The 45,842-nt window shown below is 51.0% G+C and carries 42 protein-coding genes and 1 riboswitch; of the genes, 30 read left to right on the plus strand and 12 right to left on the minus strand.

What is annotated here, in order from left to right:
- Positions 1-3,213, minus strand: a 3,213-nt coding sequence (locus PLA01S_RS29420; protein WP_174819273.1) for a hypothetical protein, incomplete at its 3' end; no start/stop codon positions are given.
- 651 nt (positions 3,214-3,864) lie between these two features.
- On the opposite strand from PLA01S_RS29420, the gene PLA01S_RS29425 reads away from it, so the two are divergent.
- Positions 3,865-5,370, plus strand: a complete 1,506-nt coding sequence (locus tag PLA01S_RS29425; RefSeq protein ID WP_127595742.1) for an HD-GYP domain-containing protein — start codon at positions 3,865-3,867, stop codon at positions 5,368-5,370.
- A gap of 194 nt (positions 5,371-5,564) precedes the next feature.
- Here PLA01S_RS29425 and tatC read toward each other — a convergent pair whose 3' ends face one another.
- Positions 5,565-6,335 (minus strand): twin-arginine translocase subunit TatC, encoded by a 771-nt coding sequence (gene tatC, locus PLA01S_RS29430; RefSeq protein WP_127595745.1) that lies wholly within the window; start codon positions 6,333-6,335, stop codon positions 5,565-5,567.
- Between the two features lie 23 nt (positions 6,336-6,358).
- Positions 6,359-6,610, minus strand: coding sequence for a MerR family transcriptional regulator (locus tag PLA01S_RS29435; RefSeq protein WP_100540054.1), 252 nt, complete (start codon positions 6,608-6,610; stop codon positions 6,359-6,361).
- A gap of 279 nt (positions 6,611-6,889) precedes the next feature.
- Between PLA01S_RS29435 and PLA01S_RS29440 the strand changes: the two genes are divergently transcribed.
- The 7 genes from PLA01S_RS29440 (at position 6,890) to PLA01S_RS29470 (ending at position 11,569) form a co-directional block, all read left to right on the plus strand.
- Positions 6,890-8,494, plus strand: a complete 1,605-nt coding sequence (locus PLA01S_RS29440) for a flavin monoamine oxidase family protein (RefSeq protein ID WP_127595748.1) — start codon at positions 6,890-6,892, stop codon at positions 8,492-8,494.
- Between the two features lie 20 nt (positions 8,495-8,514).
- A complete protein-coding gene (locus PLA01S_RS29445) occupies positions 8,515-9,066 on the plus strand; it encodes a RidA family protein (RefSeq protein ID WP_127595751.1) in 552 nt (183 codons plus the stop codon).
- A 92-nt stretch (positions 9,067-9,158) separates the two neighbouring features.
- Complete coding sequence (locus PLA01S_RS29450; RefSeq protein ID WP_012818889.1) at positions 9,159-9,374, plus strand: twin-arginine translocase TatA/TatE family subunit; 216 nt, start codon at positions 9,159-9,161, stop codon at positions 9,372-9,374.
- Between the two features lie 241 nt (positions 9,375-9,615).
- The gene (locus tag PLA01S_RS29455) at positions 9,616-9,819 is read left to right on the plus strand and encodes a CsbD family protein (protein WP_100540057.1); all 204 of its coding nucleotides are present in this window, start codon (positions 9,616-9,618) and stop codon (positions 9,817-9,819) included.
- A gap of 32 nt (positions 9,820-9,851) precedes the next feature.
- The gene (locus tag PLA01S_RS29460; protein ID WP_127595754.1) at positions 9,852-10,127 is read left to right on the plus strand and encodes a hypothetical protein; all 276 of its coding nucleotides are present in this window, start codon (positions 9,852-9,854) and stop codon (positions 10,125-10,127) included.
- Positions 10,128-10,445: 318 nt separating this feature from the next.
- The gene (locus PLA01S_RS29465) at positions 10,446-11,120 is read left to right on the plus strand and encodes an NAD(P)H-binding protein (RefSeq protein WP_127595757.1); all 675 of its coding nucleotides are present in this window, start codon (positions 10,446-10,448) and stop codon (positions 11,118-11,120) included.
- Positions 11,121-11,188: 68 nt separating this feature from the next.
- Entirely contained in the window at positions 11,189-11,569 is a 381-nt protein-coding gene (locus tag PLA01S_RS29470) for a RidA family protein (RefSeq protein ID WP_076326022.1), read from the plus strand.
- Between the two features lie 131 nt (positions 11,570-11,700).
- Here PLA01S_RS29470 and PLA01S_RS29475 read toward each other — a convergent pair whose 3' ends face one another.
- The 3 genes from PLA01S_RS29475 to PLA01S_RS29485 all read right to left on the minus strand — a co-directional run bounded on the left by PLA01S_RS29475 (position 11,701) and on the right by PLA01S_RS29485 (position 15,964).
- Positions 11,701-12,465 (minus strand): TspO-related membrane protein, encoded by a 765-nt coding sequence (locus tag PLA01S_RS29475; RefSeq protein WP_127595760.1) that lies wholly within the window; start codon positions 12,463-12,465, stop codon positions 11,701-11,703.
- A 96-nt stretch (positions 12,466-12,561) separates the two neighbouring features.
- Positions 12,562-14,178 (minus strand): response regulator, encoded by a 1,617-nt coding sequence (locus PLA01S_RS29480; RefSeq protein ID WP_127595763.1) that lies wholly within the window; start codon positions 14,176-14,178, stop codon positions 12,562-12,564.
- Position 14,179: 1 nt separating this feature from the next.
- Positions 14,180-15,964, minus strand: a complete 1,785-nt coding sequence (locus PLA01S_RS29485; protein WP_127595766.1) for a cache domain-containing sensor histidine kinase — start codon at positions 15,962-15,964, stop codon at positions 14,180-14,182.
- Between the two features lie 154 nt (positions 15,965-16,118).
- On the opposite strand from PLA01S_RS29485, the gene PLA01S_RS29490 reads away from it, so the two are divergent.
- From PLA01S_RS29490 to PLA01S_RS29500, 3 genes are all read left to right on the plus strand, one after another.
- Complete coding sequence (locus PLA01S_RS29490) at positions 16,119-17,000, plus strand: carbohydrate ABC transporter permease (protein ID WP_071222084.1); 882 nt, start codon at positions 16,119-16,121, stop codon at positions 16,998-17,000.
- The gene (locus tag PLA01S_RS29495; protein ID WP_076326017.1) at positions 17,000-17,836 is read left to right on the plus strand and encodes a carbohydrate ABC transporter permease; all 837 of its coding nucleotides are present in this window, start codon (positions 17,000-17,002) and stop codon (positions 17,834-17,836) included. Before PLA01S_RS29490 ends, PLA01S_RS29495 begins: the two co-directional genes overlap by 1 nt.
- Positions 17,837-17,979: 143 nt before the next feature.
- Entirely contained in the window at positions 17,980-19,269 is a 1,290-nt protein-coding gene (locus PLA01S_RS29500; RefSeq protein WP_127595768.1) for an ABC transporter substrate-binding protein, read from the plus strand.
- A gap of 269 nt (positions 19,270-19,538) precedes the next feature.
- Here PLA01S_RS29500 and PLA01S_RS29505 read toward each other — a convergent pair whose 3' ends face one another.
- Positions 19,539-19,751 (minus strand): hypothetical protein, encoded by a 213-nt coding sequence (locus PLA01S_RS29505; RefSeq protein WP_127595770.1) that lies wholly within the window; start codon positions 19,749-19,751, stop codon positions 19,539-19,541.
- Between the two features lie 311 nt (positions 19,752-20,062).
- Between PLA01S_RS29505 and PLA01S_RS29510 the strand changes: the two genes are divergently transcribed.
- From PLA01S_RS29510 to PLA01S_RS29520, 3 genes are all read left to right on the plus strand, one after another.
- Positions 20,063-23,164: a DEAD/DEAH box helicase gene (locus tag PLA01S_RS29510; RefSeq protein ID WP_127595773.1), complete on the plus strand. Its 3,102-nt coding sequence runs from the start codon at positions 20,063-20,065 to the stop codon at positions 23,162-23,164.
- Between the two features lie 68 nt (positions 23,165-23,232).
- A complete protein-coding gene (locus tag PLA01S_RS29515) occupies positions 23,233-23,970 on the plus strand; it encodes a hypothetical protein (protein WP_127595776.1) in 738 nt (245 codons plus the stop codon).
- Positions 23,971-24,157: 187 nt separating this feature from the next.
- Entirely contained in the window at positions 24,158-25,036 is an 879-nt protein-coding gene (locus PLA01S_RS29520; protein ID WP_127595779.1) for a M15 family metallopeptidase, read from the plus strand.
- Between the two features lie 284 nt (positions 25,037-25,320).
- On the opposite strand, the gene PLA01S_RS29525 is transcribed toward PLA01S_RS29520, so the two are convergent.
- Positions 25,321-25,689: a hypothetical protein gene (locus tag PLA01S_RS29525; RefSeq protein ID WP_127595782.1), complete on the minus strand. Its 369-nt coding sequence runs from the start codon at positions 25,687-25,689 to the stop codon at positions 25,321-25,323.
- Positions 25,690-26,066: 377 nt separating this feature from the next.
- On the opposite strand from PLA01S_RS29525, the gene PLA01S_RS29530 reads away from it, so the two are divergent.
- The 7 genes from PLA01S_RS29530 to PLA01S_RS29560 all read left to right on the plus strand — a co-directional run bounded on the left by PLA01S_RS29530 (position 26,067) and on the right by PLA01S_RS29560 (position 32,283).
- Positions 26,067-26,891: a zinc ribbon domain-containing protein gene (locus PLA01S_RS29530; protein ID WP_127595785.1), complete on the plus strand. Its 825-nt coding sequence runs from the start codon at positions 26,067-26,069 to the stop codon at positions 26,889-26,891.
- A 97-nt stretch (positions 26,892-26,988) separates the two neighbouring features.
- Positions 26,989-27,891: a TrmB family transcriptional regulator gene (locus tag PLA01S_RS29535; RefSeq protein ID WP_127595788.1), complete on the plus strand. Its 903-nt coding sequence runs from the start codon at positions 26,989-26,991 to the stop codon at positions 27,889-27,891.
- A gap of 247 nt (positions 27,892-28,138) precedes the next feature.
- On the plus strand, positions 28,139-28,444 hold the full coding sequence (locus PLA01S_RS29540) for a hypothetical protein (protein ID WP_174819274.1): 306 nt from the start codon (positions 28,139-28,141) through the stop codon (positions 28,442-28,444).
- 122 nt (positions 28,445-28,566) lie between these two features.
- On the plus strand, positions 28,567-29,664 hold the full coding sequence (locus PLA01S_RS29545; protein WP_174819275.1) for a metallophosphoesterase: 1,098 nt from the start codon (positions 28,567-28,569) through the stop codon (positions 29,662-29,664).
- Positions 29,665-29,716: 52 nt separating this feature from the next.
- A complete protein-coding gene (locus tag PLA01S_RS29550; RefSeq protein WP_246059930.1) occupies positions 29,717-29,905 on the plus strand; it encodes a hypothetical protein in 189 nt (62 codons plus the stop codon).
- Positions 29,906-30,066: 161 nt separating this feature from the next.
- Positions 30,067-30,167: riboswitch (purine riboswitch) on the plus strand.
- A 145-nt stretch (positions 30,168-30,312) separates the two neighbouring features.
- The gene (locus PLA01S_RS29555) at positions 30,313-30,882 is read left to right on the plus strand and encodes a xanthine phosphoribosyltransferase (protein ID WP_009593434.1); all 570 of its coding nucleotides are present in this window, start codon (positions 30,313-30,315) and stop codon (positions 30,880-30,882) included.
- 39 nt (positions 30,883-30,921) lie between these two features.
- Entirely contained in the window at positions 30,922-32,283 is a 1,362-nt protein-coding gene (locus PLA01S_RS29560) for a nucleobase:cation symporter-2 family protein (RefSeq protein ID WP_127595796.1), read from the plus strand.
- A gap of 235 nt (positions 32,284-32,518) precedes the next feature.
- Here PLA01S_RS29560 and PLA01S_RS29565 read toward each other — a convergent pair whose 3' ends face one another.
- From PLA01S_RS29565 to PLA01S_RS29580, 4 genes are all read right to left on the minus strand, one after another.
- Complete coding sequence (locus tag PLA01S_RS29565) at positions 32,519-32,857, minus strand: DUF4870 domain-containing protein (RefSeq protein ID WP_100540077.1); 339 nt, start codon at positions 32,855-32,857, stop codon at positions 32,519-32,521.
- A gap of 99 nt (positions 32,858-32,956) precedes the next feature.
- On the minus strand, positions 32,957-34,918 hold the full coding sequence (locus PLA01S_RS29570) for an electron transport protein (protein WP_127595799.1): 1,962 nt from the start codon (positions 34,916-34,918) through the stop codon (positions 32,957-32,959).
- Positions 34,919-34,981: 63 nt separating this feature from the next.
- Positions 34,982-35,260: a transposase gene (locus PLA01S_RS29575; RefSeq protein WP_076326002.1), complete on the minus strand. Its 279-nt coding sequence runs from the start codon at positions 35,258-35,260 to the stop codon at positions 34,982-34,984.
- A gap of 149 nt (positions 35,261-35,409) precedes the next feature.
- The gene (locus PLA01S_RS29580) at positions 35,410-36,456 is read right to left on the minus strand and encodes a serine hydrolase domain-containing protein (RefSeq protein ID WP_127595802.1); all 1,047 of its coding nucleotides are present in this window, start codon (positions 36,454-36,456) and stop codon (positions 35,410-35,412) included.
- A 384-nt stretch (positions 36,457-36,840) separates the two neighbouring features.
- Here PLA01S_RS29580 and PLA01S_RS29585 point away from each other — a divergent pair, with 384 nt between their 5' ends.
- From PLA01S_RS29585 to ltrA, 9 genes are all read left to right on the plus strand, one after another.
- Complete coding sequence (locus PLA01S_RS29585; protein ID WP_006208082.1) at positions 36,841-37,029, plus strand: hypothetical protein; 189 nt, start codon at positions 36,841-36,843, stop codon at positions 37,027-37,029.
- 269 nt (positions 37,030-37,298) lie between these two features.
- A complete protein-coding gene (map, locus tag PLA01S_RS29590; RefSeq protein ID WP_127595805.1) occupies positions 37,299-38,048 on the plus strand; it encodes a type I methionyl aminopeptidase in 750 nt (249 codons plus the stop codon).
- Between the two features lie 436 nt (positions 38,049-38,484).
- The gene (gene coxB, locus PLA01S_RS29595; RefSeq protein WP_100540082.1) at positions 38,485-39,534 is read left to right on the plus strand and encodes a cytochrome c oxidase subunit II; all 1,050 of its coding nucleotides are present in this window, start codon (positions 38,485-38,487) and stop codon (positions 39,532-39,534) included.
- An 86-nt stretch (positions 39,535-39,620) separates the two neighbouring features.
- Positions 39,621-41,468: a cytochrome c oxidase subunit I gene (ctaD, locus tag PLA01S_RS29600; RefSeq protein ID WP_371860473.1), complete on the plus strand. Its 1,848-nt coding sequence runs from the start codon at positions 39,621-39,623 to the stop codon at positions 41,466-41,468.
- Positions 41,465-42,085 carry a cytochrome (ubi)quinol oxidase subunit III gene (locus tag PLA01S_RS29605; protein ID WP_009590523.1) on the plus strand — a complete coding sequence of 207 codons (621 nt, stop codon included), beginning with the start codon at positions 41,465-41,467 and terminating at the stop codon, positions 42,083-42,085. Before ctaD ends, PLA01S_RS29605 begins: the two co-directional genes overlap by 4 nt.
- A 3-nt stretch (positions 42,086-42,088) precedes the next feature.
- Positions 42,089-42,412 (plus strand): cytochrome C oxidase subunit IV family protein, encoded by a 324-nt coding sequence (locus PLA01S_RS29610; RefSeq protein ID WP_071222061.1) that lies wholly within the window; start codon positions 42,089-42,091, stop codon positions 42,410-42,412.
- A gap of 100 nt (positions 42,413-42,512) precedes the next feature.
- A complete protein-coding gene (ctaG, locus tag PLA01S_RS29615) occupies positions 42,513-43,421 on the plus strand; it encodes a cytochrome c oxidase assembly factor CtaG (RefSeq protein WP_127595808.1) in 909 nt (302 codons plus the stop codon).
- A gap of 24 nt (positions 43,422-43,445) precedes the next feature.
- Entirely contained in the window at positions 43,446-43,910 is a 465-nt protein-coding gene (locus PLA01S_RS29620) for a DUF420 domain-containing protein (protein WP_098741840.1), read from the plus strand.
- 462 nt (positions 43,911-44,372) lie between these two features.
- Positions 44,373-45,764 carry a group II intron reverse transcriptase/maturase gene (gene ltrA / locus PLA01S_RS29625; protein WP_127595811.1) on the plus strand — a complete coding sequence of 464 codons (1,392 nt, stop codon included), beginning with the start codon at positions 44,373-44,375 and terminating at the stop codon, positions 45,762-45,764.
- Positions 45,765-45,842: the final 78 nt, after the last annotated feature.

Consider the following 45,842-nt stretch of genomic DNA (forward strand, 5'->3'; position numbering starts at 1 on the left):
CGAGAAGTTGTTGAAGGCATCCGGTCCGAGATGCCGGCTACCGATGGCTCCGTCGGCTATCTGCGCACCCGTCAGGGAGCCGTCTGCAACGTGCGATCCTGTAATGGTGGCCTCAGCAATCTTGCTGCCTGTAACCGATCCTTCGGCTAACGTGAAGTTGTTGAAGGCATCCGGCCCGAGATGCTTGCTGCCAATTGCCCCGTCGGCAATCTGCGCGCCTGTGAGCGAACCATCGGCAACGTGCTTGCCGGTGATAGAAGCTTCAGCAATCTTGCTGCCTGTAATTCCACCGTCCTGCACAAGTTCCGTTGTGATTGCGCCGGCTTCGATATGCTGCGAACCGATGCTGGAAATTTGCAGGTGATGGGGAAGAACGGCACCCTCCGCCAGCTGCCTCGATTTTACGGCCCCCGGCTGCAATTGATCAACGCCAACGCTGTCCGGCTGCAGGTGGACATGACCGACAGACTGATTTCCGAGATGGGCTGCGTTGATGGAGTACGGAGCCAGGTGATGGCTCTGAATCGAGAACAATTCAATATGCTTGGAGCACACAGCGCCTTCGGCGAGATGTCCGCTCTGGATCGATTCTCCGGCGACATGCTCAGGAAGGACGGCGCCGTTCGTGATATGTGCGGATTCTATGCTCTCTGCCTGAATGTGCCGGGCATTAACAGAGCTGGAAGCAAGATGGCGTCCAGTCACCGATCCCTCATCCATATGCTGTGATTTGACAATATCCACGCCCAGGTGGTCAGACTGAACGCTCGCTTCTTGCAGATGCACTGCTGAAATGGAGAGAGGCTTGATCTTGTCACCACTCACGGCGTTCGCTTGCAGCGCGGCTCCCGAGACTGACGAAGGCAAGAGGTGGGCTTCCGTAATGGATTGTGGTCCGATTTTTACGCCCGGGATGCTGCCGTCCGCAAACAACGCTTCTGCTGAGCGGCTTTCATCGGCCAAATGGCTTAACGTGATGGATTTTTTCTTCAAGTGATAGCCATGAATGGCTTCCTGTATGATATGTTTGCCCAGGATGGATTCCAGTCCCAGATGTGCACCCTCTACAGCCTGCGGAGCAATTTTCTCCGAAGTAACGGCCTTGTTCTGAATTGCTTCTGAAGTCACCGAATTCGGCGAGAGATGAGTGGATTGAACAGCCTTTGGAGCTATTTTGGCAGCAGAGACACTGCTCTCAGCCAGTTTATTTGAAGTTACGGCAAGGTCTGTCAGTTTATCCGTGGACACGCTTTCCGGAGACAGTTTCGGCGAAGTTACCGCATGGTCCCCCAAATGTCGAGGCGCAATAACCCCATCGCCGATCGAGGACTCCACGATGCTGCCTGCCGCAATTTTATCTGTCGTTACCGAACCCTGTGCGAGCGCTTGTGTACGTACGCTTCCCTTCTGCAGATGGCGACTGGCAACAGATCCATCGGTCAGATGAGGCTCGCGAACCGCCCCGTTTTGCAGAGCTTCGGCGCCTACACTGCCTGCTGACAAGTGCTGCTGCTGAATGGCTTCGCTGGCAATATTGCCGGAGGTTACGCCATGCTTAGCAATAATGGCTCCGCCAACCGATCCAAGCGCAAGCTTTTGGCTCGTCACGCTCTCGGGTGCTAGCGTCTCTTCGCCGACGGATGCGGGCTGAAGATGCTGTTTTCCGATCGCTCCGTCAGCCAGATGCTGTTCCGCTATCGTTTTGGGCTGAATTGCACGCCCTATGACGCTCTGAGGTGCGAAATGCTGAGGTGAGATGCTGCCCTCGGCAATATGCTCGGCATTTATTGCATCCGCAGCGAGATGCCGGGTTAGAATGGCATTCGATGCAATCTGGTCCGATTCGACCGCGCCCTTTGCCAGATGGCGCGTTTGAACGGCTTCATTGGCAATTTTGGTAGGGAGTATGCTCTGGTCCGCGATTTTCGAAGCCGTAACCGCCTGTTCAACCAGCTTCACCGTATGGACGGATTGATCGGCAAGCTTGGAACTTGTGACACTGGAATCAGCCAGATGGCGGGGGGCAACAGCGTTGATGCCGATCTGATCGGAACCGATGGAGCCGAACTGGATTTGCTCTGATCCTATGGCTCCGTTCGCTAAATGGCGGGCGCTGAGCGAGCCTTCCTGAATATGCCCGGCGTTGATTGCACCGTCAGCAATTAGGCCTGACCCGATGCTGCCGGCAGCAATATGCTCCGCAGTTACCGCCTCGCTGGCCAAATGTTTGCTCTCGATGCTTTGCGGTTTTATGTGAGAACCCGAGATGGTATCATCGGCGATTTTTTTTCCTGTTACGGCACCTTCACGGATTTTGGTCGAAGTGACAGCATCCTCCGCAAGCTTGGAGCTATGGACGCTCTCATTAGCGAGATGTCGGGTTTCTACGGCGCTGGATGCGATTTTGTCCCCTTGAACCGCTTGGTCTTCGAGCAGGTCGGTTGTCACGAGGAGCTGTTGAAGATGACGAGCAGTAATGGCCCCATCCGCGATTTTGTCGCTGACCACGGCGTGGTCAGCCAGCTTCTGCGAGGTTACGCTGCCATCCTTGATCTTGCTGGCATTTACGGAACCGTCCCGAAACTTGCGCGTAGATAAGATGCCATCCATCAGATGTTCCCCTGTGATCGATAATGGCGCGATTTTTCCTGAGGTTACGGCTTCGTCGGCAAGGTGCAGACTGGTGACGCTGTAATCCTGTATGGCTTCAGGCCCGACGGCACCACGTGACAGCTTGGATGCTGTGACCGCTCTCGAAGCGATCCGGCTTTCGGTTACCGCATATTCCCCTATGTCCTCTGTATATATGAATGCGCCCTTAATTTCAGGCATTTCCTTTTCCATAATCAGCTGCACATGCTCAATCTCCATCTCGGGAAGGGATGGGGGATCGGTAGGCACGGTCGGGGTGTCAGCGGCTACGTCATCTTCTATAGGGAAGGTGGAATCTTCGTCAGATCCCGATAATGGGTTGTTTTCTTGGTTTTCTTGGTTTTCTTTGTTTTGTTTGTTTTCTTCTTGTTTTAATTCCATAAGGCCGATAAGATCCTCATCCAGATCCATAATGGTAGCTGCTGAAAGGATGTGGGCATCTTTATCTTTTTTGAGGCTGCGTCCTTTATTTCGCTCAAGCAGATCAAGCTCCCTTGTATGGGGATCTACCCTGTAGGGCTGGGAAGAGGAAGATGATGGGCTTTTCTTCTTTTTCTTCAAAACAACACGCTCCTTCCGAATACTCATCGTCTCCGGTATCATATGCAGCCGTTTAGGCGGCTGTCACTGGTCTTTTGGGATTCGACAAACGAAAGGGCAGCGTAACATGGAAAAGGACCCGGCCAAAGGCCGAGTCCTTGATTGAGCGCCAAAAAGCACATATAAAATTTAACCCCTGACGGCCAATAACGGCTGTACAGTCGGTTCCGTATTTGAAGTATTCTCAAGAATCTTTGCTTCTAAAACGACAAAAGCCCTGCCTCTCTTTCGTCCTTGCGGCTCCGATGACCGCTCCAGTGTGAATCAGAAAACTGTTCCATAAAACTCTTACTCTTAGGGTCATAAAATAGGAATTTGCACTTCAACAGAGATGTAAATAACCATGTTTCGAGGAACTAACGGGGTTAAACTTCATATAACAATAACTTATTATAGCACAAGTGCTCGTAATAAGCAAAGATATTCAAATGAATATTAGAATGTTATGTAAAAACGCTTGATTTTTTCCTGAAATCCAACGATATTCATATTAACAATTTTTTCTTGCAAATTCTGCTGCTGCGCTCTTAAAATTGTAGCATCATGTCGAATACGTTCGGAGCTCATATGCCTTGCCGATGGTTATCATCTGTTAATGAAAGTAGGCGTTCCATGCAACTGTATAAGTCTTTTCTTAAACAGCTAATCCGGAACTATATGATCGGGTCCATTGCAGCTGTGCTTGTTGTGGGTGGCGTATTAATGGTAACGACTCTGGAAATTCCTATTGAGGAAGGCGTGCGTCTTGTGGTCATACTGGCCATTTCGTTCATGGTGATGATTGCGTCGGAGCTGACCGTCTTTCTTCGGCATTTACGACCGATTCACGCGGGGTTTGATGAAGGGAATACGGATTTGGAAACGTTGGAAAAAGCATATTTGAGTATACACCGCATGCCGCGTTTAGCGGTATACCGCATATTCGGGCCTCATCTGCTCGGTTTGTCGCTTCCGGCCATTCTGCTTACGGTTTGGATGATGGAGCAGGGAAAATTGAATTTTCCGCCGTTCTATATATGGCTGGCTTGCCTTGGGGCGGTCCTGCTAGCCAGCTGTCATGCCATGATCGAATTCTTCCTGACGATCGCTGCGATCCGTCCGCTGATCAAAGAGATTCGGCGGCAGGCGTTGTCGCGTTATGGCGTGGATTTCTCCCTTGAGGGCCATGTATTCATGGCGATTCAGACGAAGTTTCTGCTGAGCACGATGCTGATCGGCACCTTTCCGCTGTTTCTGTTCAGTCTGGCGGTGCAGATTCGTCTGGAGGGGCTTAGTCAGATCGTAGCACAGCAGTACTGGGGCTGGGCGGGATTTATATTGCTGCTTGGTGTCGGTTTTGCTTATATCGGCGCCTGGCTCTTGACCCAGGATTTACAGCGGCCGATCCGGCAGCTGTACCGGGCGATGAATGAGATTAAGGAAGGGCGTCTGATTCAGACCTCCAATCTCTATTCCGATGAGTTTTCCAATTTGATCGCGGGTTTCAATATGATGGTTCGCGGACTGCAGGTGCGCGAGGAGCGGAATCGCAAGCTGCTGGACAGTTACTTTGCCGCCCTGGCAGCGGCGCTGGATGCCAGAGATCCTTACACGGCAGGACATTCGCTTCGGGTGGCGGAATATTCGGTGTTAATCGGCCGGCTGGCTGGACTCAGCGAAGAGCAGGTTGATCTTTTGCACAAGACGGCATTGCTGCATGATATCGGCAAGATCGGGGTTCGGGACAATATTTTGCTGAAGGAAGGAAAACTGACGGCAGAGGAGTTCGATCAAGTAAAGGCTCACCCTGCTCAAGGAGAGAACATTCTCCTGCAGATCGAGCCTGCCGATGCCATGGCACCTTATCTGGAGGGGGTACGATCCCATCATGAGCGGTATGACGGGTGCGGATACCCTGACGGTTTGAAGGGGAAGGAAATTCCGCTGTTCGGCCGGATTATTGCCGTGGCCGATGCCTATGATGCCATGACGTCGGACAGGCCGTACCGCAGCGGCATGAAATCCGTTGATGCCTTGAACATACTGGAAGCCGGCAGGGGAACCCAGTGGGATCCCGATTATGCGGGCATGTTCGTTAAATATATGAAAGCGGAGAAGAAGGTCATTACGATCCGCTAGTGATAATAAGCAGGGAATCGCTCCTGGTTCAATGGAATAGGAATAAGAAAGAGGCCGTACCTGTGCAGGTAAACGGCCTCTTTTTTTGTGTGACTGTCGTTAACATATCACTGGACCCCAGGACAGCCAAGCAAGTGGTTGCGATCTCCATGCTGCTTCCGCCGTTTTGGCTAGGGATGAATGAAAACCGGATATCATATCATCTGGTGAGCCGTATCGATTTCCGTGCCTTCTTCATGCTCCACATGCTTCTGTTTGCGATGCATCCAGCTAGCCAGCCATGTGCTGATCTCATACAGACCAATGAGCGGGATGGCAACCATCAAGTGGGATACGAGGTCAGGCGGCGAGATCAGCGCTGCAACGATCACCAGAACGACATAGGCATACCGCCTCATCGTGTGCAGAATGGCCGGGCTTAATATTCCTATTCGCGTTAGAAACAGGACGACGACAGGCAGCTCAAAGGCAAGGGACAGCGGGATGATGATATTGAACATGAACCCGAAGTACTGGGAGACACCATAGGTTTCCACGAGTTCCATCTGACTGTTGATTCCCGTCGTAAAGGCAAGACTCATGGGAAAAACGACAAAATACGCAAAACTAACCCCTATGATAAAGCACAACGCAGAGAAGGGGATAAACCGGAGAGCTGCTCTCTGCTCGCGGTTATTCAGTCCCTGATTGACGAACAGCCATATTTGATAAAGGGCAAATGGCAGGGTAGGAAGCAGCGATAATACGATGCTTATGCTCATATAGATGCGCAGTCCGTCCCATGGCGAGAATACGTTCCAGGTTACCTGAAAGGCCGGCGAGTGATGTTTCAATACGGATAACACATGGGGAGCGGCAATCAAGCCGGCAGCCATGCTCAGAATGAAGACGGCGGCCACCTGAAGGATCCGCTTCCTTAGCTCGGCGATGTGCTCCAGCATCGTCATCGTATTCTTGAACTCCATAGTCTCGTTCACTCCTTTCTGCATCATCGGAAGATGGGCGTGCAGCGCTGTTTTTTCGTTTTGTTCAATTCCTTGAGTTCAAATGTATTAAATCCCTCCTGCATTTTTTGATGGATTTCCTGGATGATCTTCACATCCTCAAAAGAATATCGGCGATTCCCTCCCTTCGTACGCTCCGGAAATATAAGCTTCCGTTCCTCGTAATACCGGATTTGCCGTTCCGTCAAGCCGGTCAGTTCGCAAACAACCCCAATACTCATCACCTTACTCTCCATGATCTTTACCTCCTATGTAAGTATTGTTAACCCTGAGCTGCTGTAAATGGCTTGGGATTAAAACCGAAGAAGATAAAACGGCAATAATTTGGGCGTATTCATTTTGTTTGGAAGGATTTATGACATGATTTTATGAAAAACAGGGTGAAAAAGCAATCATTTTTCAAAAATAAAAAAACCGTGTAAGAATTCCTGACAAACTTTAAGTCAAACCTTGTTTTCTCTGCTAAGATCGGCTCATGAATCCAATCACACAAACTAGCGAAGGAGTGAACGAGGGTGGCTACAAAAGAACAACCAAAAGAGATGACCCGGAGGCAATTTCTGACGACTGTTGGCAAGGTGGGCGGCTCTGTCGCTGTCTTCAGCTTGATGGGTACGATGGGGCTCCTTACGCCGGAAACGTTGAAAGCAGCGGAATATACGCCTCCCGGGAAGGATGACCTGAACTTAAGCGGCCGCGGCGGCAAGAAGATTATTATTCTTGGCGCAGGGATCGCGGGGCTGACGGCAGCGTATGAGCTCGGTCTTGCAGGTTACGACTGTACGATATTGGAAGCGAAAAGCTTCGCCGGTGGGCGCAACTGGACGATCCGCAAAGGAACCTCCGTGGCGGAGATCGGATCCGGCCGCCAGACTTCCCGCTTTGATATCGGACTGTATTTCAATGCAGGTCCGATGCGGATTCCGCAGTTTCACGTCACGCTGGATTATTGCAAGAAGTTTGGCGTAGCCATCGAGCCATTCAACAATGTGAATGAGAGCGGTTATTACTATAACGAGAACGTGGGGGCTTTATCGGGGCAGCGCGTCCCCAAGCGTGCAGCCAAAGCCGACGTACGCGGTTACGTGGCCGAAATGCTGGCCAAAGCCGTGAATCAAAATGCGCTGGATCTACCGTTGACGGCGGAAGAGAAGCTGAAGCTGGTCGATTATCTGAAGGCCGAAGGAGATCTGAATCCAGACCTGTTCTATAAGGGATCGGAGCGCGGCGGATATAAGGATGAACCGGGAAGCCGCCTGGATGCGGGTGTGCTCCGGGATCCGTTCGATTTGAAGGCTATCATCAATTCCGGTTTCGGGAAATATTTCAGCAACGAATACGGTTACGACCAGCAGATGATGATGTTTCATCCCGTAGGCGGCATGGACGCCATCGTTAAGGCATTTGAGAAACGGGTAGGCAGCCGGATCAAGTACCGGGCCGAGGTGAAGGAAATTCGCCAGTCTACCTCTGGTGTGCGGATTGTGTACGCGGACGGCCATTCCGGCAGAGAGCAGGAAATCCGCGGCGATTACTGTATCTGCACCATACCGCTGACGGTGCTGAAGAAGATCCCGGCCGACTTCTCGCCGGAGATGTCCAAAGCGATAAGCAGCGTCGGCTACGCCTCCGCCGGTAAAATCGGTTTGCAGTTCAAGCGGCGCTTCTGGGAAGAGGACGAGTATTTGTACGGCGGCAGCAGTTTGACGAATATGGACATCACGCAAATCTACTATCCGCCGACAGATTATTTTGGGAAGAAGGGGATCTTGCTTGGCTATTATGCGTACGGAGGCGTTGCTGATAAACTCGGCGGCATGTCGTATGCCGAGCGCGAGAAACTGGCGTTGACGCAGGGGGCCAAAATCCATCCGCAGTATCCGAAGGAATTCGAGGCATCCTTCTCGATCGACTGGAAGAAGACCAAATACCAGGAGGGGGGCTGGGTATCCTATTCCGCCAATGATAGGAAAACCTACTACCCTACCCTCTGCAAGCCGGATAACCGCATTTACCTGGCAGGGGAGCACATCAGCTACATTACGGCCTGGCAGGCAGGCGCCATTGAGTCCGCCCGCGAGGTCGTAACCGATATCCATCAGCGCGTGATGAAAGCATAAATAGAAGGGAGACAACTCCAATGAAAAATAAAATGAAGACGATCCTGGCGCTGGCCATGCTGTTCAGTGCCGTGAGCGTGACCGCGTATGCCGATAACTCTTCTGCCCATAAGAAGCCGTCCAAAGCCACACCCTCTCCGAAATTTTACGGCAGTCCTACCTCCTCTATTTCCAGCGGGGTTATCGTACCCGAAGGAGCTTCCTATCTCTTTACAAGCGGGACGGTTCCGCCCTTACTGAACAAGGATGGCAAGACGGTTTATGAGCGCTATGGCGATACGAAAACCCAGGGGATCGGCATCTTGAAAGAAATCGAGAAGCAGCTGAAGGAGCAGGGACTGACAATGAAAGATGTCGTTTATTTGAGAGTGTACCTGACCCCGGATGCAGCCAAGAACGGAGCTTTTGATTATACCGGCTGGTTTGACGCATACGCCCAGTTTTTCAATACGAAGGAGAATCCCGTGAAGCCTGCGCGTTCCACCGTGGGAGTAGCCAGCCTCGTGAATGCCGATTGGTTGATTGAGATTGAAGCCGTCGCCGTGTACCCGAGCAAGGATAAGAAGAAGTAAGTTGTTTATTATTCCATGAATCAAGCCGATCCAAAGCGGCTTCGTTTCCCAAAAGCACAGTCACCATCACTTATTAAAGGAGTTGGGTCCTTATGTTCCAAAATGTCGGCTTTGTCGGATTGATGATGATTTTGATTGTCGTGCTCATTCTGTTTGGGCCTTCCAAGCTCCCGGAGCTTGGCCGGGCGGTGGGCCGCACGTTATCTGAATTCAAAGCCTCCGCAAGGGAGCTGGTTGGGGAAGATAAAGAGGAGGAAAAGGACAAGGAGAGGGAAAGGGAAGGGGCGGTCATCAAACTGAAGGGATGATGTGGAAGTTTTTGCTTCTTGGGATAGGAAATCGGATATGCATGCGGAAGTAAAGCGGCCCCCGTGGATCTATTGAGATCTATGGGGGCCGCTTTTTTGAATGCTGATCTTTGGGGAGCGGTTCAAGATTGAACATCGTGATGAATCGTTTGCCAGGATTCAGAAAAACTCCTGAGGGGTATACACAAGTACAGGCAATTCTACATTTCATCATTCATTACTCTAAGAGGAGCTGATATTTATGGATAGCAACGTATTTAAAGGGAAATGGAAACAGATGAAGGGTGAAGCGAAGAAGCAATGGGGCAAATTGACGGATGACGATCTTGATGTGATCGACGGCGAGAAAGATAAATTGGTTGGCAAGCTGCAGGAACGTTATGGGCACACGAAGGATGCGGCGGAGCGTGAATATACGGATTGGAGTACAAGATACCGCGACTAGTCCATAAGACGATAAGGGAGGCAGAATGAATCATGTTGGAATCCCGGGTTGTGACCGGCAAGGTGATCGATATTCGTGACGGCAAGGTGTTTACCTTACACGGAGACATGGTCAGCACCTATCATTTGGGATACTATGAGATGATGAATGAGGAATTTCTCCCTGTCACGGACAGTCAGCAGGCGGCAGCGCCCACCTCGGGCGTCATGGCGGAGGAAACTGCCGAATCCTCCGGCTGGCTCCGCAGAGAGTGGAAACCGCTGACCAGTTTCATAACCGCTTGGAGAAAGAGTGCAAATCGAGCCTGATTTGCGCTCTTTTTTTTGTCTTTTTAGGCGTGGTTGTCCAGGTCATGCGCCATGAGAAATTCATGTGAGTTTTATATTTAGATAGTCATATTGACTTGGGTCCGATGCGGTGTAGAATGAGGTCAAAAGGAAGTTTGATCAGCCCATTCCCGGACGGGGGAGCCCGATATGGTTTTCAAACCGCAGTGGGCATGTTGATGATACTCATCGCTTTGACGGTAGGGCGGAGAGTGCTTCGTTCTGCTTAGAAGAGCGGCAGGCTGCAGAGGCCTTTCATGTCATTTATATTTCATATCATGAACGGAGGGAGGGTTTGAGGTGGGAATGGTTGCACTCGTAGTTGGGGCCACGGGGCTTGTGGGGCGTATGGTAACCGAAGAACTGCTGGGCCGCGGGGAGCTTGAAGAGGTTCGCGTGCTGGTACGAAGTCTTCCTGATATTGCGCATCCCCAGCTGAAGCCCATCCTGGTGGAATGGGATCGGCTGGATCGATACAGCGAAGCTTTTTCCGGCGTCCATAGCGTGTACTGCTGCCTGGGAACAACGATCAAAAAGGCCGGTTCCCAGCAGCAGTTCCGCAAAGTGGATATGGATTATGTCATCAAGACAGCCGAGTTGGCTAAGCGGCACGGGGTGAGACAATTTATGGCGGTCAGTTCTGCGGGCGCCGATCCGAAGGTGCGTAATTTCTATCTTCGGACCAAGGGAGAGGTTGAAGAAAAGCTGGCCGGGATCGGTTTTCTGGGGCTGCATCTGTTCAGACCGTCATTATTGCTGGGCGAGCGGCCCGAGCGGCGGTTTGGAGAGCGGGTGGCCTCGGTTCTCATGACTTCCCTCGACTTTGCTTTCAAAGGTCCGAAGCTGGCTCCATACCGGGCCATACCCGCGCGGAAAGTAGCCAAGTCGATGGTGAATATCGGCTTAACGGATATGAAAGGCCACCATGTATACACCAATGAAGTCATGCATGTTCTCGGCGAGGCCACCGATTAAATTTGCCAGAGTACTCGTGGCAGATTACAATGTACACAGATAGGAATACATAGAAAGGGTGACATATCATGAGTAAACATATCATATCGACCAACAAAGCCCCGGGAGCCATCGGACCATACAGCCAAGCTGTAGAAATCAACGGATTCGTATATACTTCAGGCCAGTTGGGCCTGAATCCGGAAACGGGCGAGTTCGGCGAGGGGGTTCAGGAGCAAGCGAAGCTGTCGCTCAGCAACGTAAAGGCGATCCTTGAAGCTGCCGGGACAAGCCTGGATCACGTGGTGAAAACCACGGTATTCCTGAAGGATATGAACGATTTCGCGGCGGTCAACGAAGTCTACGGAAGCTTCTTCTCCGAGCCGTACCCTGCTCGCAGCGCCGTTGAGGTTGCTCGTTTGCCGAAGGACGGACTGGTTGAGATTGAAGTCATTGCCGTTAAGCAATAAGCGATATTATCACATGTCAAAAGGAGCTTTGCCTGCATTGGCAAAGCTCCTTTTTTTTGCCCCATGAAAATGCGTATTGAAACTAATCCCTGGGATGAGCAAGGAACCGTGCTTTTCGTTAAGACTCGGTTTTAATACCGGGATCGTCTCCGATTGCGCGTAAAGAAGAGCCATATAGCATATACGAGCAGGACGATAGAGAGTACAAAGGCGGTCATTAAGATGCTGTCGGTCTCCCGATGCTCGGCCGCGATGGCGATGTAAGCCCAGGTGAAGACCAGCGGCACGATGCTGTCCCGGTAACGCTGGCCGATCAGGATAGGGAGTAAAGCACCGATGCAGAGCAGCACAATCCCTAAAGTAGTCTCGCGCAGGCCGAAGAGGCTCCAGTCATTCTTCTGAAACACGATCCCGACATTGACGATAAAGGCAGGGCACACCCAGCCGATATATAGGCTGAACGGCAATTTCAGACAGAACTTCTCGCCTGACGTCGGATAGTCTATCGTATGCGTGCGGACATATAGAACCCACAGGGTTAACAGCAGTAACAACATCGCCACGACAGACCATTCAATGTACAAATAGTGCCATAATACAAGCCAAGCCATATTGAATACGCAGCTGACTATAAACCATGGCCCGATGGATCTTACGGAATCGCGGTTTCCGGTGTCACGACGCAGCTGGTAGATGACAAAAAAGAGCAGCAGCACATAGATGACGGACCATATGGAAAAGGCATAACCTGCGGGAGTGATCGCCGTATAATACATATCCGATATCTCCCCGGTTGTTCTGCCGCCAAGCGGCAGCATGCCTGATAACACATTCACGGTGATTACCCCGGCGAAAAACAGCAGATTCCACCAGCGGTACGGGTTGGTGCGGTACATACAATCTCCTCCTGATATCAGTCTGGAATATATAGAATATACCCAAAAGAATGAATATCAAGCCAGCGTTCAAGTAAAGGGTGCTGGCCCTTTTACTTAACTCATATGCGTCTTGCGGTATTCGTTGGGCGTGAAACCCTCCATCTTTTTGAATACCTTACTGAAATATTTTTCGTCTTGGTAACCGACCATCTCCGCGATTTGGGCGATCCGGATCTGGGGATTGAGCAGCAGCGTTTTAGCTTTGTTGATTCGAATCCGCCCGAGAAAATCCGATAACGTCACGGCGAATTCCTGTTTGAATTTACGCGAAATGTACTCCCTGCTAAGAAAGAACTTCCCCGCAATTTGCTGAAGGGAAATCTCCTCATGATAGTGCTGCTCCAAATAGCGGGCAATGTCATGAATGATGTGGTTGTCCTTGGAATGGATCTGGGTAAGGACCCGGGATGCCGCATAAAGCCTTCCGCTGATCTGTTCGCGCCAACGGTCCCAGCAGATCATTCCGTCCTCGCTGTAAGGAAGCGCGGAGGGAAGATCCTGCGAGATTTCAGCGTCTTCGACGGGTTCCTGCGTGCTTTTCACTTCATTTTCCGTCCAATGATACTGGATCCAGTCCCATTCCGAATTCCACCTCACCAGATGCTCCGGCGATACGAGATCCCTCTCGCGCACATCCTGGAGCCACTCTTCCGTGGCTGTCTCAATGCGCTCCTTGCTCCCACTGAGTGCAGCCAGCTTGAATTTCTCCTCGTAGGAGGAGAGCCGCAGGGTGCGCGAGCCTTCGCTTTCAACGGCACGTTCGCGATGGATGCGGCATTTGCCGGTTAATAAATTGCGGCTGCACAAGGCTTGGACGGCATTTAGATAAGCCTTCGGCAGATCATCGGGAAAGGCGCCTGCTTTGGCGGCACCGAAATGGCTCCGCCTGCGAAGGGTGGAGAAGAACCCGTCATTGATTCGGTCCAGCACGTCGTTAAAGGGAAGCCGCGGATTCCAACAGAGCAGAATGATTTCCCCGGGTTTGTCGATGTGTCGAAATGCAACGCCCTGATCCATCAACAGCTCATTGCAAATATTGATGAGCGTGAAGGATAGCAGATGGCGCCTGTTGCGGAATTTGGACAGCAAAGCTTCGTCAAATTGATCATCGCGCAGCACGGCAACGTTATAGGTCATGCCGATTACCGGCAGCGTCATCCGGTTCCGCAATTGAGAAACCACGCTGTCCCTGTTGCCGTAGCCGTTAACGAGATCCGAGAGCAGGCGGTCCATATAGAAAGGGGTCATCTGATTCATTTCGATATTCTGATTGGTTATCTGCTGCCGTTTCTCTTCCTCGAGCTGCCAGGTTTGAACCGCTTTGGCCAGCGCCTCGTTCAAGCTGTCCGGTTCAACGGGCTTGAGGATATAGTCAATGCCTCCCGAACGGATCGTATGACGCACATATTCAAAATCATCATATCCGCTAATGACGAGCACTTTAATATCCGGTTTCGTGGTATGCAGCCAGGTGAGCAGCTCCAATCCGTTTTTGCGGGGCATTCGCATGTCGGTCATGACAATTTGCGGTTTGTTCTCCTCGATTAAGCGCACCGCTTCCTCCCCGTCAGCGGCCTGATCAATTTCCGTGATGCCATGCCGCTCCCAGTCTGCAAGAAGCCCTATAGCCTCCCGCACATGCTGTTCGTCATCTACGATCAATACTCTCATTCTACTGTTCACTCTCCCATGCGTTGATATCGAGCGTGACCCTGACGCCGTGAGGCTCGACATTCTCTATTGTTAATCCAGCCTTGTTGTCGGAGTATAAGTTCAAACGCATCAATACGTTTAAAAGCCCGATCGAATCATTGCCGGCATCGTTTCGGTCAGGGTGGCCGTAAGCGGTCGCAAGCTTGCTGCGAATCGAAGCGAGCTCTGCCTCTTCGATGGATGACCCGTTATTTTCAACGACGACGATCAAGCGGCGATCTTCCGAGATGCGGGAAGATATGGATATATGGCCGACACCGGGGTGTGTATTCATGCCATGCTTGAAATAGTTCTCAACAATCGGCTGCAGGATCATCTTCGGAACCGGAGCCGTAAGGCTCTCCGGATCCAAATCCCATGTGATGTCCAGCTGGTCCCTGAACCGCTGTTTCTGCAGCTCAAGGTACAGCCGTACATGGTTGATCTCATCCTGCAGCGTTACTTTGCCCTCGCTGTTGCGCATATTGTAGCGCATCATATTCGCCAGCGAAGAGAGCAGGGAATAGATTCGCGGCACATTGTGCTGCAGGGCCAAGGTACCGATCGACTGGAGCGAATTGTATAGGAAATGCGGATCAATCTGGGCCTGAAGTGCCTTCAACTGATTGGTCTTATTTGCGATTTCCAGCCGGTACTCACGCAGGATCAGGTTGTTGATGGTGTCCATCATGGTTCGGAAGCGGCGGGAGAGAATCCCGATCTCATCCGGGCTTGTAACGTCAATATCCACGTCAAGCCGCCCGGTTTTCACCTGATTCATATAGCTTGTGAGTTGTTTAATGGGTCTTGTAATCCGAATGGATATCCATAGGGTGCCAAATATGACAACGAAAAGTGCTAATATCGCAATAATCGCGTTAATACTCGTTAGTTCTGTCGAATGTTTGTACAGCGTTTGATGCGGGATTTGTTTGACAAGCGTCCAGGGAGCATAAGGCAAATCGAGCTTCTCGTAGACGATCATCGCGTCTTCGCCGTCATAATATCCATTATCCGCTTGAGCGATTTCGCCCATTAGCACAGGGTCGTCCAAACTTTGCCCTCTTTGCTGCGGATCCGGACCGTAGATGATGCTTCCCTCGTCATCAATCAAGTATAGCTGTTCTTCCCCTTTAGCATACAGTTGATCGCAAATGGCCAAAATACTGTCAAGTTTCACATCGATCGCCATAAGGGCATATTGGTCGGGTGACGGCACGTTGGTGATGGATCGATAGAAGGTGAAAACTTCAAAATTCAGAATGTCCGCAGGCCGCGGAGGGAACCCGTAACTGTGCACCTGATGGACGGGCTCGATGGCCGTATTACCCGGGCCGAACTCTTCTATTTTGCGATAGGGCGCCTGCCGGAATTCCCTGCGAGGGAGATTACTAGATATCTGGGTGGACTGTCCCGTTAAATTATTATGTAGATAAATTTGATGCACGTCCTGCGTGCCCGTTTGAATGGCCTGCAAGGTCGTATACAGCTCGGCTACAACCCGGTGATTATCGGGATCTAAGGCAAGATTGCGCAGAAAATGGGGATCGGAATATACGGACAGGGAGGCGCGGTCGATGCCGCGCAAATAGTTCATCAGATTGGTGGCTCCTTGATAAATCAACCGTATATTTTCATCCACCGTCTGCTCCTTCACGGACTCGCGGGTATGCGTAAACGTAATGAACAGCGAGAGCAGGAGCGGAATGGTTGTGACAGCGAGCATGAACGTGATCAGCCGGGTCTGGATGCTGCGGTACTTCATGTAGGATCACCCCCTGGATTATCGAATGTGCAGAAGCGCGTATGGTCAATATTTTACACCTAACGGTTCATGATTCTCCGTGTTTATTGTTTACAGGTTACCGCATAATGGCTGTATATCATACAACAACTTAACGAAAAGGGGAGATCAAGGGATGAATCGAAAAAAATCTTCGGCGCTGCTGCAGCAGTTTCTTTTCGTGGGACCCTCCACTATTTTTTTCATCCTGATCATGATCATTCCATTCCTTCTGGGTCTTTATTATTCCTTCACGAACTGGAATGGCGTGTCAAGCAAAATCGACTTTGTCGGCTTTGATAATTTTGTTACCATCTTTACCAATGATGATAAATTCCGTGATGCCTTCTGGTTCACAACCCGGTTTACGGTGCTTGGCGTCATCCTGACGAATCTGCTCGGATTTTTACTGGCATACTTCCTGACCAAGCCGCTTAAAACACGGAATGTGCTCCGGACGATCTTTTTCATGCCAAACGTCATCGGCGGCTTGCTGCTAGGTTTCATCTGGCAGTTTATCTTTGTCAAAGGGTTTGCAGCGATCGGTAATGCCACAAACCTCGGATTCTTCAATCTGCCGTGGCTCGGTACGAAGGGAACTGCTTTTTGGGCAATTGTAATCGTTTTCGTATGGCAGACGGCCGGTTACCTGATGGTCATCTACATCTCCTCGCTTAACAACGTGCCGAAGGATATTCTGGAGGCAGCCGAAATCGACGGCGCTAGCAGAGGGCAGGTACTGCGGTCTATCATTATACCGCTCGTTATGCCGGCGGTTACGGTATGTTTGTTCCTGGCGATTTCCTGGTCCTTCAAAATGTTCGACTTGAACCTATCCTTAACTAAAGGCGGACCGTTCGGCTCTACGGAGTCGGTGGCCATGAATATTTACAACGAGGCTTATACGAATAACCGTCTCGGGCTCGGAACGGCGAAGGCGGTCATCTTCTTCATCGTGGTTGCCATCATAACGAGTCTGCAGGTTCGATTTACGAAGAGCAAGGAGGTTGAAGCATAATGGAGACCACGAGAAAATATCGGCTGAACACCATGGCCACCGAGATCATCATGATTATCGTAGCCTTGCTCTTCCTGGTCCCGTTCTACTTCCTGTTCGTGAACTCTGTCAAAACCTTCGGCGATCTGTTGACGGACTCGGCCGGACTTCCGACCACTCTTGAATGGAGCAACTATTCACGGGCGTGGGATATCACCAACTTCCCGCAGGCGTTCTGGAACTCGCTGGTCGTTACGGTAGCCAGCAATCTGCTGCTGGCGATGTTAAGTGCGATGACCGCGTATCAGATGGTTCGCCGGAACACGCGCTTTAACCAGATCATGTTTGCGCTGTTTGTGGCGGCGATGGTCATTCCGTTTCAATCGATCATGATTCCGCTCGTGAAAGTGACGGCAACGCTGGGCATTAACAACAGCTTGTACGGACTCATTATCTGTTACCTGGGTTTCGGAGTTCCGCTAAGCGTATTCCTGTTCCATGGCTTCGTGAAATCGATCCCGATGGAGATCGAAGAAGCCGCAACCGTGGATGGATCCAGCGGATACGGCGTATTCTTCCGGGTGGTATTCCCGCTGATGAAGCCGATGTTCGTTACGGTCATCATCCTGAACACCCTATGGATATGGAATGACTACCTGCTGCCATCCCTGATCCTGCAGTCCGCAGAGCTCCGGACCATTCCGATTGCTACCTTCGCCTTTTTTGGGCAATATACCAAGCAGTGGGATTTGGCTCTGCCGGCGCTGGTGCTGGGGATCATGCCGGTCATTATTTTCTTCCTGGCCATGCAGAAATACATCATTGAGGGCATTACGCAAGGAGCGGTGAAGGGATAGCCGTCAATCGGTCAATTCCTTCCCCCTCACAGATCAATATAATCCCTGATTTAACGAAAAAAGGTTGATTATACTGGAAAAGTAAACGCTATCAACAAATGCGGCACACGATCCTTATAGAAGAAAAAAAGGGAGGATTCACAATGAAGAAATACGGTAAGCTGCTCCTGGTCATGGTTCTGGCTTTCTCTACGCTGCTTGCAGCCTGCGGCGGCAAGAATGAGGACAATCAAGGCGCTGATGGTGGTGCCGAAGGCGGAACGAAAACGATTAAGATTTTTCAATTTAAAGTCGAAATCGCCGAGGCTCTGAATAAACTGAAAGCCGAATACGAAAAAGAGCATCCCGGCATTAAGCTGGACATTCAAACGGTTGGCGGCGGCTCGGATTATGGCGCGGCGCTGAAAGCGAAGTTCGCTTCCGGCGATGAGCCGGACATTTTCAACGTTGGCGGATATCGCGATCTCGAAACGTGGTTCGAGAATGTCGAGGATCTCTCGGACCAGCCATGGGTGAAGGACGTTGTTGACGTTGCCAAAGAGCCTATGACCAAAGACGGTAAACTGTACGGACAACCGATGACCATCGAGGGTTATGGATTTATTTATAATAAAGATTTGTTTGAAAAGGCGGGAATCACCGAGCTTCCTAAGACGCTCACAGAGCTTGAGGAAGCAGCCAAAAAACTGCAAGCAGCCGGTATTACGCCATTCGTGAACGGATACCAAGAGACCTGGATTTTGGCCAACCACTTGCTGAACATTCCATTCGCCCATCAAGAAGATCCGGATGCATTTGTCAAAGGAATGAATGAAGGCGCGGAGAAACTGGTAGGCAACGCGAAATTCGACGAATGGATGAGACTGTTCGACCTTACCGTTCAATACGGGCAGAAGAACCCGCTGACGACGGATTACAACACGGAAATCACGACCTTTGCCAGCGGTGAAGCGGCCATGACCCAGAACGGGAACTGGACGCAAGTGCAAATCGACGGCATCAATCCGGATCTGAACATCGGCCTTCTGCCAATGCCGATCAATGACAATGCCGAAGAGAATGACAAGCTTCCGATCGGCGTGCCAAACAACTGGGTCGTGAACAACAAATCGAAGGTGAAGGACGAAGCCAAGGAATTCTTGAACTGGCTTGTCACTTCGGAGACCGGTAAACGTTACATTACGGAAGAGTTCAAATTCATCCCGGCACTGACCAGCATCGAAGCAAACAGCGAGACGCTTGGCGACCTGGGCAACGATGTCATGAAATACAGTAAAGAGAACAAAGCGCTTAGCTGGGAGTTCAACAAATTCCCTGACGGCGGCATGAATGAATTCGGCAGTCAGATGCAAGGTTATGTGGCTGGCAATGTGGACAAGAACCAATTGTTCGAAGGCATTCAGAAATCATGGGAAAGCTTGAAGGCGAAGTAAGCACGAGGGTGGCGCTATAATGCTATACCATCGAAATGATCAATTGACGTGAATAGAGGCTGTCCCCAAGGTAGATTGTCTCTTTAAAAACAGCCTGGATTTTCATTCATGCACCATAAAAGGTCGAAGACAGACTCATTTAGAGCGCTGGTCTTCGACCTTTTTGCTTCTTGTGGCAACATACTTCAGTTTTGGAGACACCGTCTTTAACGTTGATAAGCATGAACCTCGTGGCTAAAGGGAGTAGAAGAATCGGAATATGGCCACCACTAATAATGATTTCGGATTAGCAAATAAATAATGAGACCGACAACAGGGAAGAACAACAAGCCCAGCACAACCAGAATCGCAAATTCGGGGCTGCGGCCTTTTCGCCGGGCGTCATTATAACCCCATACGCAGACGACAATGTGAAGAAGGAAGAAGAAAAGTCCCAGCAATAAAGTCAAAATCCCGATAACACCAACACCAACAAAACTCATAATGAAATACCCTCCCGAGCTCTAAATGTATGATCTACATACGGTCGATCAGCAGAAGGGTCGCAAAAAAACAAAAAGATTTGGAATTTTCCTGCTGGAGTAACCGGAGATTGTATAAGAATACGGATATTTTATTAACCTATATAGGAGAATTCTGCAATACATAGATCACAACGAAATAGTAAATACATGGTATGATAAAGGTTGACGTTATTTTGGCGTGGGAACGATTTCGCATCGTTTTGAAATGTTGAAGCTATCGTATAAGATAGTAATAATATCTATAAAGCAGGAAAAGACGGGAGACAACGATGAATCAACCGCTCTATGGCGTATGGTTAGGTGACGTATTCTTTTGTTTTTCCGGTGAGGTATCGGAACCGAGAGTGGACGCTTGGAGCCGCGTGGTCCGTACCTTTCGCAGACCGGATGGAACCCGTCCCTTCGCTAACGCTTCCCTCCGGCTTGCCGAGCTCAGATATCCGGCCAAAGTCCTCGGATCGAAAAGCACACGGCGTCCGGAACGGAAGACACTTGGCGGACGGACGATGGAAGGGCTTGCTCTGACTCCGGGAGACGCATTTCAATTGCTGATCTCGCTGGATCCTGAGTATTATCAGGCTCAGGGTCTAAGCGTCGGTGAAGAAATGGAATATTGGGTACAAGCGAGCAGATTTGCATTGGAGCTGCTACTGCAAGGGAAGTTTGCACCAGGCACGGCCGAGGTGCCTTCCGTGGGCAGGCGCCGGACTACGATGCAAAATATAAAAGCGGTATGGAAGCCGCATCTGTCTGCCGAGGATGCAGCGCGCTTTCTGCAGCTGTCAGCGAATATCCCGCCAATTGCCATTGGGACGCCTGCAGCTCTTGCCGGATTCGATCCTTCTACCCGTGAGGAAGCAGGGGCTATTGTGCTGTATTCTTTTCTGTGCGGCGTGATCGACAGCCAAGCCCGGGCGGCTGTCCGCGAATCGGAGGATAAACTTCGGACCTATCTGGCGAACTACCGGCGGGGACAATCTCCACTGGCGGAGCTTTGGTGGAACAGCCTATTGACCGTCAGTCGGGATATTCCCATTCAAGGGACGGCTGAGGAAGTCAGCGAGCTGGAGGAAGCCGTTGAACGTATTGGAGGGACGGTGTTTCCTTATGCCAGCGGGGAGGATCAGCCTCCCGAGAACGGAACCATTGGACTTGGGCTGCGGCTTGAGCCGCCCCTGGATGAGAGCCACAAGGACTGGAAGGTGTCCTTTTGGGTACGAAGCCAGGAGGACGAGGGTTTATTAATGCCAGTCCGCAGCATATGGGGAAATCCGGAATCCGATCAGTTGATCCGTGGACGGATGTATTCTAGGGTTCAGCTGCAGCTGTTAATGAAGCTGGGAGAAGCGGCAGAGCTGGCACCGGAGCTGGCCGCAGGCTTGTATGGGCGTGCTCCCGAGAGCGTGTCGCTGTCGCTTGACCGCTTGTCCACATTTATGAAGGAATCGGTTCCGAAATTAACGGCGAGCGGAGTCACGGTTCAAATGCCTTCACGATGGAGCAGGGAAGGGCGCCGCCGCGTCGGCTTATCTCTGAAAATGATGCCGGATGCAAGACCATCCGGTGAGGCGCATCCGCTGCCGGTGTTAGGCATGGAGCATCTGGTCAGCTTTCAGATCTCCGCAGCGATGGGAGGTCAATCCCTGACGCGTGAAGAATTGAAGTTTCTGGCCGAACAGAATCTGCCTTATGTCCAGTTCCGCGGGGAATGGGTTGAGGTGGATCTGAAGGAGATCAACCAAGTGCTGCGTTTCATGAAGCGCCATGAGAAGGGCGAGATGGAGCTCGCGGAATGGATGCACCTTAGCGCTGATATGGATGGAGAACGCATGTGGAAAGGTCTCTTTATCGAGGAAGTAGAGACAACCGGTCTGCTATCCTCCTTACTGGATGGCGAAACGGCCCGCAAGCTGCCGTCTCGCCCGATTCCTTCCTCGCTTCACGGCGAACTGAGACCGTATCAGGAACGGGGGTACCAGTGGCTTAGCGTGATGCGCGATTTGGGATTTGGTGTTTGCCTTGCCGACGATATGGGACTTGGAAAAACGGTACAGGTTATTACCTGTCTGCTGGAGCGTCTCAATACGGAATCCGCTGGCGGTCCGGTGCTGATCATTTGCCCGACTTCGCTTCTGGGCAACTGGCAGCGGGAAATTCAGCGATTTGCACCGGATCTGACCTTACATGTGCATCATGGGGTTCGACGTCTGCGTGGAGAAGACTTCCTGCAGGAAGCGGCCAATCATGATATCGTGTTAACCACCTATCACTTGGCGGGGAGAGACAGTGGTGATTTATCTGCGATCCAGTGGTCGAGTGTGGTGCTCGATGAAGCACAATATATTAAGAATTACCGTACGAAGCAGGCGCAGAGCGTCATGAAATTATCTGCGCCACACCGTATTGCCATGACCGGAACACCGGTGGAGAACCGTTTGGCGGAGCTGTGGTCGATCTTTCATTTTCTCAATCCGGGATATCTCGGCTCCTTTAACACCTTCCGTCAGCGCTATGCGCCGGGAGAGGGGCAGCAGGAGAGATTCCGTGAGCTTCATAAGCTGGTATCTCCATTCATGCTGCGCAGACTCAAGAGCGATCCGGATATCCGCAAGGATCTGCCGGAGAAGCTGGAATTGAAATCGTATTGCCCGCTGACCGAGGTTCAAGGTGCGATGTACCAAGCGGTTGTCGATGAGATGATGGGACAGATCGAGAGCCGGACGGGCATGGCTCGCAAGGGACTTGTGCTTTCCTCCCTCACCAAGCTGAAGCAGATATGCGATCATCCGCAGCTGCTTCGACGCGACGAAGGACGGGCGGTGCGTGCGGAGTCCTCGGGCAAAATGGAGCGCATGCTTGAAATTCTCGACAGCATCTCGGATGTCGGTGAATCCGCGCTGATTTTTACCCAGTATGTGGGCATGGGCGAACTGCTGGTAAGCATGCTTGGACGTAAATACGGGAAGGAGCCGTATTTCCTTCATGGCGGGGTGCCCAAACGGGAGCGGGATGAAATGGTACGGGCATTCCAGGCAGGCGAGGGGACTGAGTTCTTTGTTCTGTCGTTAAAAGCCGGGGGCGTAGGCCTGAATTTGACCCGTGCGAACCATGTGCTCCACTATGACCGGTGGTGGAACCCGGCGGTCGAGAATCAGGCGACGGACCGTGTATTCCGGATCGGTCAGCACCGCAACGTTCAGGTGCACAAGCTGATTTCTCAGGGAACGCTGGAGGAACGGATTGACGAACTGATCGATCAGAAGAAGGCGTTATCCGAGCAGGTTGTCGGGTCGGGCGAAACCTGGCTGACGGAAATGTCGGACGGTGAGCTCCGCCAGTTGATCGAGCTGCAAGAGCAAGATTGGATGTAACCGGATTGTATACGGCGCGTGAAGCAGCCGAAATGCATACAGAAATGGACGCCAAGGAGGTGTGGGCTATGGAATCTGCGGAATCGGCCGAACGGATCAGGCTGGAGATCGAACCCGGATGGTTAAAGGGGAAAGTAGATGAGGCCGTCGAATCATCAGGGACTTGTGAGGTCAGCATTCAGGTGAAGACGCTGAACCCTGCTGCCCGTGAGGCGGTGCTGGCTTATCTGGAGGAAGACCCGCAGGCGTTGTACCGCCTGCTTGCAGGACAGGATGCCCCTTGGCTCGCCGAGCTGGCGCCGTCGCCCCTGCAGGGCGAAGAGCCGGCCGCCGAAACCCGCTGCACCTGCGGCCAAGCGGCCTGCGGGCATGCCGCAGCCTTGCTGGCTGCCGCGGCCCTGCGGCTTGCGGCAGAGCCGCTCCAGCAGCTGACGCTGCTGGGGCTGCCGCGGGAAGCGCTGCTGGCCGGCGTCTTCGACGCCTGGGCTAAAGCAGCCCCGCCGCCGGCAGGCGGCTCTGCCGCAGAGCAGGCCACCCGCGCGAAGGAGAAGGGGCCGTCTGGCCCTTCTCCGGGCGAATGGGTGGCCGAAGCGGCGGCCGAGGGCCGATTGCACCGGCCCGGCCCGCAGCTTAGCGAGCTGGCGGTGCAGTTGTCACCGCCGCCTCCGGCAGATCAGCTGGGCCCCGTCGGCGACTGGACAAGCTTACTGCCAGGCGTTCGCGGCGCTTCCAAAGCGCTCGGCGTGATTGCCCGCGGAGCGGCCAAGCAAGCCGAGCAGAAGCGCCGCAGCTTGAAGTCGCCGTAAGGTTGGGAATCCATCACAGAATTGTTATGAATTTGATAGAAGCGGCACCATAAATCGGGCAATCTGCCGGATATCTGACGTAAACGGAGATGATCCGGCTTGATTCGACAGCTGCTCGTTTGTCCTGCTCATTCTGAATAAGGTACAATGAGTGCAGGACAAACCGTGGGAAAGGAAGAAGCAAAAGATGAATGCATTTTCGGGAAAACGTACACGCTTTACAAGCGTAATGCTGTCATCCTTGCTGTTAGCAGGGGCCATTCTGGCAGGCTGCCAATCGGATGATACCGGTTCCGGTAAGGAACAGGGTCAGGAATTGCAGTCGCCGGCAGAGGGCCAGGAAGGAAACACGCTTCCAGAGGGCGGCTCGGGAAATGGTGAGACAGGGGCTGAGAATCAGCCGGCGGATCCGGTCATGGCGAAGCGCAGCGAGAATGCACTTCAGGCCACGATCCAGGAGAGCGGCGGCAAGCAGGTCGTAACCAACGCAGAGGCCGTTACGGTTGTTGTGAATAAGCAGCGCAGCTTGCCGGATGGTTATGAACCAAGTGATCTCGTGGAGCCGAATGTTCCCTTTTCTTTTGATGAGCCGCATGAAAAACGGCATCTGAGAAAAGAAGCGGCGGACGCGCTCGAGGAATTGTTCGATGCGGCCAAAGCGGACGGCATCGAGCTGCGTGCCGTATCGGGATACCGTTCTTATGCCCGTCAGAAAACGATATACGAGAACAATGTTCGTACCAAAGGGGAAGCCGAGGCTGATCGTGTAAGCGCGGTGCCGGGTACGAGTGAGCATCAGACAGGCCTTACGATTGACGTGTCTAGCCCAAGCGCAGGCAATGCGCTGGAGGAAACGTTCGGTCATACGGAGGAAGGGCAGTGGCTGGCGCAGCGTGCGCCGGAATTCGGCTTCATTATTCGTTATCCGGAAGGGGCGGAGGATATTACCGGCTATGTATACGAGCCGTGGCATATCCGTTATGTAGGCAAGGATCTGGCGCCGGATATTGCCGACAGCGGCTTGACGCTGGAGGAATACTTCGATGAGGCGAACATTAAACTGTAAGCTGTGCTAATAGTCGTAGGATAAACGGGACTTTTTATCCTTGTACCTCGGCTTGCGAATCTATAAAGTAGAACAGGACCTGCGCAAGGCCGGGCGATGTTCTTGTTATACGAATGAATCCCGGAGCGGCTTGGCTCCGGGATTCATTCGTATTTTAAGAGATAAGAAAGCATAAACTTCAGAGGCTTACCATCCTGATCTCGCAAGAAAAACTACCGCTAAATGCGGTCTGTCTTCTGAGAAGGTACGTCGATATACGTTTTTCTTAAGAGTCTAGAATGTCTTTACTTATTTAATGGCGAGTCTTCATAACCGGGATCATCGTAGCCAGTGTCGTTTAGCTTGCCAAGGATGTTCATGTCCTCAATGGTTTTGCGGGTGCGTTCATCTCCATGTTCATGGAGAAAGTGGTAGAGGTTTATCGTTCGTTCATCGTATTGATCGACAGCATCATCATGATCTGCCGACTTATAAGGGACGAATGTCCGTTTAAACGCATACCGATCGCTGCTGCTGACTTCATAGAGGAGCCCCCTCAGCTTTGAGACCTCTTCATCATCCATATATACGACATATTCGTTCGTATCGTTCGGTACATCCTGGATCAGATTGTGATTGACTGAAACATAATACGTCTTTTTATCGTTTGTCATATTAAATCCCTCCAGACTTCGGCAGCTAAGGGCTGCACGGAATAGGACGCGGCTGTAAGCCGACAGTATCCGGCATTGTACTGTCCAGTTTTCTAATCATATACACGTTCGGGACCTGGATGAATCAGCAGCGGAGTTGGAAGGGGCTTCCTTTTTCACATGGGGCAAGGAATTTGGTATGATAGAATCACCATGGCGGCAGTATACTGGACGATGAGGAGCATATCATCACGATGAGTAGTATGTGATCGGTAAAAACATGGGGTAGCGGGGTTTATGGCTAGCTAAAAATCGTTAATAACCTTAATGAAGAGAATATGACAATGTGCCGGCGGCCCGCCGGTGAATCGGGATATGAGAAAGAGGAGGATTCATAAATGAATATTTTACAAAAGCTCAAGGATGGAGCCAACCGCGCAACTGAAAAGGCTCAGCACGTGGTGGAAGTAAATAAGCTCAACAGTCAAATTTCAGAAATCGAACAGCAGAAAAACTCGTATTACTTACAGATGGGTAAAGTATTCTATGAGGGCTACCGTCAGCAGGATATGACGATGGCAGAAAAAGAAATGGTCGAGCTTGCGCAAACCTGCGATGGATTGCAGGAGCAAATCGAAGCGATTCGGAACCGCATTGCGGTCCTCAAGAATGAGCGGGTCTGTGAATGCGGGCGGGTGGTCGCGCTGGACGCGAATTTCTGTCCGTATTGCGGAAACAAGCTCGCTAATTTGATTCACCCCGAGAAGTCAACATCGGAAGAACCATTGGAGCCTGAGCGCAAGATCATGTTTGATAAACATGAATATGCAGCGGCTGAAGAACAACAACAGGAACAGGACCCATTGCATACGTATGATTACCGTTCGAATCCGGATCCATACGAGCCGGACATGTATGAACCGGAGCCGGAACGGCAGCACGAGGACATGGAGCTGTCTGAACCTGAGGTAAATCCGGAACAGCTGCGTATCGAGCAGGAAGAGCAGGAGAAGGAGCGCCGTCACTGGGAAGAACTTGAGCGAGAGCGGGAGAGGCAGCTGGAACTGGACCGCCGCATTCGTTTCTGGCAGGAGAATAACCAAAGTCAGGACTATGTTGGTGATGATGAGGAGACGCGCGATATGGTGAAGTGCCAGATTTGCAGTGTCGACCTGCCAAAAGGCTCGAAATGGTGTCCGCGCTGTGGAGCTGAACAGATTTAAGATATAGGGATTCGGACGATCATGCCCTTGCGCGAGTATGAATAAGACAGTGTGAATGATAGAGCAAGCGTTCGAGCATCTTGGGAGGACTAATATTATGGAACAATTGCTGCATCATTTGCGGAATTTGGGATTTACGGAGATTGAATCGAAAATTATGGTGGACCTTGCTGAGTATGGGCCGGCGGGTGGTTATGAGGTAGCTAAACGACTTGGAGCTTCGCGCTCTAATGTCTATGCAGCCATGCAGCGTTTGGAGCGGCAAGGGGCACTTGAGCGAATGGACGGGGAACCCGTCCGTTACCGCTCGCTGAAGCCGGAGGAATTGACGCGGATGATATCCAGCCGTGTGGAGGCATCACTCGCTTTTGTTGAGAAGAGCTTGCCGCGAGGAAGCGGTACGGCTGCTCCCTTTCTCAGTATGGAGGGAGATCAGGCGGTGCTTGATGTGCTCGTCCGGGAATTGAAGCGAGCGAAACAGGAGATCGTGGTTGACGTCTGGCGTGAAGAAGCGTCGCTTCTGCGTGAACCGCTAGCAGAGGCGGAGGCTAGGGGAGTCAAGGTGCTGTGGGCTTGTGACGGCCCGGACCAGGGACTCTCAAGAACGCTGGCGTGGTCTGGGTGGAACGGCCTTGCAGAGCGCAGAGGAGGCGGCCGGAAATTTTCCTTTGTTGTGGATCGACAGTGGTGCATACTAGGGATGCGCGGCGGGGAATATGATACAGGAGCGGTCATCACGGAGCATCCGGTGCTGGCGGAGCTGCTGCTGCACCATTTTACTCAGGAGATGGTATTGTTCCAGCTTGAACAGGACATGGGTGAGCAGCTGGAAGCCCGTTATGGAGAGCACTTCGGTCTGATTCAGAGCCAGTATCTTAATGCGGAAGCCGAGACTGAAGCTCAGGAAGACCTGGCTGCGGAATCGAAATCCAACTCACTAGCGGATTATGAAGCTGATTCTGACCCAATGGACGGGGATACCAATCGAAATACGGCCTAGGGTTCAGGCTGAGCTCATGAGGACACCCCTCCAGAAGTGACTTTTATCACAGTTAGGCATCATGGTTCATCGTACAATGTAATAAACATATTAGATAGGGACGCCGGGATTTATCTTGGCGTTTATTTGCTTAAGATCACTTAAGATCAGAAACAGGCTGGAATGAAAGTTGCAGCTGGCAGGAGTGCATGAATGCAGCGGTTATAAATCGCAATCATGACAACCAAGAGAAGGGGGATGAATGAGCATGGAATGCATCGTTCATTTTACAGTGGGACATAAGGAAGAACCTAAGAAGCTTCGGGGATTGATTTTTGTTGATAAAGGAGAGAACCCTACAGGTCAGCAGCTGCTCGATATGTTTCATGAAATGGAGTACATGGTGGTACCTGACCCGCATGATGAACTTCTCTTCAAACCGGAGAATCCCACGGAAAGTTATACTTATATACGTGTAAATGAGCTCGATATGGGTCAAGAAAAATATACGGAAGACCGCAATCTGAAATCGCTGCTGAACGAGCTGCTGCCTAAACAACGCACGGGCTTGTAGCGGCCTGCTGGAGATCATACTGATGCTCGCAAAGAAATGAATAAGCCTATCTGCCTTCCGCTGACGTCCGCTGGGATTTGTAAAATCCGCTTGTTATAATGGATGTACGGAAGGGGATGGAGATGTTTATTTTCGCAGGAATTGTGGCATTGTTAATTTATGGCTTGCTGGTTTATTATATTGGCCGAAGCGTATGGAGCTGGATGAAACCGGGTCCATCCATGGTACTCAAATGGATATACATAGTCGTGCTGACCGTGGTATCGACATCGTTTATTTCAGGACGGTTCTTCGGTAACCTCACCGTCCTGAGTGTGATAGGATCGTATTGGATGGCTATTTTCTATGTCCTGATCATCCTTCTCCCGTTGATGCACATCATGCTGTGGCTGCTGAGAATGACGGCATTTCGAAGAGATGGCCTGGAGAAGGCGGCGGGATTTATCGTGTTGGTGCTAATGGTCGTTGTGATCGGTTTCGGTTCTTTTAATGCTTATAGTCCAACGGTCCGCGCTTATGATATTCACGTGGATAAAGAGCCCGGAACATTTGAGGAACTGAATATCGTCATGGCGTCCGATATGCACTTCGGCGTCCTGTCAGGAAGAGCCCACGCTTCACGCATGGTGAAGGAGATCAATGACTTAAAGCCGGATCTGGTATTGTTACCAGGCGATATCATCGATGACGATCTGGATGCATATTTACGCCAGGGGATCGATCAGATTCTGACCGGTATCCAGGCAACATATGGTGTGTATGCCTCGCTTGGCAATCATGACCGATTCGAAGGTGAAATTTCGGAGCTGATCGCGGCTCTTGAGCAGAGCGGCATGACGGTGCTGTATGATGAGAAATTGACGGTGGAGGGCCTGACGCTGATTGGCAGACGGGATAAACAGGATCAGGAGCGGGCCGAATTGTCCACGATCATGGATGGGGCGGATCTATCCAAGCCGATCTTTCTGCTCGATCATCAGCCAAATGCGCTGGAGGAAGCACAGCAGCAGGGCGTAGACCTTATCGTTTCTGGGCACACGCACCGTGGGCAGGTATTCCCGGCACATCTGATTACGGAGGCCATGTTTGAGAATGATTGGGGGTATCTGCAAAAAGGCCGGATGCATTCCATCGTGTCCTCGGGTTACGGTTTCTGGGGACCGCCGATTCGTCTGGGTTCCCGCTCCGAGATTGTACAGATCCATGTGACATTTCAATAGATGAATTTGTTGGACAAAAGCCGTAGCTCCCGATAGTGCTGGGGTATACCGAGTGAACGCAGGTTTAACCGCTGGCGACATGGGGCTGGAAGGAAACGGCAGTGACATCTTGTTCCGCTGGCAGCAAGCTCATGTCGGGACTTATACGCTCCGTATCCAGCTGGTTGATATAAACGGCGATATATCGGTGCCCATTGGTGATCCTCTGGAATGGACCATAAACGTTGTGCTAACAAATTAATGCACAGGAGGGCTGTCCCATGAAAGATATGGGGCGGCTTTTTCCTTTAATTGACCAGTAGTTTATTATTTCCGTAAATTTTCACTTTATTTTTTCATAGAGAATGCGTTATACTTCATTCATTCGGAAATATAACATTTACACGCAAGCATTCTAAGGAATTTGGATATCATACATTTTCTCGTATAGGTGCAGGAATCGGCCTGCATGTCTCTACCCGATCACCGGAAATGATTGGACTACGGGTTATAGCAGCAGCGGACAAGCCAGGTCATTTCCATTTGATCTCTATGGCTCACGGTGCGTTTTTGCTGCTTGTGCCCACTTGTTTCTTTCCCGGCGAATCGGTGAAAGGAGGAAGTGGGCTTTTTTGCTTGGAATGTGAACAAATTTTAAGGGGGAGCATCATGCAATTACTGCAGAACAAAGTGAAAGAGGAAGGCATTGTATTAAGCGGACAGGTACTTAAGGTGGATTCGTTCCTGAACCACCAGATGGATCCGGTATTGATGAAAGAGGTGGGAAAGGAATTTACGCGATTGTTTAAGGAAGCGAACGTGACTCGTGTATTGACCATTGAATCCTCCGGCATCGCGCCCGGCATTATGACCGCCCTTGAGATGGAAGTGCCTCTCATCTTTGCACGGAAGCAGAAGTCGCTGACCCTCCGTGAGGATATATTCGTGGAGAAGGTGTATTCCTTCACCAAGCAGGAGACCAACGAAATTACGGTCGCGAAAAAATTCATCAAGCCTGGCGATAAAGTGCTGATCGTCGATGACTTCCTTGCCAACGGCGAGGCGGCATTCGGGCTTGCCCGAATCGTAGAGCAGGCGGGTGCCGAAGTAGTAGGCATCGGGATCGTTATTGAAAAAGCGTTCCAACCAGGAGGACGCTTGCTGGCCGAAGCGGGTTATCGGGTAGAGTCGCTCGTACGGATTGCATCACTTGAAGATGGCGTAGTGACATTCGCATAGACCGAAAGCTAACAATTTATTGGGGGGAATCAAGAAGCCATGGAACAACAGAAACAAGCGGTGCAAGAACCGATTTTTGATAAAAATCGGAGTCCGGGTAAAACCTTTTCGCTGGGTTTGCAGCATGTATTGGCAATGTACGCAGGGGCAATCATCGTACCGCTTATCGTCGGTGGCGCACTCGGTTTAACGACGGAGCAGTTGACGTATCTCATCGCCATCGACTTGCTGGCATGCGGAGTCGCAACCCTGCTGCAGGTATTCGGCAACAAATACTTCGGTATCGGTCTCCCGGTCATGCTCGGTTGCGCATTTCAGGCCGTAGGTCCGATGATCATTATCGGACAGCAGCACGGGATGTCGGCCATTTACGGAGCGATTATCGCTTCCGGTTTGTTTGTCATTCTGTTCTCCGGTTTATTCGGTAAGCTGATTAAGGTATTCCCGCCTGTCGTTACAGGCTCTGTTGTTACGATTATCGGTTTGACGCTGATTCCCGTAGCCTTGAATGACCTTGGCGGCGGTCAAGGCAGCGAGGATTTCGGCAGCGCGCTCAACATTTCCCTTGGCTTCGGCGTTCTTGCCTTCATTATCATCATGAATCGGTTTGCCAAAGGTTTCTTGCGTTCGATTTCGGTGCTTCTGGGTCTTATTCTAGGCACCGTGGTAGCCGCATTTTACGGTGGAGTGGATTTAACCCCGCTGCGCGAAGCCGGCTGGTTCCGTGCTCCGCAGCCCTTCTTTTTTGGTACGCCGGAGTTTAAGATCGTTCCGATCATGACGATGATTCTGGTGGCGATTGTCAGCGTTGCCGAATCGACGGGCGTATTTATGGCGCTTGGCAAAATTGTGGATCGTGACATCACATCTAAAGATCTGTCCCGTGGTTACCGTGCGGAGGGTCTTGCGATTGTGGTAGGCGGTATTTTCAATTCGTTCCCTTATACCACATACTCTCAAAACGTGGGTCTGATTCAGATGAGCCGTGTGAAGACGCGCGACGTGATCGTTGTGGCAGGCGGCTTGCTGGTCTTGATCGGATTTGTCCCGAAGATTGCGGCTATGACGCAGCTTGTACCGACTTCGGTTCTCGGTGGGGCCATGGTAGCCCTGTTCGGCATGGTTGTATCTTCCGGTATTCGGATGTTAGGAGATCAGGTAGACCTTAACCGTCACGAGAATCTGTTCATTATCGCGTGTTCCGTCGGCATGGGCCTGGGTGTGACAACCGTACCGGGTCTGTTCACGAGTCTGCCTGACAATCTGCGCATTCTTGCCGATAACGGCATTGTGGCAGGCAGCTTGACAGCGATTGTGCTGAACCTGATCTTCAATGGTTTGAGAAATACGAAGCCCACTCGCACAGAGCAAGGGGAAACAGCAGAAGGGCATGCTGCATAACAAACGCCCCTGAAAGCAGCCGGATAACCTCCGGCTGCTTTTTTTTAAGATAAGACAGTATCAACTTCAGAAGCTTACCCTCGTTATCTCGCAAGAATAATTTCTGCGATTAGAGGTTAACTTCTGAGAAAAGGACGTCGATAGACTTTTTTTTGATCCGGTTCCATAGGTTCCAACCAAAAATGGCTGCCTCCCTAGAGTGGAGGCAGCCATTTTTAAGTGAGTTCCCCAAGCTTTATACGCGCTGCATTTGTTTCTCTGCAATATTGCCGATCCAGGGCAGCTTGAACCATTTTCCCTGAATGGCGTTGGCCATAAGCACCAGCCACATCAAGACGCCGACCAGCGCCAGGAGGGCGGAGGCCAGAAGGCCGATGATGGGCACCGCGCTCGATAGCAGGTGAGCGACGGCCAGGACGCCGAAGGCCAGCAAGGACTGCAGAGCATGAAATATGACGTAGCGGCTTCTTTTTTCTAATGAAAGAAACAGAATTCCTCCGACCATGGGAAAAAGATAGCACAGCGTAGCCGCCAGATTCTCGGGAAGTCCTGTGGACGATTTGAAAGGGGACATCTCATCAACTCCTTGTCTTAGACCGGTTCTGGGGTAGGGCAAGCTTTATACCTTACCTTATGAGCCGATGGGACAAAGTATGATGGTTAAATCCCGAACTTATTTCATTTTTAATTGCAGCAGATACTTCACGAGAGCATCTTGCTGCTCCTGCGTAAACCCGCTGCTTTCGTCCACCCAATACTCGTGTCCCTGACCGGTGACATGGGTGTCTCTCAGCCTTGAATCCTTACGGTTCGCCTCGACGACCTGCAGTCTCAGCTTACGGTCTATCAGGGCTTTCAGGCTGTTGTAAGGGTCCGGGTGAATCCCTTTCATAAGCGTCTGCGTTACGCCGGTTTGCGTCAGCTTAGGCCCGACCGCCACGCCGCCGTCGTGCAAATACGGTGCGGACCATCGAAGACCGATCAACCCTTTGACCTTATAACCGCCGCCCGACGGTTTATGGCCGAAACCCAACTCGATCTGCTCGGGGTCGATATCGTCCAGCGGGATTTTGGTTATCTTGGCGTCCGGAGGGATCGGCACAGGCGTATCGGGCGGGTAGAACTCCGCTTCGCCAAAAGCGTTCTGCGTACGCTGAAAAGCCTTGGCCCTTGCAGGCTCGGTACCGATTTCAGCCGCGCGCATAATGCGGTTATTCGTAAAGAATCCGCCAGCGTGGCAAGTGATGCATTGCGCCTTTTTAAATACTTCCGCTCCGAGGTTGATTGTCTTGGCATCGGAGATTTCCATAGGATCCGTCTCAGGCGGACGGATGGTATTCTGATAGGCGGACATGGCATTCACTTGCTCCCCGGCTTTGAATCCCGGCGAGCTGATGTACAGCCCGTTCGGTGCGATGGCTGAAACTTTCGGGAAGTTTGGAATCTTAACTGCCTCATTCACGCCGGGGGTTCCGGGGTTGGGATCCAGCCGGTTAAAGAATTCGGTTGGCTTCAGCCCGCTGCTCGGATCATAGCGAAACTTACGATGGGCTGCGTTTTGCAGAATGGTGCCCACATAAATCTCTTTATCGATCCCCCATAACGGTTCGCTAACCTCGGTTTGACTCAGGGTATCCGTATTTTGGGCGTGAACATTGTTGCTGAAGGTGCTAAGTCCCTTGAAGGGACCCACGGTAGCGAAGCCGCTCCAGCTGTATGGGTGATCGCCCTTTGTAAACATATCGGGAATTTGGGTTACGTCGCTGACCAGATCCACGGTTGTATCGAAAGTGCCGGGCATCCATTTGACCAGATTATCGTCAACGGCTTTCTCTAGCAGGGCGGGATCCGGCAGCGCTTCGGTTTTTCCTTTAGAGTTAACAACCGTACGCTGCTCGTTCTTTACATAATCCACCAGGTTCGCAATGTCCGTATGGGTGAAATATGCCGCGCTATTCGGGGCCAGTGCCAGCATTAAACCGAGGTTCAGATCGGAGTTGGGCGCGCCCTCGACGATCATTCCCGTTTCACGGTTGACGGTTGCATGGCAGGCCATGCAGCTAACGCCGATGCGGGCTTTGCCTTCGGCATATTTAACCGTAACGCCAATGGGGGCATAGGCGCCTTTGGCTACATCAAATCCGGTATCGATCTTGTCCCCCTTGCGGAAGGACTTGCCGCCGACGGTGACATCCTGATCGAGTTCGACTCGTAAATTGGTGGTTCCCCTTCCCTTCAACTCCGCGATGGCTTTGGCAACGTTCTTCAGCTTCATCGGACCGTCGAGTATCCCCAAAATATCGGTTAGGAATACCTCATTGCCAAAGGACTCCTCATATAGGGTACGGCGTCCTAAAGCAAGCAGCTCTTTCGTCACCTCAACCGCGCCATTGGCGGCTGTTAAACGGGGATCTTGATCCTGAAGGGTGGTACCGGGAACCGTAAGCGTTTTGCCCCAGATATCATACTGGCGAATGAAACCTGTTTGCTGGGCTTGAAGCTGCGTAGTATTCTCCAATTTATGTGCCGGCGGTATATAGGCGTATTCCGGCTCCACGATGTAAGCAATAAGCCATAAGGCTCCTACGATGGCGATCGGGATCAGCCATAACAGAAGCCGCTTCGATATTCGCATGTCATATCACCCTTTATAAGCAGGTCTGATGAATCATCTCTTCACTGCCGATATGCAAGGGCTTTAATCTACTTCCACATCATGCCGCAGCGGAGATTCGGCATTCACCTGTTTATCAGGACCTTTTTCCTTCGGAACAAGACGCTCATCCGTCATGCCTCGATGGTGGTTTTCAAAATCATACTCCGCCAGCCGCCACTCCGTGGAGCCCTTCTGCGGATCGAACGGAAATTCCTCGCCGCGTTTTAAATATTCCTCCCGTCCCCATTCATTCGTATATGTTCCGTCTACTTCAACCTCTTCTCGCGAAATAGGGTGGAGATCCTTGTCTTTACCGGACATGTCGCATGCTCCTCTCAGGCTTGATTTTAGAAATGATTCATATCGCATAAAGTAACCAGAAAGAGGAGGTACTATCCACTGTAATTGCATGTAAGTCAGATTACGGACTCGGGAAAGAACTGAATGGGAGGGCAGAAGTTGACGATCTTTCAGCTGTCTGGCCGTGAAGTAGCGGGTTTTGATTTTAAATCATCAAGAATATAGCGCTCCAGCAGAAACCGCGGGTTCTTCCAGCGGCTGACCTTGCTGTCGGCAGTAAATACGACGACCGTATCCAATTGGGGGAAAAGGTAAATTTGCTGCCCTCCATGGCCGTGTGCAAGCGCAAAGGAAGTCCCGTTCTGAATGCCGGTCCACCACTGGAATCCGTAATCGCCAAAGCCGGGATAGCCCTTAACCTGCGGAGCGAGTGCTTGCTTAAGCCATGATTCCGGGATGAGCGTGGTGCCTTGCCACCGTCCTCCATTCAGGCAGCAAAGACCGAATTTGGCCATGTCGCGGGAGGTGAGATAGAGGCCGACGTGACCCATGCTGTGGCCCTCGGGGCTTGGAGACCAGGCGGCATGGCGAATCCCGAGCGGCTCGAATAAATGTTGTCTGGCATAGGCGTAAGCGTCCATTCCTGTACCCTCGCTAATGGCGACTGAGAGCAGATGGGAATCCGTGCTCCGGTATTGAAAGAGGCCCATTTCCTGTTCAATGACAGGAAGGGATAGCGCGAAGCTTGTCCATTTCCGGTTGCGGTGGAATCGGTGAATGAGCGGTTCCCCTAGCTTTTTGCCGGTTTGCCATGCAAAGCCTGAGGTCATCGTCAGCATATGATGAAGGGAAACCTTTTGCAATAGCGGATGGGCTCGTTCGGGAACATATCGACTGAAGATATCGATTGCAGAGGAATTCAGATCAGGCAATTCGCCGCGTGAGCGGGCGATGCCGCATAACACCGACGTAAAACTCTTGGTAGCCGACCTGAGATCATTCAGCGAGGAAACGCCATGACCGTTGTAATAGCGTTCGTAGATGAGTTTGCCGGCATGGAGCAGGAGAAAGCTGCGCATTTTCGGGTATTGTTTCTGAATGATCAGATCGACCTGATCAAGCGTATCAGGGCGAAGCCCTGCCTCTTGAGGATCAGCGGCAGGAATAGGTGAGCCTAAATCGACGGGGGAGTGCAGGATCGACTGTGAGTTCGTCATGATCTGTAAGGCCTCCTTGTATTTGAATATGTTATTCTGAGTATCAATTTGTATATTCGTTGATTTCTGGAGTCGGCGGGAGGTTCGTTTGAATGTATCTTAACCAATTCAGGGCACAAAGGATGACCTGATGAAAAAACATAGTACAAGAAAACATTTTTTGGGAAAGATGAAACAAACAGAAGAATATGATATAATATATTAATGATTCAGTTGCATGCTGTTAGGGTATGTATAGTGTCAGGTGCATTGGTAAGTTGCTGAATATCAACCTAATGGTCACCGTAAGAACTGCAATATGGCTTCAACTTAATGAGGTAGATCTTTTCGGCATTCTCTTTAAACGGAGTAATTTTATTCCACACGTTTTGGGAGGGATCCATCATGGCAACGAAAGGTCACAATGAGGTTAAGGAAAGTCTGCGGGAAATGACACGAATTTTCCGGCCTAAAGATCCGAAAAAATTTGTAAAGGAGTATGTCCGGAAGTACCATATTATGGGGGGCTATGAAGAAGAGCTTACTCTTGTTGTTGAGCATGAACTTGGCAAGCTGAATTCCTCCGTTTCGTAACCTGTAACAGCACCTGGTCTATAGAAATATCACCAACACGCATCGCATCTTCACCTTGTTAATGACTAATGATATGAACCATTTAGAGTTTATGGTTAAACCGTTTTTGGGACAAATGTCCCGAAAACGGTTTTTTTGCGTTGGCCAGTCTCTTTTAAGTCAACAGGCTCATACTTCCTCGAAAGTCCATTTCCTAGGGGTATTTTGCATCGGTCCCTACATATATTGTTAGCAATCGATCCGTAAAGGATATAAGGGAGTGGACAGATGTGAGGACACAGCTCAGACGGAAGGAAGAAATCGGATATATCCGCGAGGCGGGACGTATATTGGCTGCGTGTCACCGTGAAATAGCGAAAGTCATCAAACCGGGGATCACAACGGGCGAGATCGATGCCAGGGTCGAGAGGTTTTTGGAGAAGAACGGGGCTCTTCCCGAGCAAAAAGGATATAAAGGATTTCCATACGCAACTTGTGCTTCGGTCAACGAGGTGGTGTGCCATGGATTCCCCGACCAGCGGCCGCTGCAATCCGGGGATGTTGTGACCATTGATATGGTGGTGAATAAGAACGGGTGGCTGGCGGACTCCGGCTGGACCTATGCGGTAGATAGGGTTTCAACGGAAGTAAGCCGGCTGATGAAACACACCCATGAAGCCCTGTTTAAAGGGATCGAGGCCGCCCGGCACGGTGCAACCTTGGGCGACGTGGGTCATGCGATTGAGCAGGTTGCCGAAAGGGAAGGCTACGGGATCGTTAAATCGCTTGTCGGTCATGGCATCGGCCGTGCCATCCACGAACCGCCCGATGTGCCGAACTATGGAGTTCCCGGAAGGGGACTCAAACTCAAGGAAGGAATGGTCATTACCATCGAACCCGTTTTTACCCTGGGCCCCTCGGGCGCCGTGTTCTGGGGGGATGATGGCTGGACCATTTCCAGTGCGGATGGATCGGTGGGTGTCCAGTATGAGCATACGATTGCCATTACGCGTGGAGAAGCGGTTATCCTGACGGATTAAGATTCCGAAAAATATACCATAATAATAGGAGGTTTTCTTCGTGAGGCTGTCTGGGATTTTCGAAGAACACCTCCTTATAGTATGGGTGTCCAGATAAATGGGGGAAGGCTGCATATAGATTCAAAAAGGCGGAAATGACTGTATATATAGCTATGAAGGCTGTCGCTGACGGGGTGTGAAGAATGTCGAATGATGGGTCACAGGAGGGGGGATACGGTTTGAAAGCGATTGCAAAATCAGTAATGGCGCGACTTTGACGACTTTTCGAACAATTTGTGAACTCCCTGTGAATGATTGACAAAAGCAACCCATGAACTTATATTTAATAAGTGATTGCTTTAATTGACAGGATTACTTCATCCGTGATTGTGCAGGTAGATTACCGCTGTTTGCGCCGGATGGTAGTCTACGAAAATCGGAAAAGTGGGGTAGATCAATGATGAAACGGTGGCAGGCTGTAAAGCGTCTTCTTCCTTTGATGGCCATGTTTGCTTTGGTGTTATCCGGCTGCGGCCGAGAGGATTTGTCGGTCTTAAGACCACAAGGTCCGGTAGCACAAGGTCAACTGGATTTAATTAAGCTCTCCATTTCGATTATGATCGTCGTAATGGTTGTGGTATTTGGAATCGCCGCATACGTGCTTGTTAAATTCCGTCGAAAGAAGGGACAAGATGAAATTCCTGAGCAAGTAGAAGGTAACCATAAGCTGGAGATTATTTGGACGGCGATTCCGCTGCTCTTGGTACTCGTGCTTGCAGTTCCTACTATTCAAAAGGTATTTGCTTATGGAGAGAACGACTGGAACAATCCAGATGCAGTTAAGGTGGAAGTTACTTCTCATCAGTTCTGGTGGGAGTTCAATTATCCAGACTACGGCGTAAGAACCGCTCAAGAGCTGGTTATTCCTGTAGGCAAGAAAATTGCTTTCCAATTAAAAACGAATGATGTGCTTCACTCCTTCTGGGTACCATCGCTCGGCGGCAAGATGGATACAAACACAGAAGGCAGCGTTAACTACATGACTCTGGTTGCTGACAAAGCAGATACATACATTGGTAAATGCGCAGAGTTGTGCGGTCCTTCTCACGGCTTCATGGAATTCCGGGTGAAAGCGGTTGACGATGCGGCATTTGACAAATGGGTTGCGGCATTTAAAGAACCTGCTGTGCTTCCTGCCGATGCGGCACTCGCCGAGAAATTCAAGACCAACTGCCTTTCTTGCCACGCTGTGGGCGACCAAGGCGGAGCCATGGGTCCTAACCTGACCGGCATTGGATCACGTGAGACGATTGCGAGTATCTTGCTGAACGACATAAGCGGCAAACCAGGCACAAAGCCGACGAAAGACAACCTGGTGGAATGGCTGATGGAGCCTCAGGCTGTAAAACCTGGCAACACGATGCCTAATCCGAAGGATCTCGGCTTCAGTGACGAAGAAATCGAGCAGATTGCCGATTACTTGGCCAATTATAAGTTGGATTATTAATACAGCAGCAAGAACTTTAAAAGGGGGTACAAACCTTGGCTCACGCTCATGCTCAAAGCCATAGCGTCAAACGCTACACGGGGTTAATGGATTGGCTTACAACCGTTGACCACAAGAAAATCGGGATATTATACCTGATAGCGGGCGGCTTCTTCTTCGGGATTGGCGGTATTGAAGCGATTCTGATTCGCTTGCAGCTGATCAAGCCGATGAACGATCTGGTATCGGCTCAAGTATTTAACGAATTGATAACAATGCACGGAACGACAATGATCTTCCTTGGCGTTATGCCAGTTATCTTCGCCTTGATGAACGCGGTTATTCCGCTTCAGATCGGTGCACGTGACGTCGCATTTCCATTTTTGAACTCGCTTGGATTTTGGACGTTTTTGTTCGGTGGACTTTTGCTCAATCTTAGCTGGATTATGGGCGGCGCGCCTGATGCGGGCTGGACATCCTATACACCGCTTTCTACAAATGACTACTCGTCCACGCACGGTGTAGACTTTTATACCATAGGTCTTCAGATTGCAGGTCTGGGTACGTTGATCGGTGGTATCAACTTCCTGGCTACCATCATAACAATGCGTGCACCTGGAATGTCCTTCATGAGAATGCCAATGTTTACATGGACGGCTTTCATTACATCGGCCATGATCCTGTTCGCATTCCCTGCAATTACAGTAGGTCTCGTATTGCTTAGCTTTGACCGTTTGCTCGGTGCCAATTTCTTTGATGTTGCGGCTGGCGGTAGCCCCGTATTGTGGCAGCATATTTTCTGGATCTTCGGTCACCCTGAAGTTTACATTCTGATTTTGCCGGCGTTCGGTATTATCTCCGAAGTTATTCCGACATTCTCCCGTAAACGTTTGTTCGGATACAGCTCCATGGTATTTGCAACCATCCTGATCGCCTTCTTGGGCTTCATGGTTTGGGCTCACCATATGTTTACGACGGGTCTTGGACCTGTAGCGAATGCGCTCTTCTCCATCGCAACGATGTTGATTGCCGTTCCTACCGGTATCAAAATCTTTAACTGGCTCTTTACGATGTGGGGCGGTCAAATCCGCTTTACCAGTGCAAACCTGTTCGCGATCGGTTTCGTACCGACCTTCGTTATGGGTGGGGTTACCGGTGTCATGCTGGCATCTGCTCCTGCAGACTTCCAGTTCCATGATACGTACTTCGTTGTAGCTCACTTCCACTACGTTATCGTTGGGGGTCTGGTATTCGGTTTGTTTGCCGGATTGCATTACTGGTGGCCAAAAATGTTCGGTCGCGTACTGAACGAAACGCTTGGCAAATGGACGTTCTGGTTGTTCGCAATCGGCTTCCATATGACATTCTTCGTACAGCATTTCCTTGGATTGCTCGGTATGCAGCGGCGGATTGTCTCATATCTGCCGAACCAGAATTTTGACGAACTTAACTTTATCAGTACCATCGGCGCAATCTTGATGGGAATCGGCGTTTTGGCCTTCTTGGCAAACGTTGTGATTACTTCGAGAAAACCGGTTGGTGCTCCGGCCGATCCATGGGAAGATGGCCGTACGCTCGAGTGGAGTATTCCTTCTCCACCGCCAGAGTACAACTTTAAGCAAATTCCGCTTGTTCGCGGCATTGACGCTTATTGGAAAGAGAAGATGGCGGGCAATAAAGAGATGACACCATCCGAACCGGTTGGTCCGATCCACATGCCTTCGCCAAGTATCCTTCCGTTTGTGATGTCACTGGGTCTGTTTATCGCGGGTCTTGGTTTCATGTTTAGCACGGAGGACTTCTCGAATTCGTTCATGAGCTTAATCTTCAATAAATATATCGTTCTGATTGTTGGTCTTCTGATTACGTTCGCGGCAATGATCGCTCGTTCCCTGTACGATGATCATGGATATCACATCGAAGTTGAAGAACTGGAAGGGGAGGGTAAAGCATGAGTCACGCTGAACATGTAAACGGCGAACTTCCTCACGAGCCGGAGAAGGCAACACTCGAAGGCCGTAATAAGGTTCTTGGTTTCTGGCTCTTCCTCGGTGGAGAGGCCGTGCTCTTCGGTACGTTGTTTGCAACGTTCCTGGCGCTTCGCGGGCAGAACAACGAAGGCCCAACCGCAGCCGAGCTGTTCTCTCTGCCGATTACGGCAGCAGCAACGCTGATATTGCTTGTCAGTTCCTTGACCAGTGTGTTCGCCATTCAGGCGCTCCACCGTCACAATATCGAGAAGCTGAAGTTGTGGCTGATCGTAACCGTTGTTCTGGGTCTTGGGTTCCTTGGCCTTGAGATTTATGAGTTCTATGAATATGTTGTGCATGAATCGTTTAACATGAAGACGAGTGCATTCTCGTCTGCATTCTATACGCTGGTTGGCTTCCACGGTGCCCACGTTGCTTTCGGGGTTGTGTGGATCAGCCTGTTGATCGCTCAGCTGTACAGAAAAGGGTTAACCGTGGTTACAGCACCTAAGGTATATGTTTCTGCCATGTATTGGCACTTTATCGACGTTGTATGGGTGTTCATCTTCTCGGTCGTATACCTTCTTGGAAAGGTGGGCTAAGGAATGACTGCGAATCAACAATCTAATGAGGGGCCTACAGTTAAACACCGCCATCGTGTGGAAGGCCCTGAGAAACACATTGTTGTCTTTATTTTCTCCATTGTCCTGACTGCGATTGCTTTTGCGGCCGTCGCAGCCGGTGGCATCAACACAGCATTTACGATCATCATTTTGCTGGTTATGGCTGTGTTGCAGGTGTTCGTGCAAATGGGTTACTGGATGCACTTGAAGGACAAAGGGCATCTGATGCCAATCCTGTTTATGATTGGCGGGTTCTTCGTAGCTAGTACCTGTATTGTCATGGCACTGTTCTGGGTTTGGTGGTAAAATGAAAAAGAGGTGGGCTACTTCAGCCCCCTCTTTTTTTAAATCGTAGGAAGGTGTCACAATTTAGACAGAATTTAACCCGTTATGGGGAGGTTTTTGCATGCTGGGCTTAGAATATTTTAGTTTTGCAGATAAATGGAGTCCCTTGTTCCTGGCATTTATGCTGCTCGTAACAGCAGGCTACTTCCTGTTGACCGGGCCGCTGAGCAGTCGATTCGAAGGGAGTGCTCCGGTTTCCGCTGGAAGGAAAACACTGTTTGTAGGTGGTATGCTTGCGTTCTATCTTGCACAGGGTGGACCCATTGAACTGCTGGGGCATACGATGTTCTCGTTTCACATGGTCAGTATGGCAATGTCCTATTTAATGGCGATGCCGCTCTTGATTCTGGGTATTCCTGTTTGGATGTGGCGGGCCTTCGATAAGGTCAATCCGTTTAAGAAGCTCGGTTTCCTTGCGCGTCCGATTGTTGCCGCGGTTCTGTTTAACGGCTTGTTTTCTTTTTATCACATCCCGGTTATCCATGATTTTGTTATGTTGAATTTCTGGGTGCACCGTTTGTACTATCTAATCCTGTTTATCGCCTCGCTGCTGATGTGGTGGGCCATTATTAACCCGATCCCGGAGAAGGACAAGTCTTCAGGGCTTTTGAAAATGGGATACATCTTTCTCAATATGGTCTTGCTGACTCCGGCGTGTGGGCTCATTATTTTCTCAAGCGAGCCGATGTACGCAACCTACAGCGATCCTGTGGTATGGGCGAAGGCGATGGGATACTGCGTAGCTAGTGATACCTCGGCATTGCTCAGTAAATTTGGCGGACCTGAGTTCTTCGGCTATCTGGAGCCTGCGATTGACCAGCGAGTGGGCGGGATCATCATGAAGTTTTTCCAAGAGATCATTTTTGCCTCGATGCTGGCCTATGTGTTCTTTCATTGGTACAAACGAGAAAATCAGGAAGACGATCCTTTGCCTAGCGAGATTCCTCCCGGCAAGCTCAATCAGGCGTAAGAGAATTATTGAAGGGGGATCCATATGGATTGGTTTTTTATATTTCCCACGGTCAGTACAACGTTTATTGTCATTAGCGCCGTGCTGGTAGCGATTGGCTGGGGTCTTATTATTAAGGGGAAGCGCGAAGCCCACAAGAAAGTGATGATCTGGGCGGCCGTCGCTGCGGTCATCTTCTTTATCATCTATTCCTCGCGCACCGTATTCATCGGCAACACGTCATGGGGGGGGCCCGATGATCTGCAACCGTATTATCAGGTATTCCTGGTCTTCCACATTGTGCTGGCTACCGTAGCAGCGGTCTTCGGGATTACGACATTGACCCTCGGCTTCAAGGAGAAGTATTCCAAGCACCGCAAGTGGGGGAGGGTCACGTCGATCATCTGGTTCTTTACCGCTATTACCGGCGTGGCCGTGTATACCTTGCTGTACCTGTTATATCCGGGCGGGCATACCCAGCCTGTATGGAAAGTGATATTTGGAATGTAATGGTAGGAGAACACCCGTCAGAGAAATCTGGCGGGTGTTTTTTTAGTACGCCCAGCATGGACGTCATCTCTAGGGTGAGAGTCCCGAACGGGGGCTGGCGAGCGCCTACCGTTAGCCAAGGGCAAGGGTGTCCACCGCGAGGTGGAATCTGAAGGAAGCCGGAGGCAAAAGCACGGGCCAAGGTACACGAACTGGATTTGAGGCAGAGATAGCCGGATGAGTTGCCTAAACACAACGAAATCCTAAGCCGCCAAGGGCTATCTCTGTAAACTCCAGTGGCCGCGGGCAGAAAGATGGCGTTCTTATCTGGGGAGGCCTGCGGGAGAAAAAAAAACGCGAAGTTACTTCGTAACCGTAACCGAGAGGTTACGCTGAACCCGCAGGAGTCAGCAGAGGCCATAGTACGGGAGTAACGGGACGCCGGAAACCGGAAGGGCCGAACCGAAAGGAGAGAGGAAACCGATGCGTTCGCATGAAGAGCAACGACAGCAGAATATCTCGCGAGAGAGCTTGCGGCAAAGAGAAGCGGTGAAGCCGTCAGGGTATGCCGGAGCGCCGAGTTCTTCGTCGGCACAAGTCGCCCCTTCCTCTCGCGAAGCACAAAACGACCTGCTGGAGCGAATGCTCGAAGGCCAAAACCTTCGACTCGCCTACAAACGAGTGGTCCAAAATGGAGGAGCCCCCGGTGTGGACGGTGTAACAGTAGCTGAGCTACAAGCTTACCTGAAAACACACTATGAAACGGTGAAAACCGAACTTCTGGCGGGAGCCTACAGACCTGCGCCAGTCAGACGGATGGAAATCCCCAAACCCGGAGGCGGCGTACGGCTGCTGGGTATCCCGACCGTGATGGACCGCTTCCTCCAGCAAGCGCTTCTGCAAGTGATGAACCCGATCTTTGATCCGACCTTTTCCTGGTACAGCTATGGCTTCAGACCGGGAAAACGCGCCCATAACGCGGTAAGGCAAGCACAGCGCTATATCCAAAGTGGCCGGAGATGGGTCGTGGATATGGACCTTGAGAAATTCTTTGACCAGGTGAACCACGACATGTTGATGGCAAGGGTCGCGAGAAAAGTAACGGACAAGCGTGTCTTGAAACTGATCCGTGCATACTTGAACGCTGGCGTGTTGACAGAAGGCGGGTTGGAACGAGCGGAAGAAGGCACGCCACAAGGCGGTCCATTAAGTCCGCTTTTGGCGAACATTCTGCTGGACGATCTGGATCAAGAATTGACAAGGCGAGGTTTACGATTCGTCCGCTATGCGGACGATGTTAACATCTTTGTGGGGAGCAAACGAGCCGGAGAACGCGTCAAGGAATCGATAAGTCGCTATGTAGAAGGAAAGTTGAAACTGAAAGTGAACCGGGAGAAAAGCGCGGTAGACCGGCCATGGAAGCGAAAGCTACTGGGATTTAGTTTTCTGTCGAACCAAGAGGCGACGATTCGGCTAGCTCCCAAAACGATCGCTCGATTCAAGGAGAGGATACGGGAGCTAACAAATCGAACGCGGCCGATCCCGATGGAAAAGAGGATCCAGAGGCTAAACCGATACATGATGGGTTGGCTCGGCTATTTCCGACTAGCCTCGGCGAAAAGGCATCTCCAAGTTTTGGACCAATGGATTCGCAGACGTCTTCGAATGTGTCTGTGGAAACAGTGGAAGCGAGTGCGAACGCGAATGCGCGAACTTCGAGCACTTGGTGTACCGAAGTGGGCCTGCCGGGTGATGGCAAATTCGCGCCGAGGTGCATGGGAAATGTCCCGGAACATGAATAATGCCCTCCCGACTTCCTACTGGGAAGCGAAAGGGCTAAGGAGTTTACTTTCTCGGTATTTGGAGCTTTGTTAACCTTTCGGAACCGCCGTATGCGGACCCGCATGTACGGTGGTGTGAGAGGACGGGGGTTTGTCGCCCCCTCCTACTCGA

Origin of the sequence: Paenibacillus lautus NBRC 15380, assembly GCF_004000945.1 — a bacterium.
Lineage (GTDB): Bacteria > Bacillota > Bacilli > Paenibacillales > Paenibacillaceae > Paenibacillus_AQ > Paenibacillus_AQ lautus.

Bases quoted from the DNA above. Each gene is read 5' to 3' on its own strand.
- PLA01S_RS29425 (WP_127595742.1), top strand. From the start codon at position 3,865: ATGCAACTGTATAAGTCTTTTCTTAAACAGCTAATCCGGAACTATATG.
- tatC (WP_127595745.1), bottom strand. From the start codon at position 6,335: ATGGAGTTCAAGAATACGATGACGATGCTGGAGCACATCGCCGAGCTA.
- PLA01S_RS29435 (WP_100540054.1), bottom strand. From the start codon at position 6,610: ATGGAGAGTAAGGTGATGAGTATTGGGGTTGTTTGCGAACTGACCGGC.
- PLA01S_RS29445 (WP_127595751.1), top strand. From the start codon at position 8,515: ATGAAAAATAAAATGAAGACGATCCTGGCGCTGGCCATGCTGTTCAGT.
- PLA01S_RS29450 (WP_012818889.1), top strand. From the start codon at position 9,159: ATGTTCCAAAATGTCGGCTTTGTCGGATTGATGATGATTTTGATTGTC.
- PLA01S_RS29455 (WP_100540057.1), top strand. From the start codon at position 9,616: ATGGATAGCAACGTATTTAAAGGGAAATGGAAACAGATGAAGGGTGAA.
- PLA01S_RS29460 (WP_127595754.1), top strand. From the start codon at position 9,852: ATGTTGGAATCCCGGGTTGTGACCGGCAAGGTGATCGATATTCGTGAC.
- PLA01S_RS29470 (WP_076326022.1), top strand. From the start codon at position 11,189: ATGAGTAAACATATCATATCGACCAACAAAGCCCCGGGAGCCATCGGA.
- PLA01S_RS29475 (WP_127595760.1), bottom strand. From the start codon at position 12,465: ATGTACCGCACCAACCCGTACCGCTGGTGGAATCTGCTGTTTTTCGCC.
- PLA01S_RS29480 (WP_127595763.1), bottom strand. From the start codon at position 14,178: ATGAGAGTATTGATCGTAGATGACGAACAGCATGTGCGGGAGGCTATA.
- PLA01S_RS29485 (WP_127595766.1), bottom strand. From the start codon at position 15,964: ATGAAGTACCGCAGCATCCAGACCCGGCTGATCACGTTCATGCTCGCT.
- PLA01S_RS29490 (WP_071222084.1), top strand. From the start codon at position 16,119: ATGAATCGAAAAAAATCTTCGGCGCTGCTGCAGCAGTTTCTTTTCGTG.
- PLA01S_RS29495 (WP_076326017.1), top strand. From the start codon at position 17,000: ATGGAGACCACGAGAAAATATCGGCTGAACACCATGGCCACCGAGATC.
- PLA01S_RS29500 (WP_127595768.1), top strand. From the start codon at position 17,980: ATGAAGAAATACGGTAAGCTGCTCCTGGTCATGGTTCTGGCTTTCTCT.
- PLA01S_RS29505 (WP_127595770.1), bottom strand. From the start codon at position 19,751: ATGAGTTTTGTTGGTGTTGGTGTTATCGGGATTTTGACTTTATTGCTG.
- PLA01S_RS29510 (WP_127595773.1), top strand. From the start codon at position 20,063: ATGAATCAACCGCTCTATGGCGTATGGTTAGGTGACGTATTCTTTTGT.
- PLA01S_RS29515 (WP_127595776.1), top strand. From the start codon at position 23,233: ATGGAATCTGCGGAATCGGCCGAACGGATCAGGCTGGAGATCGAACCC.
- PLA01S_RS29520 (WP_127595779.1), top strand. From the start codon at position 24,158: ATGAATGCATTTTCGGGAAAACGTACACGCTTTACAAGCGTAATGCTG.
- PLA01S_RS29525 (WP_127595782.1), bottom strand. From the start codon at position 25,689: ATGACAAACGATAAAAAGACGTATTATGTTTCAGTCAATCACAATCTG.
- PLA01S_RS29530 (WP_127595785.1), top strand. From the start codon at position 26,067: ATGAATATTTTACAAAAGCTCAAGGATGGAGCCAACCGCGCAACTGAA.
- PLA01S_RS29535 (WP_127595788.1), top strand. From the start codon at position 26,989: ATGGAACAATTGCTGCATCATTTGCGGAATTTGGGATTTACGGAGATT.
- PLA01S_RS29540 (WP_174819274.1), top strand. From the start codon at position 28,139: ATGGAATGCATCGTTCATTTTACAGTGGGACATAAGGAAGAACCTAAG.
- PLA01S_RS29545 (WP_174819275.1), top strand. From the start codon at position 28,567: ATGTTTATTTTCGCAGGAATTGTGGCATTGTTAATTTATGGCTTGCTG.
- PLA01S_RS29555 (WP_009593434.1), top strand. From the start codon at position 30,313: ATGCAATTACTGCAGAACAAAGTGAAAGAGGAAGGCATTGTATTAAGC.
- PLA01S_RS29560 (WP_127595796.1), top strand. From the start codon at position 30,922: ATGGAACAACAGAAACAAGCGGTGCAAGAACCGATTTTTGATAAAAAT.
- PLA01S_RS29565 (WP_100540077.1), bottom strand. From the start codon at position 32,857: ATGTCCCCTTTCAAATCGTCCACAGGACTTCCCGAGAATCTGGCGGCT.
- PLA01S_RS29570 (WP_127595799.1), bottom strand. From the start codon at position 34,918: ATGCGAATATCGAAGCGGCTTCTGTTATGGCTGATCCCGATCGCCATC.
- PLA01S_RS29575 (WP_076326002.1), bottom strand. From the start codon at position 35,260: ATGTCCGGTAAAGACAAGGATCTCCACCCTATTTCGCGAGAAGAGGTT.
- PLA01S_RS29580 (WP_127595802.1), bottom strand. From the start codon at position 36,456: ATGACGAACTCACAGTCGATCCTGCACTCCCCCGTCGATTTAGGCTCA.
- PLA01S_RS29585 (WP_006208082.1), top strand. From the start codon at position 36,841: ATGGCAACGAAAGGTCACAATGAGGTTAAGGAAAGTCTGCGGGAAATG.
- coxB (WP_100540082.1), top strand. From the start codon at position 38,485: ATGATGAAACGGTGGCAGGCTGTAAAGCGTCTTCTTCCTTTGATGGCC.
- ctaD (WP_371860473.1), top strand. From the start codon at position 39,621: ATGGATTGGCTTACAACCGTTGACCACAAGAAAATCGGGATATTATAC.
- PLA01S_RS29605 (WP_009590523.1), top strand. From the start codon at position 41,465: ATGAGTCACGCTGAACATGTAAACGGCGAACTTCCTCACGAGCCGGAG.
- PLA01S_RS29610 (WP_071222061.1), top strand. From the start codon at position 42,089: ATGACTGCGAATCAACAATCTAATGAGGGGCCTACAGTTAAACACCGC.
- ctaG (WP_127595808.1), top strand. From the start codon at position 42,513: ATGCTGGGCTTAGAATATTTTAGTTTTGCAGATAAATGGAGTCCCTTG.
- PLA01S_RS29620 (WP_098741840.1), top strand. From the start codon at position 43,446: ATGGATTGGTTTTTTATATTTCCCACGGTCAGTACAACGTTTATTGTC.
- ltrA (WP_127595811.1), top strand. From the start codon at position 44,373: ATGCGTTCGCATGAAGAGCAACGACAGCAGAATATCTCGCGAGAGAGC.